Raw genomic sequence first — 57,671 nt, forward strand, 5'->3', positions numbered from 1 at the left:
ATCTTCTTCAACCACATCAAAATCCAATGACCATCTCTCAGCTTGCCTCCGAAGACGTTCTCCAAATTCACCATTTATTAAAATAAGTCCATGTCCTAATTGTTGAGCCTTCAATTGCCCTAGCATCACCTCATTAGCCAATGTCCCAGTTCCTACAATTGTAGCTACATGTTCTGCTCCTGATAATTGAAGCAACTTATTTCTCATCTGCTCAAATAGTGATTGAAAGCCCAACGAACGATGAGAAAGCTCAGAATAATTGAATGGTTCGTTTTGTTTCACTGGTCCTGGATAAAATGTATGGCACTCCTTCGCAAGTCTTTGCTGCAAAGACGTTTCAAATTGCTGTCTTGTTAATACCATGGGTAAAAATAAAGCATCCTCTGTCCCTGTTGCAGGTGCAAATTGGGTAAAACCCATTTGCTTATAAAGTTTCTCTTCACGGGTAGTCCCTGAGATTACGGCTGCCGAATAACCTTTTTCGTATGCAAAAGCAGTTAATGCCTGTGTCAATTTCAGTAGTACTCTTCCTGTTCGATATGCCTTTTTCACAGCTAGCAATCGAATTTCACATAGCTTAGTACTAATCTCCTTTGATAAATACTGCTCAACCTTTCCTATCTTTTCATCAATTGAAAACGGTCTCTGATCTCTAAAGGCAAGCATCCCTATAAGTTCTAATTCTTTATAAACAACGATATACGTATTTTCATGATGAAATCGATCCATTTTTTTTCTAGCGGAATTAGGTTGATGCTGTGGAATTTCTTCGACAAAGGTTTCATAATTTAATCGTGCAATTTCCTCAAACTCCGCTTCCGTATGTGCAATTTTACACCAATACATATCATCACTTCCTTCTCCCTAAAGCTTCGTTAATATTCGGCATATGCTTCATAATTATAAAGATTATTGTTCCTAGTATTGGTATGTATAACAGTAATTGATCGGTATAAACAATTGCTCCACCATATAAAACAAAGCCACCTAACATACTAAGCGTTAAACTTCTCGTTACACTAAGCGTAATAGCTGTCCCTACAACCATCATTAAAAATAAGTTTGGTGACAATGCCAGACCTACACCTATAAAAGTTGCTACCCCTTTTCCCCCTTTAAATTTCAGCCAAAATGGAAACAAATGACCAAACATAACTAAACAAGCACCTAGAACTATTTCCCATTCTTCAAAATGCCATAAATGTCCTACACCAACAACAAGCACACCCTTTAAAGAATCCCCTAAAAAGGTCCATATAAATGCAGCTTTCCCAATAATATTGCCAGCATTTCGAGCACCTAAGTTTCTACTCTTTTGTTCCTGTAAATTAACACCATACGCTTTTCCAACGAAATATGCCGTCATAAAGTTCCCTACGATATAACTAAATATCCAGTATAAACCAAGCATTCATTCACACCTTTTTAATTAACTTCGATGAAATTTTGTCTCATTACCATTACATGGGTTAGATTTCCGATCCTACTGGGCACTTTTCTGTGGCGTCCGATGAGTTGCGTATGCTCTACTTTCCGTCGCTTGGGCTCTTTTATCCGTCACCCTGGACCTTCTTTCCGTCGCTTCGACTCTTTCATCCGTCACCTGGACCTTCTTTCCGTCGCTTCGACCTCTTTCCGTCGCTTGGGCTCTTTTATCCGTCGCCATGACCCTTCTTTCCGTCGCTCTGGCTCTTCTATCCGTCGCTACGACTCTTTCATCCGTCACCCTGGACCTTCTTTCCGTCGCTTCGACCTCTTTCCGTCGCTCTGGCTCTTCTTTCCATCGCTTCGACTCTTTCATCCGTCGCCATGACCTTCTTTCCGTCGCTTTCTCTCTTCTTCTATCCAACTTCTTAAAAAAAGCTGTATAAGCTTACATGCCTATACAGCTTCTATTGCTATTTTGCTCTTTTGGCAATTGTCTTTGCAATACAATCACCATGGAAACGGCCATTTTCAATAAAAATTTCATTGGCATTATTTCCAGCTGCAATAACTCCAGCAATGAATAATCCTTCCACATTTGTTTCCATAGTTTCTGCATTAAAGAAAGGACGACCCGTTTCATAATCAATTGAGACACCCATTGCTCGAATAAATGAATGATCAGGGTGATAGCCTGTCATCGCAAAAACAAAATCATTTTTTACAGTTTTTTTGCTACCATCAATTTCTACTACAACCTCATGCTCACGGATTTCCAGTATATTTGTATTGAAATGCATTTGGACTTCTCCATTTCGTACTACTCCTTCAAATTCTGGTAAAACCCATGGCTTGATGCTAGGTGAATACTCACTACCACGATAGACAACAGTGACGCGAGCCCCAGCCTTATTCAACTCAAGCGCCGCATCCACTGCCGAATTTTTTCCACCTATTACAAGAACATCAGTATCAAAAAATTCATGTCCCTCTTTAAAGTAATGGAAGACTTTCGGCAATTTCTCACCTGGAATGTTTAAATAATTTGGATGGTCATAGTAGCCTGTGGCGATCACAACATAAGGTGTTGCATAAACCTCTTTGTTTGTCGTTACTGTAAACTCCGCTCCATTTTTCACAACGCTATTTACTTTCTCGAAGCGGTTTACTTGAATATCCTTCAAACGCACAACTTCTCGATAATAAACTAGTGCTTGATTCCGCTTAGGTTTACGTCCTTCAATGATAAAAGGCACATCACCAATAGCTAAACGTTCACTCGTACTAAAAAAAGTTTGATGCGTAGGATAATTGTAAATCGCATTTACGATATTTCCTTTTTCAATGACAATTGGCTTTAATCCAATATTTTGCAAGGCTATTGCCGCCGCTAAACCACAGGGACCTCCTCCAACAATAATTGCATCTACTTGCTGCATTTCTTGACACTCCTATCAACTTTGTATCAGCGATTTGCTAATACTTTACTTTTAACTTCTTTCAGAAGAAGTCTCCCATCTCTATAGACGGTGAGATGAATACAGGTTTAACGGAAATCGGAAAGGAGTTCTTTATGCATGCACAAAGCCGATTCCGGACGCAATTATGCCAAGGCATAATTGATTAATCGGGCTTTTACCGAATAAATCCTTATCGTTCCATTATACGCCTTCTATCGAGTTTTGGTTGTTCATTTACCCGAAATTTCAATGTCAATAATATGACATTGTGGCCTCGCACCAAGTCGGAAAGGTAACAATGTCGTACCATAACCGTTACTTACTAAAGTCATCACACCCTCACGCTCTCGATATGAGCCATTTGGATGCACACCGTATGGGCCAATTCTAATTTGACCTCCGTGTAAATGCCCACCAATCATTAAATCTGCTCTAAATTTTGCACGGACTCTTGCGAAAACGCCTGGGTTATGCGAAATAAAGACAACTAAGTCTTTCTCTCCCACCTTTGCAAATGCTTCATCAAAGCTATATTTCTTTGTAGACGTATCTTCAATTGCACTTAGCCAAAAGCGGTTTTTTTTAGGCAGTAATACTGCATCATTGGCTACGATCTGAACACCATGCTCCTGTAAAATACCTTGTAGCCGCTCCTCGCCTACTTCTCTGTCATTATTTCCCCATACAAAATAAGTCGGTCCTAAAGGAGTCAATAATTTTAAATTGTCATGAATACGCTCAATAGGGGTGCGTCCATCCGCAAAATCTCCACCAATAATAACCGCGTCAAATTGGCCATCTAACTGCTCAATCATCTGGTGGTTAATTTTTCGTAAGTGTGTATCCGAAATAAAAAACAGTCTAATCTTTTCCCGCTCACCCTTTAATTGCAATTGATGATGTAAAACATTGTTCTCATGTGCCACCTTTAACATATAAAGCAGGAACGCGATGACTACTAAAACGAATAGTCCAATATAAATCATTCCCTAACATCTCCTTATGAAAGCAAAAAGACGATTCGTTATAATGAAGAATCGCCTTTCACTAAATCAGACGTACGCCTCAACTTTATTTGTTGTTGACGTTTGTCCTTTATTTTATACTAGAAAAACATCATTGCCAAAGAATGACACCTGCTTTTCTTATGGTAGTTTAATAACTTGCCCAACCATTACATCATTTGAAGACATACCGTTTGCTGCACGGATTTTCGCTAGGGTTGCTTCACTTCCATCACCGTAGTGATTCAATGCAATACGATATAGATTTTCATTTGCCTTTACAGTATGGGTACTTGCTTTTGCAGTTTGTTTCTCTTGTTCTGCTTTACGTGCTTCCTCGGCTTTACGTGCTTGCTCAGCTTTTTTAGCTTCTTCGGCTTTTCTTGCCGCTTCAGCTTGTGCTATTCTAGCTTGCTCAGCTTTTCTAGCTTCCTCGGCTTTTCTAGCTTCTTCGGCCTTCCTAGCTTCTTCAGCCTTTTTAGCATCTTCAGCTGCCTTTTTTTCAGCTGCTAATTTCTCAGCATCTTTCTTAGACTGATCTTTAGCTTTGTCTTCTTTTTCAGCTTTGTCTTTGTTTGCTTTATCGTCTTCTTTGTTTTTGTCAGCTACTTCAGCTTTATTTCCAGACTTATCAATTTCTACAATTGTATCCGTAGAATTTTTTTCAGCCTCTTCAATTGTTTCACCCGGTTCATAGAATTTTAAAAAATAGATTAATATTGATAATGGAATTAAGATAAAGATGACAAAAAGAATCGTCATTAATGGCGTTTTTCTTTTTGTTTTTTTCGGCTTTTTATTATTGCCCCCATTTTTATTCATTCTTGAAACTCTAGATAAATCTTGCTGCTCTGTTTGCTCTTCTACAAAAGATTGACGATGCTCTTCGATTTTATCGCGATAATCTTCTTTACTCATTCGCCTTTCCTCCAACCTTACTACGCTTTCTATCATTCTATTATGACGAATTTTGCGCAAAAAGTAAATGACCGTCAATTATAGTCTAAAAGCCCATTAAAAGTTGCTTTAACCGACTTTTCCATGGAATCATTTCTATTTTCTTCTCTTCCTTCAAGCGCGCTTTATTGATTTCATCATAATTGATTCCACAATTTTCACAACAGTTTTCCGGTTTTTTCAACAATGTTTGCCCAAAATACCCGACTAGCTGCTTGCGAATACAGTCTTTTGTCTGAGTAATTTTTTGCATTTCATTGACAGCACGGTATTTTTCCAGTGCCAAATGATTTAGTCGTACTTTAACTTGTTCCATCGTTTCTTGTTGTAACCAATAATCAAGCACACGAAAAGCGGTCTCACTCAGCTCTCCGTTTTTCAGCATTTGCGATGGTTGTGTTTGTTGATATAGTAGTTCCTGATACCGATCGACATGACCAGATGTTGGCAAATCGCCTGTTACAACAAATTTTGCAAGTTCTACGTCATCATCACAATAAAGTAAAACTGCAAGCGCCGGGTGACCATCACGCCCCGCTCGACCAATCTCCTGCATATAATTTTCTACATTGGCAGGCATCGTTTCATGAATGACCTGACGAATATCCGACTTATTGATCCCCATCCCAAACGCATTTGTTGCCACAATCCAGTCGAGTTCCCCGTCAATAAATTGTTGCTGAATAAACTGGCGATCCTCAGCACCAAAGCCTGCATGATAAGCAGCCGCTCGTATGCCTGCCTGGATTAGTACCTCACTATATTGTTCAGCACGCTTTCGCGAGGACATATATAAAATACCTGGTCCTGCTGTCTCTTTTATATGCTGTATAATCCAGTGTGCTTTATCTTCCCTATCCTCAAATACAACACGACCGAGATGAATATTAGATCGATCCACATTATATAAAAACTCAAAAGGTGAATCTAACGACAATGTATCCCGTATATCATTGACTACTTTATTCGTCGCAGTCGCTGATAAAGCTAAAACAGGTGGACGATTTGCTTGTGAAAACCACTGTCCAATTCGTAAATAATCTGGTCGAAAATCAAAGCCCCACTGAGAAATACAGTGTGCCTCATCCACAACAATAAGACCTAACTGCATTTGTGAAAGCTTATCCTGAACTTGTTGCTGCAATAGCATTTCTGGTGACGTAAAAATAAAACGAAACTGCGCTAAAAAATGTAATACATAACGTTTCTCACTTATGGTTAAAAATGAATTTAAAGCAACTACCCTCTTTTCACCAAAGCGTTTTAACTCCTCTACCTGATCCTGCATTAGCGAAAGCAGTGGAGAAACAATTAATACCGGCTTCTGCAAGATATACCCTGGCAACTGATAACAAAGTGATTTACCCATTCCTGTCGGTAATAGAGCAATAACATCTTTTCCTTCTAGGATTGCTTCAATAACCTCTTTTTGCCCTGGACGAAAAGCTGTATAACCAAATTGCTTTGCCAATATTTGTTCAAGTTCCATTTATACTTCTCCTTTCGCGAGGACAAGCTTTAACTGGAAATAACTCATACCTTCAACCACTTCATGCAATGTTTTTAATTTTTTTGTTTGATATTGTTTCGATGCCTGCCAAACTTTTTCCGCTTCCTTATAAGAGACGAATGGACCAATCGAAAAGTTTGGTTCATACATGGCTAATTCTACAAAATGATCCTCAATGGTACTTTGTTTTAGCTTTCTTATTTGCATAATCTGTTCAATCGAATAGCCCTGCTCATATAAATGCGCTGTTTGCTGAGCTGAATCGGTTAATAACGCCTTTACTCTTATTTCCTCTGCTATTTTTCCAAGTAACGGATAATCAGTTGTTTGATGGACTTCATTTAAAAATACATGTAGCAATTCTATAAACGCTAATTGACAATCTAAAATTGCTTCCTTTCGTTCACTAGCAAGTTGCTGCCATGTCCATCCTGGCAAACCATAGCCACTCAATCGATAGAGGACAAGCTGTTTGTTGGCTTCAGATAAAGATAACTCAGAAAGCACGTTTTCGCATTCCTCCAGTAATTGCTGCTGTAAATGCCCATCTTGATAATTATGTTCAAGTAAAAATGTACGAACCCAAGACTGAATATTCGTATCCCTACTTATTGGAGAAAAGGAACGTAATCCAGCACGCTGATAGGATAAACTTTGTACAATTAATGACAATCTCGCAAAAAATATATGCTCATTTCCCCTATAGTGCCACCCATCAAATAAAAAATCAGGTGTTTGCTCCGCTTGCTGTAAACCTAACTTTTTCATGGAATAGTGACCAGATTCTTGCATTATTAACCAACTATTCTGCAAAAATAAGGATACAGCTTCATCAAATGTCGCTCGCGATAACTTAGGTAATAGCCCGAAATATTTATGTAGCTGAAATAACCCAATGTCTTGAATCGTCTGTCCTGAGCGCTTTCCTCTCAATACATGATAAGCTGCAGAAATCGACCGTTCGTTATTGAGTTTTTGAAAGATTTGCAATAAAATTTGATGAAACATAGACGCAAATTCCTCCAATTTAATAGTATTTATGTTGAAAAGTAAGATAAACATCTTTAAAATGAGTATGAAGCTTTGTAGGAACATGTAAAAGGAGAGAATGAAAAATGGCTAAGTTCACAATTGTTGATAAAGATACATGCATCGCTTGTGGCGCTTGCGGAGCCGCAGCCCCAGATATTTATGATTATGATGATGAAGGTATTGCCTTCGTTATTTTAGATGATAACATGGGAACTGCTGAAGTTCCAGAAGATCTATTAGAAGATATGCAAGATGCTTTCGAAGGCTGCCCAACTGACTCAATCAAAGTAGCAGACGAAACTTTTGATGGCGACTCATTAAAATTCGAATAGTTTGTAACTCTATTCGTACACTGAAGGCATCCTTAACTGGGTGCCTTCTTACTTAATTAGAATCTTCACGTTGAAACACAAAAGAAACACAACGCTTAAATTTAGTTGATTATATAGTTGATTTCCCTACTCAGAATATATATAAACTCTATTGGAGGAATGAATGATAATGTTTAATCAATTAGAAACAAATCATAGCTTATACCATATTGACGAAGACCAGATGAATCAATTTAAAAATCTTGCAGCAAAATGGCAATCTATTTTCCCTAATTTTCAATCTAAGTGTATGAATGCATTAGATTCTTGGGCTGTTATTTTAAATTGCTGGTTCTTTTTAAAATCACATCAAAAAGATAGTCTTTTTTTAAATTCTTCAAAGGCAATGCACTATTCAATTAACATTTTTTTAATAGAAGAGCTCAAAAAGATTCAAATTATTCATAAAATTATCGAGAGAAATGATGATGATTTATTCTACTTCGTCGCTTTCCAACTAGGCAATGATATTGACCTCTGGGCCTATAACATATTCGGTCAAAATGATGCTGCAGATCTTATAGATCAAATAATCCAGCAACCCTATTTTCTAGCACATTTGAATGATGATCTTCTATCTAGTGACAAAACATTTCATAAAGTTCAAACAAGAGCCATCAAAATTATGGCACAGGCTATTCGTACGCAAAACTGCTTTATGATTGCAGTACATAACGCAGTCTACAGCGGCTTAGATATGTATGAGGTAGCACAAATTTAAATACAACTATTGGATTCGTCTCTAAGTAAGTGGAGATGAATTTTTTTTTGTGCCTATCCTAGTAACGTCGGACACTCTTTTTTATCTTATTATTGCATCCATTATTTATGTATGATAAGATTTTAGTAGTTGGTACTAATAACAGATATTATTTCATAAAGGGGTTCTTATAAATGATGGATAATTTATTACAATTAAAAGATAAGAATATTGTTGTAATGGGTGTGGCAAACGACCGAAGTATTGCTTGGGGTATTGCAAAACGTTTATTTGACGTAGGTGCAAATGTCATTTTCACATATCGTCAAGAACGTTCATTAAAAAAATTACAAAAACAATTAGAAAATATCGGACAATCTGATTCACTAATCGTACAATGTGACGTCAATAGCGACGAAAGCACAAAAGCAGCCTTCAATGAAATCGGTACAAAAGTAGGCGTGATCCATGGTATTGTGCACTCTGTAGCATTTGCCAATGCTGAGGATTTACACAACCGCTTCTTAGATACAACTCGTGACGGCTATGCGTTTGCACAAGATACTAGTGCATATTCTCTTATTTCAGCAGCGAAAGCCGCACATCCTTATATGACTGAAGGCGGTTCTATCGTGACAATGAGTTACTTAGGAGCAGAACGCGTGCTTGATGGCTACAACGTCATGGGCGTAGCGAAAGCTGCATTAGAGGCTTCTATGCGCTACCTTGCTGCAGATATTGGTAAAGATAATATTCGTGTCAATGCGATCTCAGCAGGAGCGATTCGCACACTTGCTGCAAAAGGAGTTCCTTCATTTAACACAATTTTACACAAAATCGAGGAAACAGCTCCATTAAAACGTAATGTTCAACAAGACGAAGTAGCAGATATGACAATTGTGATGCTATCTCACCTATCTCGTGGTGTGACAGGTGAAACAATTTACATCGACGCTGGCTACCATATTATGGGTTAACTACAAAGAAGCATGGAAGATCATCCTTGATCTCTCATGCTTCTTCGTCTTCATACTGGTTGTCACATCAGTTATTTTAGTTTCTTTGGAGCTGGGTAATCAAAGCCCTTTGTATCCACTTCCACCTTTTTCATTTGCTGATCTTCTAATGGTTTATCTGAACCATCTCGTTCAGCAGCAACAATAGCATCTACCGTTTCCATCCCCTCGATTACTTTCCCAAAGGCAGCATATTGGCCATCAAGATGTGAGGCTTCCTCTACCATAATGAAAAATTGAGATCCCGCAGAATTCGGATCACCCGAACGAGCCATTGAAATGACACTGCGTTCATGCTTCAAATCATTTTTAAAACCATTTGAAGAAAACTCACCTTCAATCGAATAGTCTGGACCACCTGTACCATTACCTGAAGGATCTCCACCTTGAATCATAAAATCAGGGATAACCCGATGGAAAATAAGACCATCATAAAAACCTTCTTCCACTAAGGAAATAAAATTAGCAACCGTATTCGGCGCTGCAGAAGGCTCTAATTCAATAACGATTTTTTCTCCATTATTCATCGTGATCGTCACAATTGGATTTTCCTTCACATTTGATGAATAATCCACTTTTTCTTCTGATTCCTTTTCCTTACTTCCCTCTGATTGCCCACTTTCTTTAGCTGCTCCACAGCCTGTCAAAACAAAGGCTACAGCTAGCAAAGCAAAGACAAATGAAAATCCTTTATAACGCGTGAACATATTCTTTCAACTCCTCTTTATAACCATTTTACTCATTATAAGACTATCAAATAGTTTACGACAAATCATTCTTCTTAAAGCCCCGCTGCAATACGTTGTTTGGCAATAATACCCTTTAATAAAAATGACAGTAAGCATGCAACGATTAAAAATAAAGTAATCATCGCAATAACGCCTCCCCAGCCGTAATGCATCCAGAATATTCCCCCTACTGTTCCTCCAACACTTGAACCAAAATAATAGAAAAATAAATAGAGAGAAGATGCTTGTGCCTTATCATGAGTGGCTCGTTTACTCACCCAACCACTAGCAATCGAGTGCGCCGCAAAGAAACCAAACGTAAAGATTGTAATCCCTATAATTTTCAAACTAAGTAGCCCGATTAATGTAAGTATTGCCCCTGTTAACATGATAGCAATGGACAATAACAACATTTTTTGGCGGCCATATTGATCCGCTAGACTACCAAACCAAGCGGAGCTAAAAGTACCTACTAAGTAAATAACAAAAATCCACCCAACAATTGTGGCACTTAAATTATAAGGTGGTGCCATTAATTTAAAGCCAATGTAGTTATAAAGAGTCACAAAGCTTCCCATTAATACAAAGCCAATACCAAAAAGACATAGCATGGATGGGTCCTTTACATGTTGGATAAGTGATGTCGTCAATGCTTTTATTTGCAATGGACGTGCTGTAAAATGCTTAGAGTTAGGTAGCATCCAGATAAATAACACACTAATCATAAGACTGATGACACCGAGAACAATCATCCCCACTTGCCACGTGTAAAGGTCTGTTAGTGTCCCTATGATAACTCGTCCACTAAGCCCCCCAACCGAATTACCACTTATGTACAAGCCCATCGCTATACCTAAACTAGAAGGATGCATTTCCTCCCCTAAATAAGCCATTGCAATTGCTGGCAAGCCTGCAAAGACAACTCCCTGTATCACTCGCAACACTAAAATCGTTTCAAAATTAGGAGAAAAGGCAAGTGCAAGCGTAAGAATAGATGCCGCAAAAATAGAAATCGTCATCAAAGATTTCCTACCCCGTGCCTCTGATAAGGAGCCAACAATAATCATACTGATCGATAGCGCAAAGGTTGTCACAGAAAGTGATAAACTCGCAACTGCTGGTGAAACATGAAACTCCTTTGCAAATGTTGGTAGTAGCGGTTGTGTCACATATAAGTTTGCGAAAGTTATAAACCCTGCTAAAAATAAAGCCCAATTAGCTTTATGAAAGGCCTTCGTTCCTCTTTGAATAGTATCCATTTCTCTCTCCTTACGTACAGCGAGTTCTACTATTATTTTAATACAATATTTTTTAAAACACACGATAGAGTTGTCAAAAAATAGACATATTTATCCCTATTGCTTGGACTGCTGTTTCAACATCACGTCCTGTGATAACGCCTACGTGACCAACATTGGTGCTGTCGCTGACGCTGCGTTTGCACTACGCTTTTGCACAAAAAAACATTTGTTGCCCCAAGCGGCGCATCGAACGCCCCAAGGAAGCTTTGCTCTGTGCAAAAGCGAAGCGTCAGCGGCAAATGTTTTATCTGCGCGAAAGCGAAGCGTCAGCGGCAAATGTTTTATCTGCGCGAAAGCGAAGCGTCAGCGGCAAATGTTTTATCTGCGCGAAAGCGAAGCGTCAGCGGCAAATGTTTTATCTGCGCGAAAGCGAAGCGTCAGCGGGAAAGCGCCAAGTCGGAACGGAAATCAACCACACGTTTTGGTTAAGAGCCAATACTTCGTTTTCCTTTCAAAGATTCTTTAAAGAATCAACACCTCACCTTATTCAACAACAATTTTCTACAGTTTACTTAAATATTGTCACATTATTTTTAAGAAAATTTAAAATTATATCTATTTCGAATTGGCAGTTATTGTGATACAGTGAAAGTAATCATTTAGAAATCATTGGTAATACGACCTCCGATGACTATACTATTTTCGTTGCACATACTTGGAGGAATTTCCACGAAGATTATCGAGGCATTCACTCTATCAGTTCCGTATATCCACCTTGCATGAAAAGAAGAGGCAATAGTGGCTGTCGTTGAGAAGGAAGATGAAACAGTTGTAAAATATTTAGCTGGCAGGCGAGTCGAGTCAGGTTATCAAGATGGATAAAAAGTCAATGCTAATGACCAAAATGTTTTCATCGTTGCCTTTAAAGGACAAAATACGGATGTCGTTATACCAAAGAATGTCAACGGAGTCGCCTCAAAGCCTTCTAATTTCCAATCCATAAAAATGGTAAAGTCGTAGGTGCCCTAGCATTTGGACTACCAATGAATGAACAGGCACAGCTCATTCAAGATTTAAGTGAAATGATTGAAGTGTTAACCGTTCTGAATCGTGAGATGCAAGGCTTTATGCATGATTCCTTAAAATAATAACGAGGTGAAAATATTGCAAATTACAATTGATCAGCAATTATCTTTACGTACCCTAACATTAGAAGATGCCAAAACAGTTTTTGCATTAACAGATGCATCACGAGTATATTTACGGGAATGGTTGCCGTGGCTAGATATTACAAGAGAAGTAGCTGACACAACGGCTTATATTGAAGGTTGTATAAAAGGACATGAAGCTAAAAGCAGCCTTTCTCTTGTCATCATTTTTCAAAATGAAATCGTTGGGATAGCGGGCTTTAATACGATCAATCATCATAATAAAATTGCTGCTATTGGCTATTGGCTCAGTGAAGGGGCTCAAGGACATGGTCTTATGACGAGGACCGTACAGGCTTTATTGCAGTATGCTTTTGAAGAGTTACAGCTCAATAAAGTCGAAATTCGTGCTGCTGTGGGCAACACAAAAAGCCGGGCCATCCCTGAACGACTAGGCTTTACAAAAGAAGGCACGATTCGTGAAGCAGAATGGCTTTACGATCATTATGTTGACCATGCTGCATACGGCATACTCGCTAGTGAGTGGAAACAAGTTAATGAGGACTATTCTTGCTCTTAACCGATAAATAGCCACCTGATGACACTCATCAGGTGGCTATTGTTATTATTGTTCAACTGTTTCTTTCATCTCTTTTTGTGTTTTATCAGCTGTAACGGGTTCTTGCTTTTTTTCTAAGCCAGCCGCTATTTGCTCTAACTCCGGGCGCAATGTATGCTTACCTGCATAGCTTTCAATTAGTTCCTTCACGTCAATGCCCGAAGTTTCTTTCAATGATTCTTGTAATGTTGACATTAAATTAGTTGCGTAAGCGGTTACTTTATTGGCACCGCCGCTTCCTTCTCCTCCACCAGTATCGACAACTGTAATCTTATCGATATTGCCAAGTGGACTCGCTAGCTCTTTCGCATATTCTGGCATCATACGTACAATCATATCAAGGACAGCTGCTTGACCATAGTATTCGAAGGCTTCTGCAATTTTTCGTTTCGCCTCTGCTTCCGCAAGACCACGAAGGCGAATAATATCTGCATCAGTTTCCCCTTTGGCACGCTCAGCATCTGCTTTAGCAAGACCATCCAAACGAATTTTTTCCGCTTCAGCTTGTGCCAATGATTCAATACGGTATTTCTCCGCATCTGCCTGCGCTAGTTCACGCATTTTGGCCGCTGCTGCATTTTGCTCGACAGCGTAACGATCCGCGTCAGCCTTTTTCTTAACTTCTGAATCGTATTGCTTCTCACGACGTAAAATCTCTTTTTCTTCTAACTCTATTTGTTTTTGACGTTCAATAATACGAATTTGCATTTCCTGTTCGGTTACTTCCTGCTTTGCACGCGCCGTTTCTAACTCATACGCTTGGTCTGCACGCGCTTTTGCGATGTCTTGTTCACGACGGAATTCAGCCACTTTTAACTGATTTTCTTTTTCCGCTTCTGCAATTTCTGTTGCACGTTCAAGCTCAGCCTTTTGTGCCTCCTTCGATGCTTCAGCACGCTTAATACGTGTTTCTTTTTCAGCGTCGGCAGTTGCAATATCTGCGTCACGTTTAACTTGTGCAATTCTTGGCTTACCAAGCGATTCTAAGTAGCCATTTTTATCGCGTACATCTTTAATCGTAAAGGAAACGATTGTCAGCCCCATCTTCGCCAAATCTTGAGATGCAACACGTTGTACTTCTTGAGAAAATTTATCCCGATTTTTATAAATTTCTTCAACCGTCATTGAACCTAAGATCGAACGCAAATGACCTTCCAACACTTCACGCGCTTCATTTTCACGGTCTTCCTTTTGCTTCCCTAAAAACTGCTCTGCTGCCGTTGCAATTTCTGAAATAGAACCACCAATTTTAATGATTGCCGTTCCATCTGCCATCACTGGTACACCTTGCTCCGTGTATACTTCAGGTGTTGTCACATCAAGCTTACTAGACAATAAGCTTAATGGCTGTGCTTGCTGAAAAATTGGGAATACAAATGTACCGCCACCACGAATAATTTTTATGCGATTTCCTGACTCATCTTTATGTACATTTTTTGAGCCAAGATAGCTACCTGTCACAATAAGTGCCTCATCAGGACCCGCTGTTTTATACTTTGTCACATACAGTGCAACTAGTGCGATTAATATAAAAGCTACGATCCCTATAACAATCAAAATCTCCATTGGCATATACGTATCTCTCCTTTATAAAAATTTCTTCTCATAGGATCTTACAAAAAGTGTTCCTTCCTTGACTTCTACAATAAGAACTGTCGTATCATAATCGATAGCCTCATTGTCAAAGCCTGTTGCTCGCTTGGAAATCATCCCACTTGTCGTTTCAATCACAACCTCTCCAAAACCATCTCTAGGAATCGGAACAATAACCTTCCCAAGCTGACCACCAAGTGATTCTTCCGTATAAGCTAAAGAAACATCAGCCGATCTTAGTGGGACAAGAACAAACAAATAAAATAGTGCACTTAAAATAACTCCGATGATGCAAGCAGCAACGATATTCCAAACGCTAGGGAATAAGGCTAACTTTTCTAAAATAAATCCTGCTGCTGACATCAACGTAATGAAAGATAGAATGACACTTGGATTAAAAATCGGCAGCCCTTCTCCAATGCCCTCGACAGCATCGCCAAAAAACATAAATAAGAGCGTTGCAAGGCCAGCGAAAATTAATACCACTAAAAAGATCTGCTCAAGTGAATAGCCAAATAGCGTCAAGTTGTTCACCCCTTTTCATTGTGTTACCTACTATACGATTGTACTCAATAGAAAGTTTCATAATTTTTAATATTTTAAAAATTTTCGGGTGAGTAGTTTTAAGTTAGTAATTTTGGATTCTCTTCAAACAGAACCATGTTACAATTAAATGAATACTGGCAACTAAGGAGATATTGCATGAAGCTTTCAACTATTTTAAACTTTTGTATTCTTGTATTTTTCACCTTACTTTTCGTCAATGATTTTTTCCCGTACACTACACTAGCTGAGGTATTGTCTAAACAAATCATCCTTCTTATATTAATCGCTCTTGTCATCATACAAATCGCGTCAGACAAGGGAAAATATAAAAAGCTTTCTAAAAAAGCATATGTTGGCTTAACAGTATATACGGTCGGGCTTTGGATTGTTTTAACATTACTTGGCGGAGAATCGCAATTAGGTTTATCCTATAACAGCCCTTTTTTTTATTTGATCGTGCTGTTACTTGCGCTTGATTTACTACGTGTTTATCGTCAATCAAAGCGTGAGCAGTCTGAGGAAAAAGCAAAGCAGGAATAAATACATTAGAATTCCTTGTCACTTTATGTCGTTCTATCCGTCACTTGGATTCTGCGGGTACAAAGTGACGCTTTCCTCCCCCCTATACATTGTATCGATACCCAAAATAGAACTGAAATTAAAAGCATGTCAACGATTGGAATTGATTCAAAGTTCCAATCAGTAGACATGCTTTTTTTGATTCTATGTGACTTGAATGCATGCACGATCTTTTAAACTATAGCAGTAGATTCGTTTTAAAAAAGGGATTGTATGTTATGAATGGGTGTTTTCTTTAGGATTGTTGTTATTCAACGAATGGTGCATGTTAGTAGAAGAAGGATTATGTAATTAACAGTACTTCGAAAAAGTTATATATAGTAATTTTTTATTTTATTTGATATCTTTTTTAGAATGACACCTTAAAGGAATGACCAATATGAAACTAATGAAACGATTTATTTTAAATCGCCCTGCAGGAAAATGACTTGCCTATTTTTATGGTATGGTTGCTACGCGACAAAAATGACGACTTGTTACTATTCGAAGACGAAGACGGCTATCCATTTTTACTACCTGTTTGGCCAACTTGAAGCTTTGCTGAAATGGTGGCTGCCAATTTTGATGAGTCATTTGAAGCGTTCAACATGCCACTTGCGAATTTTTTAGACGATTTAGTTGTTGATATTGAAAATGACGTTGGTGCCATATCGATTTTTCCAAACGAAAACGATACAATTATTCAAACTCGTGATGAAATAAAGGAAATGATTCGTGATTTATAATAAGCAGGATACTCCCCGTTAAACGGAGAACCCTATCATAAGCACGTTAAATTCTTTAGTAAAAATTGAATTTTTTATTGAACTGAGCAGTTTAATTCTTAAACCATTATGAGTAAAAACATTAAGGGGGAAACTACTATGACAAAGAAAAATAAGGAGTTATCACCAGAACAACGTGAGGGACTACTCAAAACTTTGAAAGCACGTTTTGAAAAAAATATGAATCGCCATAAAGATCTTGAATGGGCTGAAGTACAAGCTAAACTCGAAGCTAATACTGAAAAACTATGGTCGCTCAACGAAATGGAAGAAACCGGAGGAGAACCAGATGTTGTTGGCCATGATCAAAAGACGGGCGAATACATTTTTTATGATTGTTCAGCGGAAAGTCCTAAAGGTCGCAGAAGTGTTTGTTATGACCATGAAGCACTAGAATCAAGGAAAAAACACAAACCAGAAAATAACGCTATTGATATGGCTACTGCCATGGGCATTGAACTTTTAACGGAGGAACAATACCGTGAGCTGCAGAAACTTGAAAATTTCGATATGAAAACTTCGAGCTGGGTGCAAACACCTGCTAATATTAGAAAACTCGGTGGGGCTATCTTTTGTGATAATCGCTACGACACTGTCTTTGTGTATCACAATGGAGCAGACTCTTACTATGCTGCTAGGGGCTTCCGTGGCTCGCTAAGGGTCTAAATTTTTTTTGCATAGACAGATAAATTTGAATTTAGAACAGTTCAGCTGTAGAAAGGCTTTAATTCCATATTTAATGTAAGGCTAAAAATATGTTAGTGAGGTATTCAAAATAATGAAGAAAGTAGTAGTACCTCCTAAGCCTTTTTTCTATAAAGGTGGAGAGAAGGCCGTTTTATTGTTACATTCTATACAACCGTGCTATTGAAAGTGGGGCTAGCTCATAGCTAACCCCACCTCAAACCGCACTATATAGGCATTAACAAAGACTTTAAGATTCTAATACATTTAAAATAGCATCGAGTTCATTAACAGCAAGATCTAGACGTTCCTTTGCCTCGATATTTTGCTGTTTTAATTGACTAAACTCTAACAAATTTTTCTCATGCTTTAATTTGATAGAAGACAAACGCTCAATTCGTGATTCTACCTTTTCAATCGCTTGCTCACAAACTGCTGTCCATAATTTTTCTGAGTGCTGCATTTCTGTTGTTGATGGGTTGTGTTGACGTATAATTCGTCCATATACCGCTTCAATTTGTTCAATTAATTCTGAGTAAAAATGTCGCTCTACACGAGTTGTTTGGAATGTTGGATGCTCTACCTCTTTTGCATATGGGGTAATTTGGCGTAGTAGCTTCCCAGCATTTTCACCGAAACCATGCGATAAATTCAGTACATTCATTAACTGTAATAGTAAACGAATTTCTTCTAGATTAATAAGCTGCGAATCAATGTTTTCCTTTAGCTTTAAGGACTCCATAAAGCGTCGATCAAAGTGCTCAATTTCACCATTGCGTTGCTCTACTAAATGTTCACTTGCATTGTCTTTTAAGCTTTTAATATAGCGAATTGCGTGGCTTTTTAGCTCTTCTGTTGACAGCAAGTTGTCATTGTCTTGTTGTGGCTTTCCTCGTTGAACATACGCAAATGCATCCATTTTTTTGGGCCATTGTGCTGCTGGGGTTTCTTCTGAGACATTATAGCGTATATAAATTCCGTGCATTCCATATCCTCCAAGTCCATTAAACAAGTATCTCTAAAGACAATAAATCGAATACGCTATTTTTTCAAGTAAAAAACTTTTAAAGATTGAAAATCCTTCTTTTGAACAATAATCCAAAAATTCCGAATAGTCGATACTAATCAGAATTACTCCATTTATCATCATAGCAATTTTACCATTTTCCACTATGACAAGCTATGTTTGTACCCGGTTTCGAATTTGATATGACGGAGCTGATTGCAAACTATATTTTAAAACATCCATCCATTCATACAACATGTAATGACAATTAGCAAGTAACGCTCTAGCTTTTAATATAAAAAAATTTCGCTCTTTTCCTATGGGAGAATCCACCTTGGATCACAGTCCCATAGGAGTATGGCGAAATTGTTTATCTTCATTAAGAATCTTGTCTTATTTGCTTAATGCTTTTTCCCTCAGTAAAGGCATGAATGGATTCTACTTTGCCTACTGATTTGAAATTTGCCTTGTCATAGACTTTTGCAACCTGTTCATTGATAGGCAAAATCCAGAGATATTCTAACCCCTGCTTTATCGACTCTTGCTGTATATGCTGCAGAATATATCCAATCAAACCTCGACCTCGATGGCTTTCAAGTGTTGCTACACTCTCGACTCTCCCTTGATTTCCTGAGACGAAAATATTGGCAGTACAGCAAGCTGTGCCATCCAATCTTAATAAATAGTAAGTAAAATACTGTGAATGATAAGTTTCCTCAAAGGCTTTTTTGATTAATGCAGGCTCCCCAAATGTAGAAATACTCATTTCTACAGCTAATGCTTCCTCCATATTGGCATTTGTTACACGTTCAATTTGTATTGCTGGATTATGTGGTAATTGTAAGTATTCACCGTTCCAACACTGTACATCATCATTAAAACTTTCATATTGAAAGCCATGATTCTCTAGCACTTCTATACATGACTGATTTTCCTCCACGTTGTATAAATACAATCTTGGAATCAGAGATTTTGACTGATAGAAATTTTTGATTTTCTTTAAAAACATATCTGGATCGGTAATCTTCTTCCAAATGTGTGCATGATTAGCGTCATAATATGTCGGCATTTCCTTATTATAAAATAATACTCCTTCGTGACATGTCTCCATCTCACTAAAACTTTTAATATAATCAATATCTAACTGCATGATGTGCTCAATTTTTTGCATTTTTTGTTCCTCCCTCAATCCATTTTCCATATAAATCCTCTAGCTGCTGTTCAAGCTTTTGCCGTTGCTCCTTGGCAAGTGTCGGCTCCTTTAATTTTATTTCAAGCTTTTCAATCTGATCTTCAATGGGTAACTCTTTTTTAGCAGCGTAGGTCTTTTCAGGTGCTTCCTTTATAACCGGTTCTTTAACTATTTCTAAGCGTTTTTGCCTTGCCCATTCATAATGGCCTTCAAATACTTGAATCGTTTCATGCTCAATCCATGCAACTTTTGTAAAAATCTTTTGTAAGAAATAACGGTCATGCGAGACACCAATAATGGTCCCTTCAAAGGACTCTAATGTATCCTCCAATACCTCTCTCGCTTCAATGTCTAAATGATTGGTCGGCTCATCTAGCATTAATAAATTAATATCTTCATGCATTAACTGTGCTAGACGTAAGCGCATTTTTTCGCCCCCACTTAAATCCTTCACTTTTTTAAAAACGTCATAGCCATAAAATAAGAATTGAGCAAGAATATGACGTGCCTCTGCCTCTGACACAGCGACAATCTCACGGAAAGCATCTATTAAACGAATGGCAGGATTTTTATGCTCAAATTGCTGTGAAAGGTAGCCAATTTTCACACTGCTGCCGACATGACAGATCCCCTTATTAGGCTCAACTTCGCCTAGCATCATTTTTAACAACGTTGATTTCCCACTACCATTACCACCTACAATCGCCAGTCGTTCTCCGAAATAAACCGCTAAATTACTTTCCTTAAATAATGGTTTCTCAAATGCATGGCTAATGCCCTTCAATTGTACAACCTCTTTACCACTACGCTCAGCCATCGTTAAGGCTAGATTCATTTTCTTTTTCGTTGTAGGCTTCTTCACACGCTCTATACGGGCTAATGCTTTTTCCATACTTTTAGCACGTCGATGTAAGGCAGCATTCGGCGGATTCGCTTCATTTGCCCATTGCTTTAAACGTTTGATCGTTTCTTGCATTTTTTTAATTTTCTTTTGCTGTTCTTCGTATTGAGCAAATTGCTGTTCAACCTTAGCTTCTTTTTGTTCAACAAATGCATCGTAATTGCCACTATACGCAAAGGCCTCTCCATCTTCAATTTCAATTATTTTTTGAGCCATTTGATTCATAAAATGACGATCATGTGATACGACAATAACAATTCCTGCAAAGTTTCGAACATAGTTTTCAAGCCATTCAATTGCCTGCATATCTAAATGATTCGTTGGTTCATCTAATAGCAAAATAGAAGGATTACTTAAAAGGATTTGCCCAAGCATCACCTTTGTTTTCTCCCCACCACTTAAGCTAGTAAATGGTTGCTCAAGCAATGGCGTAATACCTAAACCATTGGCAATCATCGCTAATTGCGCATCAATTTCATAGCCACCCTGTAGCATAAACCGTTCCTGCACATGACCATATTGCTGAAGTATTTTATCTGTTACAGCCAACTGCATCTCTTGCTCAAGCTTTGTCATTGTTGCCTTTAATGCATAGATTCCCGCAAATGCTTCCTCCAGCACTTCCTTTACTGTGAGCATAGGATAATCCGGAATTTGATGTAAATAACCAATCGTCGCTTCTTTACTTTTTATGATTCGTCCCTTATCTGGCATATCCAACCCAGCTAGTAACTGTAATAAAGTCGTTTTCCCACTGCCATTCACACCAACAACGGCAACATGCTCGCCTGTATTTACTTCTAATTGAAGCCCTTCAAATAATACGCTTCCACCCATAATTTTTTGTATTTGTTCAGCCTTAATTTGCATCGTTTTTTCCTCCAATGAAACGTGCGAAAAACATCTTTAGACACAAAAAAGACTGCTCGATTAACAAGCAGTCTTTTCCTCATTAGTTTGTGAAAAAGAATGGTTAATTCGCTACGTTTGTTATTTGATTTTGCTTAAAAATGGACAGACCTCTCCCGTTGTTCGCAAAATCGAAAGTAATAACATGTGCAAAATACATAGCTTTATCCTCTTTTACACCTGTTTTCGTAGCGTTTTTATTCATTCCTTTTCACCTCCGTTCATCATAGTTAAACTTATAATACCATAATTCAGGAAATTTGGTAAATAAAAATTTTGTACATTTCAAATTTTTATAAATATACAAATATTTGTGTCAGTTTTTTTAAGCTTTCACTTTTCTCACAAACATTTTGACAAACGGTACAAGGAAAATGGATACGACTAGTACTCTGAATAGCTGAAATGCAGTAACGATTGTCACATTCGCATGAACAGAAGCGGCGATAATCCCCATTTGATCAAGCCCTCCTGGTACGATACTTAAAAAACCTGTCTGAAAATCAAGACCATACAAATCCTTCATGATAAATGTTAAGCCGTATGCAGCGCCAATAAAGATGCCTGCTGATACAAATGCGTAAAACACATGCTTCTTCGATAAATGTAAATCCTCTTTTTTCAATAAAAGCCCAATGTAAATGCCAAGCATTAGTTGCGCAATATGAAGTAGTGACAACGGTAATTTTGGTACATCCATTCCTGCTATATTTAAGCCCATCAATAAAAACACTGGACCAAGCATATAGCCTGTTGGTATTTTCACCTTTTGCGCCAGCCACCCCGCCACTCCACACACAGCGAGTAAACCTATAAGACTCCATGAATATGCTCCGTCTACTACAAACACATTTCCACCAGAGCCTGACACCATTAATGGCACAAACCCGACGATTAAAAGAACCCGTAATATTTGAAAGAACGTAATAACAACCATATCCATATCCCCTTGCTCTTCAGCAAAGGCAACAACCTGTGACATTCCCCCAGGTACACAGCACGTCAACGCAGTCGCAAAATCTAAATCTGCACGCTTTGCTACTAAATAGCTGATGCAAAAAAACAGTAAAATGAATAGTACATTTAAAACGACCATACTCCCTAAAAATAGTTGAATATCCTGCACGGCTTCTGGTGTAAAAGCAAAACCAATAGAATACCCAGCGACAATTAAACCAAAATTACGAAAATATATATGCCATTTCAATTGTACTTTGGTCGATAACTGAACAATTAGTACCGCTGTTATAGCACCAAGCAACCATGGCATCGGAATATGTAAAAGTTGAAATAAAACAGCCCCTGTTAAACCAATACATAATGTAATAAACATGTGCTTATCAAAAATAAACATAGAAGCAACCCCTCATGACTGAATAATTTTATTATGCCGTTAACTTGCCATTTTTTCTACTTCATCACTTTTTGCGAGGTTCTATATTGTTAAAAATGAACCTGTTATTCATGAAATTTAACCTCTTATCCAAGATATTCTCCAAGCCAAATTTTTCTATGCTACATTATTATTACCTGATTCAGTGTTTCTCCATAGCGGAGATATGTAAAGGAGGCCTCCAATGAAAATTCATTTAACAATCAATAGTGAGCTAGAAGAAACTGAGGTTCATATACATGCGAAGGAATACACCGAGCAAATTGAACGACTGATGAAGCAGCTACAAGCGTCCCAAACCACGATGCTAGATGGCTACTTTCAACAGGAAATTCATATGCTAAAAATTTCTGATATTTACTCCATTTACGCAGAGGGTGCAAAGGTTTTTTTGCAGACGGAAGAACAGGAATTCGAAACGAAGCGTAAATTGTATGAGCTGGAAGCACAATTATCGAAGGACTTTGCCAGAGTCAGTAAATCGACACTCGTTAACATTAATAAAATTGCCTCTATTCAAATGGGGAAAATCGGTACAACAGAACTGATATTAGAAAACGATGTGTCCGTCCATGTTAGCCGCAAATATTTAAAAGAATTAAAACACCACTTAGGTATTGGGAGGGACTCATAATATGAAATTTATTCGCATGATGATTATCGGACTACTCATATCACTTAGCTCTTCCTACGTCTTAGTAACATTAAGCGTCATATCTAATAACGCTGTAATGTCAGGATCGGAATTACTTGAACAAATTATCATCGCAGCCATACTTGGAGCTGTAATTGGTTTGCTGTCCATCATTTTTGATATCGAGCGTTTACCTTTTATTGCTCAGTTTATTTTACATGTAATTGCAGTTACTCTGTGTGTGTTGATTGCAGGTTATTTCGGGCGCTGGTTTGAACATTCAAGCATTACGTCTATTTTTATAAGTGAAGCTATTATTTTCTTTTTCGCTTGGTGCATTATTTATGTACTTCAAAAAAATGATATTGCAAAAATCAATCAAGTAATTCAAAAAAGAAAGGAATAAACAATATGACCTTTGCTATACAAGTTGAAAATCTATGTAAGCAATACGGCGATTTTCAGGCAGTAAAAGGTATTTCATTTACCGTTGAGCAAGGCTCCCTCTTCGCCTTTTTAGGTGCGAATGGTGCGGGTAAATCAACGACTATTGAAATACTTTGTACATTATTAAAAAAATCAAGCGGTACAGTTAAAATTAATGGTTATACACTTGATGCAAGTAACGACAATGCGGAAATCCGAAAATCCATTGGTGTCGTATTCCAGCAAAGTTTACTGGATGAACGATTAACAGTGCGAGAAAATATACTTCACCGTGGCAAAACATATGGCTTATCGAAAGCTCAACTTGCCGAAAACTACCAATTCATATCCACCTATTTGCATTTAGATGATATAGAAAAACGAAAATATGGAACTTTATCAGGTGGGCAAAAAAGGCGTGCTGATATCGCTCGAGCCCTTATCCATCGACCGAAAATATTGTTTTTAGATGAACCAACAACTGGACTTGATCCACAAACGCGTCAATTCGTTTGGCAAGCCGTTAAGCAACTTCAGCTCGAAACAAACATGACTGTTTTTTTAACAACACATTATATGGAAGAAGCGGCAGTCGCTCATCAAGTCATCGTCTTAAAGGAAGGAGAAATTGTTGCTGAAGGCACACCAGACGCTCTAAAAACAAAATACGCCTATGATTCAATGGCACTTGTTTTTCATAATACTTCTGAAGGGTTACAGTGGCTCGAAGAAAATGCTATCTCCTATACAGAAAAGCTAGGCATTTTCTCCATCCGAGTCGAATCCACACTTCATGCTTTAGCGCTATTAAAAAATGCGGAGCCGCTTATTGCTTCGTTTGAAGTAATCAAAGGAACTATGGATGATGTCTTTCTTCATATCATGGCCGAGGGAGGTGTAGCTTAATGGAAGTATTATCTAGCTTAGTACAGCGCAATAGCAAGGTTTTCAGACGTGATAAAACACAAGTCTTCTTCTCCCTGCTTTCTGTCCTTATCGTACTTGTGTTATACGCTGTATTCCTTCAAAAAATGCAAGTAGATGCCATTGAGCAAATGACGGAAGCTACGCCAGAATTAGTAACGATGGTCAATGAATGGCTAGTGGCTGGCTTACTATCTATGATCGCCGTTTCGACAACACTCGCTGCATATGGGGTCGCTGTAAAAGATTTAGAATCAAAAGCACAGGCTGATTTTTTAACTGCGCCCATTTCACGAGCAACAATTCAATTCAGTTATGTAATCAACGCATTGATCATAGGCTGTATCTTTTCTTTTATCGCCCTAATTGGCTGTGAAATTTTTATCGTTGCTACAGGCGGTGAGCTTTTAAGCTTTAAAAATTTCGTTAACGTCGTAGGCATATTATTTTTATCTGTTTTACTTGCAAGTATTTTTAATCTGTTTCTTGTGATATTTGTCAATACACAAAATTCCTTTTCAACGCTCAGTACAATCGTCGGAACAGCCATTGGTTTTTTATGTGGTGTTTATGTACCTGTAGGAGCACTGCCAACCTTTGCTCAAAACCTTATTATGTATTTCCCTATCAGCCATACAACTTTACTATTACGCAATGCCTTTATGGAGAGCTCCATTTCCAAGGTTTTCGAAGGTGCGCCCGCTTCACAGATAGACGAATACAAAAAAGTGTATGGTATTGTCTATGACCTTCACGGAAATATATTAAGTACCTCAACAAGCATTATGATTATTTTCGTCTCAATTCTTGTATTAGCAATCTTATCTATCATTATCTTTAAAAAGAAAAATAAATAAACACTTTCGCACATCGTTCATAAAATGATGTGTTTTTTATTGATTTTAATCAAACAATTTGTTATTTTAATAATAAATAAGCAAACAAAATAATAAATCGTTTGTTTTTAGGAGGATACTCAATGGATGTTAATGAATTATTTTGGCAGGCTTCGATCCATGACATAAAAAAGGGCTACAAAGATGAAACAACACATTTTACTTGTTTGCTTTGCGGGGAAAAGATTGAAAAGGGTATTATTTATCCACATGAAGGCGTACTCTACGAGGCAGAAAAATTTATACAGCATCATATTACTTCAGCACATCAATCTGTATTCCATTATTTAAATGGCCTAAATAAAAAAATGACAGGATTAACTGATCATCAAAGTCATATTTTGCGCTTATTTTATGAAGGAAAAACCGATCAAGAAATTAAAGAAGAGCTGGAAATAGGTAGTGCAGCAACGATCCGTCATCATCGCTTTGCCCTTAAAGAGAAGGAACGTCAGGCAAAAACTTTTCTTGCCATGATGGATTTATTAAAGGAGCAGAATCAAAAGGAAGAGAGCTTCGTCCCCATACACAAAACGGCTACAATGGTCGACGAACGCTATGATGTTACGATTTCTGAAGAACAGAAGTTACTAGAAAAACACTTTCCACATGGTATCGGTAAAGAGCTAGCCCGCTTCCCAAAACGCGAAAAGCATAAAATCGTGATACTCCGCGCAATCACAAAACTTTTCGATGAAGCGAAACAGTATTCAGAAAAAGAATTAAATGCCATTATCCAACCGATCTACGAGGATTATGTACTAATACGTCGCTATTTAATCGAATACGGTTTTATAGACCGTACAGATGATGGTAGTGCCTATTGGGTAAAAAAATAAGAAGGCAGGGTTTTCAATGGATCATAAAAAAGAATTAAAGGAAATGTATAAAGACATGAAAATTGAAGCGGGCGTTTTTACAATGACCAATAAACAAAATAGTAAAGTATTTGTTGGCAGCTTCAATAATTTAAAACGCCTAAACGGCTTTCAGTTTATGTTAAAAACAAATACACACACAAATAAAGAGCTCCAAACCGATTACAACTCATTCGGCAAAGATGCTTTTGAAATTGAAGTAGTAGAATATTTGAAGAAAAAAGAAGAGGGCTACTTCGATGCTAAAAAAGAATTAGAAAAACTAGAGCAAAAGTGGCTCGACACGCTACAGCCTTTTGGCGAACGTGGATATAATTCTTAAGTAACAAGCTACACAATGAAAAAGGAATCTGTTTTCTTCACAGTTAAGCTGGTGAAATGGCAGATTCTTTTTTCATGCTGTTGCGCGTGGGGGGTCACTCTGATTCCCCAAGGATTTCACTTCCCGTGCGGGGATTCACTTCTCTCCCGCGAATATAGGCATCACTATATTTCTTTCAATAATTCAATTTCTTGCTGAGCTTTTTTCGTTAGCTTTCCGAAAACTAGCTTATAGGAATGCTCGATTAAATTTTCTACTAAATCCATAGATACGTCATCTGCATCCATATAGATTGAATTCCAATGTGTTTTATTCATATAGTAGCCAGGAATAATTCCTTCATAAGCTTCTCTTAATTCTTCAGCTCGATTAGGCTCACATTTCAATGTAAGTACTGGCTTTCCAGTTGCATCTCCGCCCATCATCGCATACATTTTTCCCCCAATATGGTAGCGATCAGCTTCCCACTCTATTTTATAATCATGCGTTGTGCCATAGAGCTTTGAACAATAGGCGTGAATTTTTTCTTTATCCATTTCAATACTCCCTCCCCATAATGGCCTTGGTGCACTTGTAGCTGACGTTTTCACTTTCGCTATATAACATTTCCCCGGCAAAAAACACACGTTCGATTATACATAGGATAACCCATAACGTGTGTAGAGAAAATAACAATTATTAATTTTTTCCAATTTAATAATTTTTACTTAACCCCTCGATCGAACATGCCGATGACTTCTGTAGTTTGCAATATATTGACAAAAGCTTTTTCATCCGTTTCTTTGATCGTACCTTTTACTTCAGCAAGCTGATAGCGTGTAATAACTGTAATCAATACTTTACGACTTTCCCCTGAATAGGCACCCCTTGCGTCCATAATCGTAACACCACGATAAAACTTTGATAGCAGTTGCTGCTTTACTTCTTCGCCCTTACTTGTAATAATCATCAGCGTCAATTTAATATGACTCGTATGAATCGTGTCAACAACCTTCCCTGTAGCATAAATCGATACGAGCGTCAGTAGTGCCGCATCCCAGCTAAAAACAAATCCGCTGATCGCTACAACAATACCATTCATCGTAGAGATTAATGTACCAAGCGGAAAATCACGTTTACGACTTAGTAGCATCGCAATAATATCAAAACCTCCAGAGGAACCAGATGCACGGAAAATCAACCCCGTTCCCAAGCCCACAATAACTCCGCCAAATAAAGAGGCAAGAATCGGCTCTTGCGTAGCTTTATAAATAGGAATAATATACAAACTTACTGACAAAACAGCGACTGAAAGTATCGTATATCCAATAAACCGCTTCCCTAACTTCATAACCCCTAAAATAAGCAATGGCAAATTCAAAAGTAAATTTAAAACCCCTGTATTCAAGGGCGTGATAATACCAAGCATGATAGCAATCCCACTTAATCCACCACTTAAAATTTCATGCGGAATTAATAAAAAATTGTAGGCAAAGGCAATTAATATTGATGAAAGTGTAATAATGACCACATTACGCATAACGATTCCCCTATCAGTAAAACAAACAAATTTTGATACATCTTTTCCTTAGAATACCCAACTTATTCTTTCTAAAAACCTGGATTTTGCACTGCCGTTAAACAAAGCTATTTATTTCTTCTGTTGTTCTTTTTTCTGCTCCTCTTTTATCGGCTCTTCTTTTAAAGGCTCTTCTTTTTTCTCGCCTTCTTTCTCCGCTACCTTATTAATACGATCAAGCATTGGCGGATGTGTATAACGGAACCATTTTACAAGTAACTTTGGATTTACCTCACTTAAACCAGATATCGTCAGCTTTTGGAATGCCGTAACTGCGGACTCTCGATCACCAGTAAGTGAAATCGCATATTGATCGGCTCTCGTTTCCTGATACCTTGAGATATAATTGGACAGAGGGCTTGAAGCAAATAATAAAACAGATGTTATAAGTAAAAACAATGGATACGAACCTATATCACTTAATTTTTTAATTTTTAAGACCTGTCCATAACGGCCAACAATCCATCTCATACACTTTGCTGTTAACCATAATCCTAGCAAGGTCAACAAAAGATAGCCTGCAATACCAAAATAAATATGCTTCTCAACGTAATGTCCCATTTCATGTGCCATGATAAATAAAATTTCATTATCTGTTAGACGATTTAATGTAGTATCCCATAACACAATCCTCGAATTACTTCCAATTCCCGTTACATAGGCATTTAGGGCATTTGTTTTTTCTGCCATATTAACTTCATAAACATGCTCTGCCGGTATATTGACTTGTGCAGCCATCGATAAGATTTTCGCCTCTAGCTCCTTATTTTTCAACGGATAAAAATCATTATATAAAGGATCAATTACAACAGGCTGGATAAACATCACAAATATTGTAAATGGAATTGTTAAAAACCAAGCATATAGCCACCATCTTTTAGCACTTTTTTTGATAAGCCAGTAAATAACAGACACAATAATAAAGCTCATGCCAAAGTTAACCCAAAAATCGATAAGACCATCTCGCATCCACGACGAAAATCCTTGTGTACTAATACCGTAATTTTTACTTAAATTATAACGATAATAATCGAGTGGGAATAGTACCACATATAATAAAAGTGATAATAAGAATAAATAGCTTGCATTTTGTAACAGCTTCCTTTTTGTTTGAGACGTCGCCACCTTTTCAAAATAACGAGATACGCCCATTAATAAAATCATGAAATAGACTAACCATTCCAAGGGTGTAGCAACAAAAAACAGGAAGTTTCGTATTTTCGAGTATTCACCACTTAAATATAGTTCTCTTTCAGACATAAACATCACTGGATCCGCAGCTGTTCCCTGCATCGCTCGTGGTACTGTACCACCGCCGCTATGGAATATATACCAATACATACACAGCACATAAACGCCGAACAATAGTAGCGCGACAATTCCCATTTTTTTCGCTATGTCATTTCCTCCCTTGTTCAAAGCTAAGTTCGTCCTATAGTAAGTGTAAGCTAAATTGAAAAAGTTAGAACAAATTTTTTGTGTTTTATTTACCTTCTATCCCACTTCACACATCATTTAAACCTGTTTCCAAAAAGAAAAAATTCACTCCCCTTCTCCAAACGAATGCCAAGTCTTGTAGATGCCATACACTACAGCTTGTCACGATTCCTAGAAAAGTTGCGAATTTTTCAGCGTATTTTTCGCTAATGAACTTAAAAATTACATATCCATGACAAATGCCGTTTTGCCACGTTGATCATCACTTAAATAACCTGCTGACATTAATTGATCATGCCAATCTTTCTCTATAACTGCGGCTTTTAATGCGTCCTCCTCCTTCGTCGATAGTTCCACCATAATTTCTCCTTGGTATTGCCAAACCTCAATATCCGCTACATAGCCCGCAAAGCTTCCTTTATATGTTGTAGCCCTTGCAGGACCGTAAATTACGGCTTGGGATAATGTGTTTTGATACCATTCTTCAGAATCCCAATTTAAAATTTTTTTTGGTACATTTTCAAAAATTAATTTTTTAGCAGCGTTTGTATCGACTGCATCATAGGACACTTTAGATGTAGTCTTTAAGGATTCCTTACGACTAATCGTGAATGTCCGATTACCACTCTTAATATCCATTTCAAATTTATAATTAGACTCTGCTCCAGTGAAACCATGACTTTCTGTAATAGCGATTGCTTCATCTAGAGGTGTATTTAAGAATCTCTTTTTATAGGTAATATCCATCTTATTGCTCCCTTTATAGACACGCAAACGTTGGATATAGTCTTCATTTAGAAAGGCTCTCTGTGGTGTATCAAAGAAATAAACCTTTACTTCATCTTTTTTTGTAGCCTGAAAAATATTCACAATATCCGTTTCTGTGAAAAGTTCTGATTTAATATTAAATTTAATTTCATGCTCTGGTACGATTGCTGCTTTTGCTTGTACGGATCCAACAAACATAATACTAACAAGGATAGTTCCAATTAAACACAAATTTAGTGCCCATTTCTTCATTCGATTCATCATAATACTTCCTCCTCATTTTTTATTAATTGCAAGAAAGTCGTTTCTTTAGTCGTTAATGAACTGTGAAAATAGATGGTCTTTTGTGCATGTATTTTCTTAGAAAGTGTGATGATGTCATGATAATCTGGATGCGTTTTATAAAAAAATTCCTTATGTTGATTTCGGCTGAACTGCATGTTATATTTTCCTTTATTCCAATATCCCGTAAAGATCACTATTGCATTAGACTTTTTATGAAGTAGATCCTCTAATTTCGTTTCATCACGCTCAGGCACAAAATAGATGGCATTTTCACTATCTATCGTCTTTATCAAACATTGTCGTTTAAACGATGGTAATATTGTTTTAGTAGGCAATAAGTTTTCAGGTTCCTCATAATAGTTTTCAAATAACGACAACAAATTATCATGTATACATATCGATCTTGTCGTATGCTGAAAAAGATAAGTAGCAATATCGACTGTTTTTCCTGAAAAAGAAGATGGTAAAATAATTGGGCAGCCCGGATTTGCATGAATATATTCTGTCATTTGCTGCAATACGTCTAAATTATTGATGCGCTTCTCAACATGACCGCTATCTATAAATGCCACATCATAAATAGTGCCGTCCTCTATCGGCAATGTTGCTTTCAACAGATAGGAATCCACCACATAATCGCCAGAGTAAAATATCACCTCCTCAAAAAAACGAATCTTATACCAAACACTTCCTATTAGGTGTCCACTATAGCCCCATTGAAAACTAAGACCATTACTAACACCTATCCACTCACCGATGGATTCGGGTTGAAAGGTTTTTGCAAGTTGGCAAGACTGCTTTAATTGCTGCGCAGTCATTTCACTCATAATGATCGGTCCTGTGTATCCCCAATTCTCAAGTAAAGGAAGAGCACCTACATGATCTGTATGTGAATGGGAAATAAATACTGCATCAAGCTTCGCTACATGAGCTTGCGTTAAATTCGGAGGAGTCTTCTGTCGATTGTTCATCACTCCGCAATCGAGTAAAATAGCATGTCCATTATTTTCAATGAAAAAGCAGTTACGGCCATACTCACCAACCCCACCTAAAATCTCCACATTAAGCATCCGCATGTCCTCCCCTTTTTTGTAGCCAGGCAAACAGCAACATGAAAATAACGGTCATGATGACTGTGATGACTGCAACAGCCATTCCTTCCCCGACATTTCCTTGCTCAAATTGACTGTAAATAAATGTCGCGCCAGTCTCCACTGAAGGGGGCAAAATAAGTAATCCAGCGACAAGCTCACGCATTGAGATAATAAACGTCATCGTCATCCCAGCTAGAATTCCCTTCATTAATAATGGAATGATGATTTGTCGATAAACAACCCAACTACTTCTCCCAAAAATAGCCGCTGATTGGAATATCGAAGAATCTAATTGTGATAAAGAGGACTTGATATATTGCACGGAATACGGTAAGAAAAGTACACAATACGTCACTACAACCATTGTCTTCGTATTATAAATGGTTGCTGGTAGCCATGGCGCATTCCAAAACATAATTAACCCAACTACAAAAACAATTCCAGGAATAATGTTAGGCATTAAACTAAAGAAATCTAATACTTGCTGCTTTTTCGTTTCTCCTTTTTTAATGTATAAGGCAATGAACAAACCAATAATTGCTGTAACGACAGCTGTGATTATGGAGAAAACAACACTATTTAAAAATGCTGACAATCCAGCACTTCCACTTGTAAACACTTCCTGGTAGGAGGCAAAACTAAAATTCCCTGCTTGCAAACCATCTCCCCTAACTTTCTGCAAAGATGTCACGATAATCGAAAAGTAAGGAATACCGATCGATAGCAAAATGATGATCCCCACAAAAAACCATGAGCCAAGCTTGACATACCACTTATCTTTGATTTCGCGAATAGCTGGTGTTTTTCCAGAAAGCACGCTATATGTATATTTGCGTCCAATAAGATTTTGAAAGTACCAGATAATGAGACAAACTGATAGTAAAAATAATGACAGCGAAGTCGCCATACTTATATCTACTGGCCATCTAGAAAGGTAAGAGTGAATTTCAGTCGTAAAAACTTGAAAACCAATTCGACTACCAAATGTTGCAGGTGTTCCAAATTCAGCTAACGTTTTGATGAAAATTAGCAAACTTCCTAGTACGTAGCTAGAAACCAATAAAGGCAAAACTATTTTCGTCCAATTTCTCCAAGAGCTTCGTCCGAAAATTAATCCAGCATCAAGAAAGGATCCATTGATTCTTAATAGCGTATTTTTTAGCATTAAATATAAAAAAGGAAAAAGATGCAGGCTCATAATCATGACCATTCCAGATAAGGAGAAGAACGCTTCCGTCATCCAAGCAGCACTTGGAAATAGCTGTTGGAGAAAACCATTATTTTGCATAAACAATATCCAGCCCATCGAGCCAATATACGGTGGTGTCATAAACGGAATCGTTAGAACAATATCTAGCCAATTATATTTATACAAGCTTGTTTTCGTTCTTATTAACGCCATGGGGAATGCTATAATTGTTGTCCCTATAATAACTAAAACTCCTAATAGTATAGAGTTTCCAAGCGTATGCCACACTCTCTCATTGGTAAACATTCTATTAATCTGTGAAACGTCTAATTGCCCATCTTTCATAAATGTATATAGCACAATGGCAATTAACGGTGCGATAGCAAACGTGATGACAAGTGTCAGTAATAATCCAAAAGTTCGTCTGCCTTCCATCATCATTGATATTTCAATCCTTCCCTAGAAAAACTTAAAGGAGGCTAAAAACCTCCCAAAACTACTTAACGAAAAAGATCATTGAATTTAGTTAATATTTCAAGTTGCTTCGCTTCTGCGCCCTTCCAGTTCACATTTAGCTGAGGAATTTCATCTAAGGCTGCACGATTCTTTACAGCTATATCTTTGTTGCCTGGTAGCAAGTAGGCGTCTGCGACAAGCTTTTGCCCTTCATCTGACAGTAAAAAATCAACGTATGCTTTTGCACTCTCTACATTTTTTGCATCCTTTAAAATACCAACAGCTCGTGGACTGACAACTGTCCCGCTTTTTGGATAAACAATTTCTACTGGCTCACCCTCAGCTTTTGCTTTATAGGCCATGTAATCTACACCTGAAATTGTGGCATTTTTGTCACCAGTAATAACAGCATCTAACGCTTCCTTATTGGCACCATTCACCTGTAAACCATTTTCCTTCCACTTCTCCATCGTAGTCCAAGCCGTTTTTTCCGCTTCTGTATATCCATATAGGAAATCTACAGCAGAGCCTGACAAACTTGGATCTGGTATATTAATTTTATTTTGCCATTCAGCTTTTGCTAAATCTGTCCATTCTTCCGGAGCCTGTTGCGTATTTTTTGTATTATAAGCAATTCCTAAAGCGGAGGCACTGTAACCATAATAATAACCTTCTGCATCTGACCAATCGCTATTGATTTTCTTTGCATTTGCAACATCTTTATAGCTTTGAAGCTGATCCGTTTCCTTTAAGCCATCCATTGAAGCGACAGAGGCTAGTACAACAACGTCTGCTACAGGGTTATTTTTCTCTGCTTCTAAACGTGATAATATTTTGCCTGTTGTCCCTTGGAACATCTCAACTTTTATTCCCGTTTGCTCTTCAAATGCTTGTTGAATATTCGCTGCTAAACCATCTGGACCAGCAGAATATACCGTTAAAGTTTGTTCTTCTTTAGGCTCTGCACTGGATTCTTTATTGCTCTCTACTGTTTTATTTCCACAGCCCGCTAATGCTAATGTTAAAAGAATGCCCGCTGTAGCAAATAGTTTTACACTTCGTTTTTTCAATGTAAACCCTCCAATTGATAGATTTGTTTTTCATCAATAAAAACCTCAAGCTGCTTACCATGTTCTATAGGTTCTACCTCGTAAAAGCTCCAATGCTTACCATCTACCTGTGCCTGCACTAAATATCGATCTCCAACAAAGGTACTTTTTACAATCATCGCTTGTTTCGCAATTGTTCCTGGGCGTGCTACTCTGGAAACTCCTTCAGGTCGCACAATATAATTACCTTTATCAAACCAGTTCACTTTTCCGATAAAATCTGCTACATATGGTGTTGCTGGGGCGTGATATATTTCTTCTGGCGTTCCTACTTGTGCAATTCTTCCTGCCTCCATCACGATAATTTGATCGGACATTGCCATAGCCTCTGTTTGATCATGTGTGACAAAAATCGCCTGACAATCTAGCTCATGAATAATATGCATGATTTCATCTTGCATTTTTTCTCTTAGTACTGCGTCGAGCGCCGATAAAGGTTCATCAAACAAAATAAGCTTTGGATTTGTCGCAAGTGCCCTCGCAAGCGCTACCCGTTGTTGCTGTCCTCCAGATAACTCACCAGGCTTTCGTTTTTCAAATCCTTCCATTTTGACCAATCGCATAACGTGCTCTACTCGTGCCGGAATATCTGACTTTGGAACAATTCCCTTCAAGCCAAAAGCAATGTTTTGGAAAATCGTCATATGAGGCCATAATGCAAAATCTTGAAATACCATTGTCATATTTCGCTTATTTGGTTTTACATTTTTACGAAGTTTGGATGAATAAATAATTGTTTCATCAAAACGGATTTCTCCTTTTGTTGGTTGTTCAAGACCTGCTAATAGTTTTAATAACGTTGTCTTTCCACAGCCTGATTGTCCTAAGATTGTAATGAATTTGCTATCCAACTCAATATTGATGGGCCATAGCGCTTGAGCCTGTCCATATTTTTTCTCGATATTCGTTAATGAGATTTTCATAATATCCTCCTTGTTAATTACAACTATAAATTCCAGATATTTAGAAAATATTAATCTACTATTAATAACTCGTTAAAAAAAATCTAATAAACTAAAGCAAATACAAGATTTTTTCTAATTTACTTTAGGAGGATAAAATGAATAATGTAAAATTACAGGCATTTTGCCTACTTGTAGAATTTAAAAAATTAGCTCCTGTTGCCAAAGAGCTTGGACTTACAGCACCGACAGTATCCTTTCATATTCGCTCAATTGAAGAGGAATATGGCATCCGTTTATTTCGGACAAATGCAGGTGGATACCGTTTAACAGAAGCGGGAGAAGGACTCTATCATTACGCTCGCCAAATTGTACAGCTACAAAAAGACATGAACCGCTTTGTCGAAAATCTTTTAGCCGGCAATATCGGCTCCATTCGGCTTGGAGCAAGCGGGTTACCTGCGCATATTTTTATGCCGGATATCATCCATCAAATTTCAACAACCTATCCAGATATCCGAATATCACTGGAAGTAAAAACAGCTCCCGAAATTGAACAAATGGTAGCCCTTCAAGAATTAGATTTCGGGCTAATTATGGAAACAAAACAAGAAAATTCGTCCCTTGTCTACGAAACAATTGGTGAAGACGAACTTGTATTGGCATTAAGCCCTACCCATGAGCTTGCAGCAAAAAAGGACATCTCAAAAGCAGATGTCCTAAAAAACAAAGTATTATTGCACACTTCCTCTAGTTCAACGAATCATTTTATAGAAAAATGGATGGATCCATTTCACCCATCCATTTATACAATCGAGCTAGATTCTGTCAGTACGATTAAGAAGATGCTTACTTTCGGAAAAACAATTGCCTTTTTATCAGTTGCCTTCATTGAGGATGAATTAAAATCAGGACTTTTAATAAAAAAAGACTTATACGATGTGGCGCTTAATAGAAAGATTCAACTTATTTACTCTAAATCTCGTCTAGAAACTAAAATGGATTCATTTGTAAAAGCTGCAATTTATGATTTAGCTAAACAGTAAAAATATATCCATTTAGAGTTGTTATAGCTATCTGAATTACTGACAAAAGATATACTACACAATTTATAAATTTTGTAAATACTCAAACAGAAAGCTATTCATATACTTTTTGTTTACCATGTTTAAATTAACACGAAAAGAGCACCGTAAAGCTTATAAACGCTGATACGGTGCTTTTGTTTAGTTAATGTTCTAGATAGGGCGTATAGCCTTTCTTTTAGCTTCCTACCCTCTTTTGGATATCATTCCAGCTTCTCCTCTGAAAAAGGAAAATATCAGTACTTTTTTCACTATAAACATAGAGAAAATTCATTGCATAACAGACTAAATACTTAGTAATTTTAAAAAATTCAGGACAATTTGAACCCATTTCCCTCTAGTAAAATGTAAAATATCTGATAGTATTTAATGGTAAAATGAATAATTTACTTACTTTATTGGTATTATAGATTTTTATTTTTTTATTGTAAATCTGTAGATTGTACAAGTTTAATAGTTAGATTCAAAAAAATACCGTCTGACATCAGACAAAAAAACACTTTTTACCGAGAAAATGATACAACAACTGGGGGTACTACTATTGAAAAAATTAATGATTGGCTTTTGTTTGATAGCTTTGTTATTAACTGGCTGCTCAACGGCTCAGACAGAAAAATCGAAAGAAGAATATAAAATAGGGATCCTGCTTTCAGATGCTGGTCTTGGTGACGAATCATTTAATGACTCCGCTTTTAAAGGGCTTGAGAAAGCACGAGATGAGCTAGGTATTTTATTTGATTATAAAGAGGCGCCTGATGGTAATTACGAAGAGAAGCTTGAAGAACTTGTCTCAGAAAATTATAACGTCATTATTGGTCTTGGCTTCTCTGTACAGGAAGCATTGGAAAAGACAGCAAAACAACATCCAGATCAACAATTCATCCTTATCGATGCGCAATCAGAAGTTGAAAATATCATTTCAATAACATTTAAAGAGCAGGAAGGAAGCTTTTTACTTGGAATGGTTGCTGCAATGACGAGTAAAACTGGAAAAATAGGATTTATTGGTGGTGCAGATGTTCCGGTTATCCATCACTTTGAAAACGGCTTTATTGAGGGAGCTAAATATTATAATCCAAATATCGAAATCATTAGTGAATATGCCGGCTCATTTGATGATACCGAGGCTGGTGCCGCAATCGCAGAACGTTACATAAAGAACAAAGTAGATTTTATTTATCATGCAGCGGGATTCACAGGCTTTGGCGCCATTAAAAAAGCTGAAGAAATGGGTGTTTATGCAGCGGGTGTAGATATAGATCAATTTTACATTGCAGAAAAAACGGTCGTAACATCTATGTTAAAAAATGTCGACCAAGCTGTTTTTAACATGTGTAAAACATTAGTTGAGGAAGGGCAAATTTCCGAAAAATCATTTTCATTCGGTCTAGCTGATAATGGAGTCGGACTTGCAGATATCCGTATTATCAAATTAACATCTGAACAGCAGGCTGCCATTGAACAAGCCGAAGAAGATATTGTCTCAGGTAAAATAAAAGTTACCGCAGAAAAGGAGAATAGCCAGTGACGTTACGAAAAAGATTATTTATGAACATCCTTATTCCAATTGTGCTTGCAATGGCTATGATTGGCTTTATTATCGTTCAAACATCTGATATTCAAACAACTGCACAAGATGATACAGCACTTTTGCTTGCAGTGAAAGAACTTGAACAAAGTTTAGTTGTAACAAGTCTATCATTAAACAATTACACTTATTTAGACAGTGAGGCCAATAAAAATGAAGCTCTGGCAAATTTGAAAGTAACAGATGCGAATTTAAAAGCACTTTCTTCTGTTGCGAGGGTACCTGAACATAAGGCCATTATCAAAAAAATCGAAGGTAAATACATAGAACTAGCAAAAGCTACAGAGACAGGTTTTGTTGCGAACAACCGTCCTGAAATAAAAAAACAAGCAATTAGAATTTCTGGCATTCTAAATGATATGCATTTACTGAAAAAAGAAACAAATGAATGGTATAAAGAAATAAATCAAAAGACTGAGCAAAAAATTACTTTTATTACCACAACTACAATCGTAGGAAGTATTCTATTACTTATTGTTACATCCATTTTTTCATATGTTGTAGCGAAAAGAATTACAAATCCGATTAATCAAATTGTGGATTGTGCACAATTAGTGGCCGCAGGGAATCTAACTATAGATACATCTTCCCTATCCTATAAGCAGGGCAGTCGAAATGAAGTTGATCAACTGACTGAGAACTTTTCCATAATGATTGACAATCTAAAAAGCACCGTACATTCCATTGACGATGTAGGTAAAAATGTTAGCCTATTTACAAAAGATGTGACGAGCTATATTGAAACCGTTAATGCCGGAAGTAAACAAATTGCTTCATCAACGGACGAATTGGCGAAAGGAAGCCTAACTATTTCAGAAGATATCCAATCAACGGCTATCCTTATGAATACGATGACAGATCAATTTACTACTGTTCAACAGACAAGCGAACAATCGGCGGCAAACAGTAAACTGGCACTTGCTGCTGTTCAAAATGGCCGTAGTTCCTTAGAAAAGCAATCCTCCATCGCGAAGGATATTTCATCCACATCGATTAACATTAAAGAGGCTGTTACTCAATTTTCTCAATTTACAACAGAAATTGAAGGCGCAGCTAATGTAGTTCACACGATTGCTGAACAAACAAATCTTTTGGCATTAAATGCTGCAATCGAGGCTGCACGTGCTGGAGAAGCCGGAAAAGGATTTGCCATCGTGGCACAAGAAGTCAAAAAACTGTCATTTGAAACCGAAAAAGCAACTACTCTCATCTCTTCTATGGTTACCCATATAGAAGATGGCATTATGCTTATTCTTTCTACTGCTGAGCAAGGACATCAGCTTTCTAACGAACAATTACAATCGATGACCGATACAGAAAAGTCATTTGAGGAGATTGTAGCCCATGTTTTAGACATTAATGATCAGTTACAACACCTTACTAAAGATATGGTGCAAACAACTGCAATGAGTCAGCAAATGAACAGTACAATTGAAAACATTTCAGCGATCACCGAAGAAACAGCAGCTGGCACAGAAGAAATATCCGCCTCTACTCAAGAACAGCTTCTGTCATTCGAGAAAATTAGTGAAAAGGTTTCTGACCTTCAAGAAATGACAAATACATTGTCTGTAGAGCTTAAAAAATTCACATTATAATGTAAAATAAACATCATTAGCTTCTTTGAAAAATCCCGAATAGCGGACACTTAAAAAGTGGTCTATTCGGGATTTTTCTTTTGTGAAATTGGTTATCAGTATACTATCGCTCGATTATTTATACTTTCTATTACCTTGCCCTTTTGCTTGCTCAATCATCTTTTGAATTTGTTCTTGTGTAAGTTGTAAAGTTTGTTTTAGCGTCTGTGTCCTCTTAGCTTGTTGAAGTGCCATGATAACTGCTGGGATTAAGCTAGCTTCAGAAACCGGTTTAACTAGATAACCCCTTATATTATCTTACTTAGACTTTTCTACAAATTCTTTTTGGCTATATGCAGTAATCAACAACACTGGGATATCCAGCTGACGACCAATCACCTCACTTGCTTTTAAACCACTGATTTTTGGCATTTCAATATCCATTAATACAAGATCTGGTTTTAGCTTAAAAGCGGGTTCAATCACTCGATCTCCATCTCCTCCTTCTCCAACAATCTCATACGTTAGCCATCCATGTAGCGGCAAAAACTAGCGCCACATCACAGAAAATGAAAGATGATTAAATTCTTTCATGGGAGTTTAAGTGCAATGTTTCGCAAACTTTATTAATTTCCTCAAAAGTGTTCAGCATTAAAATATGTTCATAGTTTTAAATCACATTTAGCTATGTTATCCTTTCATTAAATAACGCTCCAAATATTGGATGTTTAAAAATATCAAATAATTCACTTAACAAGTACTGAAAATAACTTAGATGGTGGTGATAATTTTGAAAGGAAAATTTTTCACAGGTTTATCTTTCTTCTGTTTTATGTTGAGCTTTCTTATAATTGGATTTGACTTTTTTGATTTTCTCTACGATAAAGGCATTTTTACACCATTAATTATTGGAGTATTGGGTATAATAAGTGCTTTCCTTGGAATTAAAGGTAATATCCGAATGATTCTCATACTGTTTAATTCGTTCTTTTCTATAGTTTTTCTATATGCACTATTAATAGGTATATTTGGATTTCAACAACCTTAAAAGTATATTAAAATCCCTGTCTTAATAATAATTATGTTTTTTGGCTTTAAGTCTTCTATATCTTCTATTTGCTACTCCGAAAAAATCAGGTAACTAACAATGTAAAGCAGCAATAAGTTTCTCTAGTCATTAACACAATAAGGAAAACTTAGTAAAAGATGTTTACAAACAACTTAAAGATAGGTATACTTACAAAGTAAACAAAAAAATTCTTAAGGAGGTCGAATGAAATGATCGTTATTGTTAAATTGATGTCATTGGTAGTTACAACTTCAGTAAAAATGAAAATCACACATTCGACCAGATCGGAATGGATCGCTTAAGGTTTTTTTTGTAATTAAGCATACCCATACCGCAGGGAGAAGTGTGCCCCTGCGGTATTTTTGTGCCTTTTTTCACCGTAGGGGAGTCTCTCTACGGTTTTTTTCATTTTTCACGGTAATTTAAGGAGGTGATAATAAATGATATTAAACATTTTTTCTCTCACGATAACGATTACAAAACGTGAGAAGTCTCTTGAGGAAGCACTTCATAATGAAAATGTGAAAAAAATCTTTGAAGAGAACCGAAGAAAAGTAGAAAATTATATTCGTATTCGTCAATATTAATTTTGTTAACTAAAAAACATGAAAGGTGGGAATTGAGATGATTTATATGATCAAAAGACGTTATGCAGCTTTATGGGTGGAGAAAGACACAACCACCAGATGCAGTAATATAAAGTGACAATATAGCTATTTAATTTTATAATCTCAGTAAAGTTAACCCGTTCTAATCTAGGACGGGTTGCTTCAGGAGGTATTTTGCACTTTTTTAAGCGATATTTTATACATACAATTTGATGTAGTTTAAGAAAATGCGGAATTACAATGTTAGGGAAATTCTAATTCTAAATAGCGTAATTCCTCGATACTAAAATTGAATTTGGCGATTTTTAGATTAATTTCATTATTCTGCCCCGTTAGCCATCCATGTAGCGCAAAACAGCGCTACATCACAGATAATGAAAGATGATTAAGTTCTTTCATGGGAGTGACATAAGGATTTTTAAACCAAGGCCCTCCAGAGAATATTGTCACAGTAGAAATGGTTCAAGAAGTATTTGGTATGGAAGTAGCAGTATCGGAGGATCCTTTCTTTGGAACTCCATTATGTATCCCGAAAGGAAAAGGAAGGTATATAAAATGAATTTAGAGCCTTATGGCGTGGAAAAGCACCCCTCACCTCAAGGTATTCCTTTACATCAATTATTAAATAAGGATACTTTACTACCAATCATTAAACAGTATGGAAATCATTTGAATACGCCTTCCTTAGCTGTAGCAGGTTCTCTATTTTTAAAACGTTATGCTGTTTTAGTAGCAGCTTCGAGTCTGGATTATTATGGACTTCAAAAGAAAAAAATGGATTGGTGGTCTACAGCTCGACTTGATGTAACATCATATAAATTGCTAATTGAAGAAAATCCAACAGCACTTTTTGATGACTGTTGGAAAAATCGCATTTTCGCTCAACATTTAACACCAATGATTACTATCATCAGCGAAGAATGTAAAATTTCCTTAAAGATCCTATGGGAAAATCTCGCTGTAAGGCTACTTGCAACTCTTCGTAAAAATGAAGAATTGTATACTTTAAATGAATTAAATGAACATTTTAATGAACTTACATGCGCTGAAACTAATTGGTTAGGTATGGAGCAAAATCCTTTTCAAACTTATCTTCAGCGAAAAGAGACATGGAGTGAAGTACCCGTTCGAAAAACGTGTTGCCGATACTATCAAGTTAATACAAAAGCAGATATTCCATACTGTAAGAACTGTCCGTTGAGGAAATAATAAACCTATGTTTTCCTAACCAACACGCTAGATTATGTGCTATTGTAGAGTTTTTACTATGGACAGATCACATAAAGAGAGAGCATGTTTTTTCACTTAACATGCTCTCTCTAATGTTTTATTATAATTCTCTCAAATATACTTTATTAATATGACAAACTTCCTGCAATAATTAATCCTACCGTAATGCCTACTGCAAATAAGCTGAAGCCTACTGCAGTATTTCCTTCTTCCACTTTTTTCTCCAAGCTTGTTTTTGGTGTTAATACGTATTCAATAATCAAATACACAACTACTTGTGTGGCAATTCCGATTAACCCCCAAATAATAGCATCAAGTATATGAACACTTGAAGACCATACTGTATATAATGTGATGCCTAATCCAATCACTTTTCCCCATAGCTTTAATGCCACAGCCATATTGCCTTCTTTAATTAAGTTCCACTCTGAAAATTTTGTTGTAAAAGCAAATGCAACAATACCAATCAAAATGAGAATTAACCCGGTTCCTGTATATAATAAAAAATTTAAAAAACTATCTAATGAGAAAAATCCCATTCCTTTACACACTCCTTTTATGATAACTTCAGTTTGATCCAATCTCTTAAATTCTTATTTCTAATAGCCTATTGGCAAAAAATAAGATCCGTTTTCGGTTATTTGTCCCCCTGCGCGAATGCCAATTGCACTTGCCTGACCATTAATATAAAAGCAACCATACATATAATGCGCTCGTTTGGGTCCTTGTTCTGTTTGAATAATCGTTTGTGGTAGCTCGATAAACTGTTGATAAACAGAAAGTTCATCTTTATATGTTTTATGAAAATCTTCCGCAATTTTTTTACCTGTATTTGAAAAAATTTCGACAGTGTCTCCTTCGCGACCAAATGTAGGCTTTTTCACAAAACTTTGTCCCTGTTGTAAAAAAGCATCTGAATCTAGGTAGGTTGGTAAAAAGTATTTATGTATTGCGTCATGTTCTTGAGGCGAAAAAAAAGAATGTTGCTCCTCATGAAGCCCCCATATAAGCGCCATTATTGCCTTAGATTGTAGTAAAAAAGCAGAAGGAGGATTCACAACGGCTAGTTGTTGTTGTTCCACTAGCTTCATTAACGATTGACCTACTTTGTCTTTCGTTATTGGATCTACATCATGTATTAAATGTTCAATAGGATACGTTTGTCGATATAAAACATCGATTTTTTCTCCGTTTATATCATATAGACCTTGTGCTAAGATAACTTCTTCACTTTCTAAAATCGGCTCATCTACAAGTTGTAATTGATGAAAGTCCATATACTGACTTTTTAATCCCATGAGTTCCTTTAAATACATGGTTGTCAGTTTATCCTCTTCATGTTCCGAATGGGCTGCAAAAACAATATTGTTAGCTCCCGATCTTCCCATCGAACGAAGCGACGACGTTACAGCTTTCAACATTGCTTGTTTTAACTGATCTTCGCATCCGTCATTTGGATTTTTCAGCTCAAACTGTTCACACACTTTCCCATTCACAAAAAAGGTTTCTTTTATAAATGTAGGTGTATCTGCGTTTATTTCCAATAATTTCACTTGTTCATCTGTCACGACTAAATCTAAACGAGCAATGACACTTTCTACTGGAAGTGTTTGCAAACGGATGAAAGAGTGCGTTTCAGTTGGAAATCCAAGACGCAACAACGTCTCATCATCTAGCATCCGCAACAAAGGAGCCGATTTATAAAAAATATGGCCAATCTGTTCGGTCGCCTGGCGAATCTTATTAATCGTTTCAGTACTTTCTCTCTTAATATCAAATAGAGCATATTCCATACCATATATATCATGCCAAAAATCTTTTATCTGGCTAAAAAATTGTTGTCGATTCTCACGAAATCGGTTCATCTTTACCCTCCAAAGCCACCTTTTGAACCACTACCTATCCCTGATTTGTAATTCGTTTTATAAGTTTTATAGTCAGTACTTGTTTGTAATGAATTTTTTGTTCCGTAATATTTCCCACCATAGTAGTAGCTACCTGCATGAGTGGAATGATGATCATCACAATAATACGTACCCGTTTCATCATCCCAATCCCAATCATCGCAATCTGTTCCAGTTGGCTCTGCATATCCCCTTTCTTCCCCACAAGCAGTTAACGATAACAAAGCTGCAGCTGCTAATGCTCCTGTCATCATTTTCTTTGTCTTATTCATGCTAAAAATTCCCTCCCTATGTTATAAGCGTATATCCTGTTGGCTTAACATATAAAACATACACACCTTGGTCTTCATCAATTTCAGCTGAGTCCCGCTCCCACTCCTTGCCTTCGATATATGTATATATACTGCCAATAATGCTTAAAATATCTAAATGATTGGTCATATATTCAAATGTAATAAGCGGATAATTTTTATAGGCATTTAATTCACGAATTTCAAGTTTAATCCCTTCATGTAAGTGTTCTGGCATTTCAATTGGTGTTTCTTCGTATAATTGTACATAAATGACGAAGAGCTCACCTTCAATAGCAGAAGACAGCTGTTTATAGGTCTTCCCTTCTTTAATAAAAAATTCACATTCTCTTCTTGTTAAAATTTGTGGTAAATCAATATTAGTATAGTAATAGATTGGTTCAAACTTGTCTTTCTCTTTTTGCAAACGATATTCTAACATTGCACCTTCAAATTGCATAACACACTTCCCTTTATAAATATTGTTATCTCTTCGAATTGCCATTACTAAAAATAACTACATGTATTTTTATATTTATGGTAGATTTTCTTATCCATTGGCTTTTATTAATTTTTTATACGACTGTGAATGATAAATAGTTTCATATTTTTCAACTAAACCCCACCTTTAACTACTTGCCAATGAATTTAGAGTTTAATTGAGCGATATTCAGTAAATTAAAAAAGATGCAATATTCACGAGTAAACTCCCTTTCAAGTTTATCTCTTTGAATGATTACATCTATTTCTTAAAACATTAGCGTACAAAATCGCAATTCATTTTATCCAATTATTTGGTTTCCAATCGTTTGCTATCCATTGTGGATCTGGCTCTTCATATGGTGCTGACGCCATTAATTTGTCTTGTGCCCATATCGCAGCTTTTGAGCGAATCATTTCATCAAGCAATGGTTGCACGAATTCCTTTGGCTCAGTGTGAAAAGCGTGAACAGCAAAATCGTAAAACCACCCACAGCTGAGTAAATAAGGCGCAATATCTTGCTTCGTTAATCCATTTTTCAACATTAACGTAAAGGAAAAAATTCGTTTACATGCATGCCAAGCCATTTTTTCTGGTGATTCCATCCATTTTTCAATGCGTTCTCTTGCTTTATCAATCATTACTAATGGGTCGTCGATAGCACGCCCATGACCAGGATACGCTTTTTTTATCGAAAGTTTAGCGAGTCGCTCTAGACTTTCATAAGAGCGTCCTAAACTGTTTGCACCTTCTCGAAAAATATTTATCCATCCAACATCATTGTGATGAAATAAATCGCCACAAATTAAAATCTGCTGTTTTGGCTCGTATAAAGAAATATGTCCTAATGTATGTCCTGGTGTATGTAAAACTTGTAAAACACTATGACCCGTATTAATCTCTTCTTCATCTACAAGTAACTGTTGCACAACATATTGTTCCACTGGTTGATCTAAATAGTGGGCACTACAAGTTTCGAAATCACAACGATTAACCATTTTTCCTTCCCAAAGATGTGCTGCAATCGGTAGGTTATATTGCCGCTGAAAATAATGATTTCCTCCAACGTGATCGCTATGATAGTGAGTGTTAATAATGCCATTTAACTGTTTTGGTGATATCCCTGCTTCGATTAAAAGTTTCTCAGTTCGAACTATATCGCTACCAAATCCGGTATCAATTAAAAATGATTGATTATCTTGAATAACAATACTATTGGCACTTGGAAATGGACGCTCAAAAAATAGGATTTCTGCAGTTTTCATATGGTAAACTCCTTTAAATGTTATAGAATAATACCTGAAAAGCTTCCCTTTAACACTTCTTTTTCAAGTTGATTTGTACACGTAAATGTTGCAGTAATTGCCGTACGATTTTTTCCATCCGGTTCATACTGTTCAATTATTACTTCACAACGAATCGTGTCATCGCTAAAAACTGGACGTAAAAATTCATAATCCATTTTACGCGCTAACACGTTATAATCACCTCCAACTTTCGTTGGAAGCGTTGCTGTTAAAAGCCCATGTACGACAAACCGACCTTGTTCATCTGGTGTGATATGATGAGTCCCTTCATCTTTTGATACCCTCGTAAATAATTCAACATCCTCTGTTGTAAACTTACGCTCAAATGTAATTTTTTCTCCTACTTGTAATGCCATCTATGTCCCCCCTGTTAAAAACCACAGTTATAGACTGAATAATAAAACTATTCAATCTATAAATCAAGCACTATACATATCAACCTACGAAACAAACACTCGAAAGCAACGGACATAAAAAGATGACGCTGGTAGTATACCAAAGTCATCAAATTGCCGCAAAGTACGGCACTCCCTCTTTATTAAACTGTCTATCTACTAGGAAGCATATCAAATTTCTATTTCGTTCTTTTTCATTCTTTTTCGTATTGCATATATAACTACCAACAAAAGAGGTAAAAAAAGTCCGATTGATAATGTTAAAGAATTACCCGTTGTATCGTCAAAATGTTTTTGATAGATGATATTAGGATAAATCACAAGTGAAAGAACGACGGCAATCATGCCCAACGGTAAGGTTAAAGGGCGGTAATCTTTCAAATTTAGAATTTGTGCCATTCCTAAAACGGAAGCGTAAAAATAGAGGGTCGTCTTAAAATAGAGAGTGATCACCCAAAGAGAAGCCATTAATCCCTCAATACGCTGTATAAAATTCCCGATATTTATCCTTTTGGTCAATTCATAGCTTGGATAAATCTCTCCGGCAGTTTTATCAATACCTAATACTGTAACACTCAAAAATGTAATAATGATGATGACGATGCCGCCTATTAAGTTTCCTATTAAAAATGTTTTTCTCCCTTGCTTCATTTTATTAACAAAAGAAGGAAAAATCATTAAGAGAACAACGGCATTTACTGAAGATACTATGACATAAAAAATGGATGATTGAATGATTTTTTTTGTCCCCATCTCATATACAGGCTGTATGTTTTCAAACTTCATTTCCGGTGAAAGACACACCACTAAAATGAAAAAAAAGGCGAAGAACACGACAATTAATATTTCTGCAGTACGAGCGAAGGTTTCCAATCCAAGACGGACGCCCATTACCACAATCCCCGCCATAAGAATATTAAGGACTACCATTGGGGTATTTGGCATCATATGGATGTTTAGGAATAGCCCAAAATAATACAAAAGTTCCGAAGCATAAAAAAGAACTATTAATACAAAAAAAGCAGCTAAGGCTTTACCTATCCATCTCCCAAATAGTTTTTCTATCATTTGGACATAGGTGAGGTGAGGGAACCAAAGTGCTATAGTGATGAGTAGCCAAATGACTAATAAACCGATTCCCGTACCAATTATAGCCGCAATCCAGGCGTCTTGTTTTGCGCCGGTTGCTAATGCTGATGGTACAGTTAAGATGCTCGTACCAATCGTAAATAAAATAACTAAAACCAGAAATTGGTACGAATTTATTTTAACGTCTTGCATCATTTCATATCATCCCTTCCCCTCTACACTTATCTTTTATTTCAAGAAATGAGAAATAAAATCATTAAGCGGTTTAAAAATAAAAGTGAGTAAATCAAATGGATTTGGAATAGTTTTTTCAAATCCAAAAAGTGTAATACTTAGACCTCCCCCAATTGCAAGAAGAATTGAAAATACAAGTAACTCTTTTTTATATTGTTTTTCCAAGAGAGGTGGAACTTCAATCCACACAATAACTGCTGCAATTAGAATTATTCCTATTGTTTTTATCATAATTATTTAACCTCTATCTTTTCTAAGAAGGAATTACCTTCTGTACCCGTATGCACAAGTTTTACGTCTACTTTAACATTCGCTTTCAACTTAGGGAATTCCTCATCCCACTGCTCTTTCATCTTTTTCCATTCTTTCGGATTAGATCGATGAATGGCTTCACCAAATCCAAATATGTCTGATTTATATTGTTTTTGTAACGTTTCAATGGACATGTTAATGGTCTCTTCCATCTGTTTTTCAGTAATCTTCTCTAGCTCAACAATCGTATCTAGGTCATTAAGATTAATTTGACACTCTACTTCCCCAACATTTCCTTTTACTTTAATATTGATATCCACTTCAGGCATACCTTTGTTTATTTTGCCTTTCACTTTAGAATCTGCTTGAATAATCTCTATAGTGGCTTTCCCCTCTTCAGGACAAGATATAGCAGTTACAGACTTTTGCACTTCGTTGACGATGCCATTATACCCTCTGCTTTCTCGTTCAGTTAACCAGCCCACCAGTTTATCTTTTTTAAACACCGCTAATTCATCATATACAATTCGCACAGGAGGATTAATCGATTCTACTTCCTGTTTGGTTGATCCTATTTCTTGATCCCCTGTTACTAGAATCCCTGTTAATACAGCTTCCGTTCCATCACTTGTCAGAGAAGCGATTAACTCATCTAACTTAATGCCGTTCGTTGCAGCCCAATAATGTTCTGACGTCTGCAGGCTGTTAAACATATTATTAGCAGGTATATTTTCAATCGTTGTTCTGACATTCAGTACTTCCGCTGCGGTCATATCCTTAGCAATAGCAACAAAGAAATCAGATCGGAGTTCCCAATCTCTTGACAATAAATCTAAGGATTTCGCTATCCCTTCTTTAGCTAAATCCTCACCAAGCACAAGCATTCGAAGATGTCCTGGATATATTTTTCGAGGTGATGTCTTTGTAATTTTTCGAAGAGCTTCATTTACCGTTTCGCCTTTTTCCTGAAACAGGATGACTGGTGAACGCCCAGTACTTGTTTTCGTAGGTATTTCCGAAGGTACAACCACTTGAGCAGTTACTTGGTATTCATCTTCTACTTTATCGATTCCTATCGCTAACGTAATACCAAGCTCATTTAATTCCCTCTTGTCCCAACATCCCGTAAGAATGGGGCTAAGAATTAAGAGAACAATCATGCACTTTTTCATCGTTTAACCCCCTTCATTTTTTGGCGGCTGTGGTTTTGCAGAGGCTGAATCTTGTTGCCTAACGATATTTTGTTGACTGATTAGACGAGGCCGAGTAAACATTTTCCATATAGGCAAGAGAATAAACGTATCCTTTTGATCGGAAAGATTAAATGGAGCTATTGAAGACATATAAGGCACGCCAAAAGAACGCAAACTACATAAATGCAGAAGTAGAGCGATTAAACCAATCGTTATTCCTAATAAACCAAAAGAAGCAGCTAATGCCATAAATCCAAAGCGTAGCATCCTTCCCGAGATAGCTAAGTTGTAAGTTGGAGAAACGAAACTAGAAATGGCGGTTATTGAAACCACAATTACCATCGCAGCAGAGATTATGCCTGCTTCAACCGCCGCTGTTCCAATTACAAATGCCCCTACGATAGAAATGGCTGAACCGATGGTTCTTGGCATTCTTAAGCCTGCTTCACGCAAGATTTCAAAGGTGACTTCCATTATAATTGCTTCAACAAATGCCGGAAATGGAGCACCTTCTCGTTGGGCTGCCAGACTTATAAGGAGTCCAGTGGGTAACATTGCATGATTAAAAGTTGTGACCGCAATAAATAATGCAGGTGCAAGCATTGCAATTGAAAATGCAAAAAAACGAAGGAGTCGAATAAGACTCGCAATATCTGCTCGTTGATAGTAATCTTCCGAAGATTGAAAAAATTGAACAAATAATGCTGGAACTACTAGGACAAATGGTGTTCCATCAACCAAAATGGCTATACGTCCTTCCAATAATGCTGCAGCTACTACATCCGGACGTTCCGTATTGAATATGGTTGGGAAAGGTGAATAAGGTGCATCCTGAATCAATTCCTCGATATTTCCACTTTCAAGAATTCCATCAATATCTATCTTATCCAAACGCAAACGGACTTCTTTCACTATTTTGTCATTTGCAATTCCTTTGATATACATCATGGCAACATTCGTTTTCGTACGTTTTCCAATAATTTTTGATTCCATCCAGAGATCTGGGTCTTTCAGTCTTCTACGAACTAAGGCGGTATTGACACGCAAATTTTCGGAGAACCCTTCACGGGGTCCTCTTACTACCACCTGGGCTGATGCTTCCGTAACTCCACGCTCAACCCAATGCCTATTGGAAATGATTAACCCTTGGGCATATCCATCGATTAAAATAATCGTATCCCCCGATAATAGTCCAGTAAGAAGCTCTTCAAAATTAGTTAGTTCTCTAATTTCCCCCACTGTCATGGCAAAATCTTTTAATATGCTAATCAGATTTTGTTCAGGAGATAGCTTTTTCTGTAATTCGGTACCTTCGACATCTAGCATGAGCGTTTCTAAAATGAAGTTTTGTAATGAGATTGTATCGGTTAATCCATCTGTATAGATAATACCAGCTTTAATAGTTTCTTCTTTTCCTACTCGAATTTCTCGAATGATAATATCCGAGCTTTTCCCAAGGGAATCTCTTATTCTTTGTAAATTTTCTTGAAGATTTGTTTTTAATTCGTTTGCTAAATTTGTCTTCATCATTTGGCTAGTTGAAATAGAATTGGAATGCATTTTAGAATTACTTTTCTTTCTGAAAAAGCCCATAGACTACCTCACATTTACTTTTTATTTTTTGGCTAATTAGAAAAATATCGATGGATCCGTTAACTTTTCTATTAAGCATGTTGATGAAATATAGATTCTCATGTTCTTTAGCATAGGAATCACCTTTTAACAAATATTTTCTAATTAAATAAATCATACTACTTTTATTAAATAGCAGGATTTTTTCGACAAAACTTCTAATTAATGAACAAAAAAGCAAATGGAAAAACACATTTCTCAAATTTCACCTGTGAATACAAATGCCATCCACAATTTTTGGTGATGAACCGAAATACCAGATTGACAGAAAACTTTGGAATTTAATTCATGACAATAAAACTTCAAAATGTAAAAACTCCATTTTGAAAAATAGATCAAAATGGAGTTGAAGTATAAGATTTTTATAAAAAAGTGAAATCATTTCAATGAGTTTTATCCTACAAACGCCCCTTAATAGTTAAATTCCCCGCTTTTACTCAACTATTTTTTAGTTTTTCATCCAATTTCTCTTCTAATTCTTCGTACTTCTCGTCACAAGCCTTAGCCTTATTACCCACTGGGATAGACATTCTAGTAATTTGAACTCTTCCATCTTGACTATAACTACCTAAAGAGACAAACCCGATTTCACTTTCAGGGATATCTTTTATTTTCTCGCCATTCTCGTTTACGTAGAAGTATTTGGTATCATGAGATCCTGAATTTTCTCTCCCTCCCCAACCAAAATCTTCAGGAGAAGTGGTAAGCACTAAACCATCTTCATCAAAATGGTATTGGATCGTGTCATCTTCAATTTCTAGTTGAGGAGTACCTTCTATATTGTAAACAACATAGGCACAACCCTCGTAACCATCTTGGAAATAGAATGCTTCGTCATAGACCTTGTGAGTGAATATCCAATAAAGACAAAATCCGATAACAATTCCTATGATCATTCCTGAAATGATTTTTTTCATCCTGTTCACCCCCATACTGCAGGAAACCGTTATTATCTATTACTTCAATTAAACTGCCCGTTAGCCCTCTATGTAGTAAAAATCGGCGCTACATCACATATAATGAAAGATGATTAAGTACTTTCATAAGAGTTTAAGTACATTTCTTCACATTCTTTTCTTTAAATAAAATGAGCAAAATCCTGAAACACAAAGGCAGGCTATAAACGTCCAGAAGTTAAAAAATAAATGATTAGAAAAAGGATTTAAATAGGATATTTCGTATTCAAAATATGGATTGATTTCATTTCGAAATGAAACGATTCGGTAAATCGTCATTCCCAAAATCAGCAGAAACACCCCTGAATAGAAGGCTTGAAATAATTTCCTTTTCACTGAAAAACGTTCATGTAACTTTTCAAAAACAAACATCATTGCAAAGAAAAAATAAAGAATAATTAACATCGGAAACATAACAAACATTAAGCCTGGGTTTCCATTTCCTCCAACAAAATTGCCACCTGTGGGGTCGAATGAAATAGTAGTCATATTAGTGAATGCAAAACCGACAACACTTACAATTCCCGAGATAACAACACTTAGCAAAAAAAGAAAACGCATTATACTCTTTCTCAACAAACCTGCCCCTTTGTAAATTAATTTCAACAAAAAAGCTTAAATCCTTTATGGATAAACACTACCATTTGTTTAAGTACATTTATTCACAAACTTAATTCTAAAAAAGCTTAGGCGTACCTAAGCGTCATTACCACTTCTCATTATTCTTATGATTTTTTCTATAAACGTAATCTGCATTTTTTAATCCGGTCCAATTACTAATAAAATTAATAATCACTATAAAAATTCCAAATAAAACAAACGCCACACTGTAATGACCTTTGAAAACTAAAACAAACGCCGCAACCAATAGTAATATCATTATAACTATTACCGAGACTTGTAATTTTCCCTTCTTCTTATCATTCATATGTTCAACCTCCTATCAAATCGCCAATATTTTTCCGTATCTTTTAATACAATTTAGATGGTTTTTTCTACCATATTCCTAATATTTACAATACCATCTAGTGTGAATATTATTCAACTAAACTGCGTTGATAGTTTAAGTACATATCTTCACAATTTTTATATCATTTTTAACATAAATATCCCTCAAAAAAAAAATTACCTTGAAGAAAATCTTTGAAGGTAATTTTATAAAACGTTATGGCTCATCACCATAACGTGTGGTTGAATTCTGTTCCGACTGGGGGTCGTCGGGGCAACAGATGTTTTTTGTGCGAAAGAGAAGCGGCTGCAACAAATGTTTTCTGTACAAATTCTAGTCTGCTAAAAGAAGCTACATAATAGTAGTCCGTGATCATTTGGCCTTTCAGACATCAAAAAGACAATGGACAATTTTTATATTTAGGGTCATATATCAAGCTATATTCAGCCTCTACTTTCCTAACATTGCTGACTTTCACAAATCCATATTTTTAGATACATAAAATAAATCCATTTTGAAAAGATTGTTCAAAATGGATCCGTCTTTAGCAAATTTAACTCTATATTTATAAAAAATTTGATTATTTTTGGTATCCTTGCTGCACTACAGCTACCCTACTATGTAACATTTTTATTTCAAAATATAACCATATTGAAAATACAATCTCCAAAAGCATCATAATAAGCGCCAATATTATTGGACTAAAATTAACTCCTATAATTAAAGAAGTTAAAGAAACGATTATCGCCATTACAAAATATGCTTTAGATTTATATAACCACCCAAAAGGTAGTAAGTGAGCTCCAAATATGATAGCTAATATCATAACTAATTTTTCTGGAACTGCTTGATAAATCCATATAGCAATCAAAATATATAAAATTTGATTACAGGAGAATATTATACCTAAATTATTTAATGGGTTATCTTTTGTTGAGAATTCTGCCTTAATTAATTTCGAAATTAAAAAAGCTAATGGTAAAAGTACTGCGGTAAAACAAAATGTTAAAAAATTTCTAGTTGCTATATCATTTATCGGAAGTAACCATATTATAAAAATTGAACTCCAAATAATTATTGATGCAAGGATAAAATGCAAACCTCGCTTCCCTCTTAACGCTATGTCTTCTCTTGATGTATTTATTTCCAAAAACTCATCTCCTAAAATATATTCACGATATAATAATATAGCTTTTTTTACAATAAATTTCAATTACCATATACTATTTCAAGTTATTATCATTAGCCATTTAAATTGATGGTTATTTATAAAGTTGATCAAAACTCATTTCGTGACTTTATTGCAAATCAACATCGGGCGGAATACTCTATGTGTTCCACTATTTCAGCAGGTATTTTTAACCCCCACTGTAAGAAGTCTCCCATCTATAGAGGTGGGAGACTTCTGCTGTTATAAGTTAAAAAGTTTGATTAATATTCACTTAGAATCCTTTAAGCGAAAAGGAATTAAACAGTGCTTCTATTTAAAACAGTACGACTTTATTTCAAACTATACTTTGCTAACATTTCTCCCCAGGGAGCCATTCCTGCTTCTTTAAAACCTACACTAGCATATAGTTTTCTTGCTTGCTCATTGTCCGGCTGATATCCAAGCCATATGACATCAGTGCGATCTTCTTGACTCTCAATGTCTTGAATAATTAACTTCATCGCGCTCTTGCCGTGTCCACGCCCTTGATATTGCTCATCAATCATAAATCTGTATATCCAATAGTTTCCGTCATCCGAATCTATCCCGTACATCGCGAAACCGATAAGCATTTCACCACAATAAATCGCCTTTATCTTCATGTGCGGAAAAAATTTACTTTCTGCAATTGAATACAGATTTGAGGCAATAAACCCTTGCTGTTCTTGCTTAGGCTTCAGTTGAATACAAGCTTCCCAATTACTTTGATCAATCGATTTTAAACTAATCAAATTTCAGATTCCTCCCTAGTAGTAGAGAAATCCATTGTCACGAATTCTCTACAAAATTAGTTTTCCCCTGCCGATAAAATAACTTATTGTCTTGATATACATAGCACATCACTCCTCCTAAGATGGATTGTCAACGTTAAACCGTACAATTTAATAAAGCAAACGATTTGCTCTCCATTTGTACTCTCGTTTAGTTCGACACCCGCAGACAAATCCCTTCTATATTTCTCCAAACAGCCAATTTAAGTTTTCGTACTGCCACTACACTTTCAGTAAAAAACATTTGCTGAGAGAAGTTAAATCTTAATCATCGAATTAGTTCTCTAAAATCATCACCATCTTTTTTTCTCTTCATATTCTATAATCAGACCTAATTTTGAGGGGGAAACGTATGGGGATTGAATTCACTGCTCTCCATTGGATTTACGTTATTTTTATTATCCTTATCATTGGCTTTATGGTTAAACGTCGCGATACCACCCTCATTTGTATTATTGGCATCTTCATGCTAGCAATCGTAGCTACAGGTGATTTAACTTCATCTATAAGCGGCGTTTTTAACAGCTTCATTTATGCGATTACAGAGCTTTTATCAACCATTCTAATTATTTCTATTATCGTTGCCATGAGTCGCGTTTTGATGACTTCAGGTATTAACGAAGTCATGATTGCTCCTTTTACGAAAATCATTAAAACACCAACACTAGCTTATTGGACGATTGGTCTGTTAATGATGTTTATTTCCTGGTTTTTCTGGCCATCACCAGCTGTGGCGCTTTTAGGGGCAGTTCTCTTGCCAGTTGCAATACGCGCAGGTCTGCCAGCACTTGGAGTGGCAATGGCGATGAATTTATTTGGTCATGGAATTGCACTTTCGAGTGATTTTGTTATACAGGGGGCTCCGAAACTGACTGCTGATGCTGCTGGTATTCCAGTTGGTGAGGTAGTAGCTGCTAGTATCCCTCTTGTCATTACAATGGGCGTTGTCACAACATTAGTCGCCTATATTTTATTACGACGCGATATGAAACGTGGAGCACTATATTTGAACGCTACAAATGACACAAGTGAAGACGCTGAACAAGTAACCGTTGAACACTTGCTGACACTTGGACAAAAACGCTTTTTCGCAGTTCTCATTCCAATTGCCTTTGTCCTCGATGTCATTGCCATGTCCATCTTAAAATTACAAGGTGGAGATGCTACAGCTTTAATAGGTGGAACATCCGTCTTTATACTTCTGTTGCTTTGTGTTGTAGCTCATAAAAACCAAGGCCTTGAAAAGACAACAAGCTATTTAATTCAAGGATTTCAGTTCGGATTTAAAGTGTTTGGGCCAGTTATTCCCATTGCGGCCTTCTTCTATCTAGGGGACTCTGGCTTCACACAAATTATCGGCGACTACTTACCAACCGCTTCACATGGTATCGTCAACGATCTCGGCGTGGGTCTAGCTGCTGTCGTACCATTAACAAAAGAAGTTGCGGTCATTACTTTAACAGTCGTTGGCGCCATTACAGGATTAGACGGCTCAGGCTTCTCAGGCATTTCCTTAGCAGGCTCCGTTGGTAGTTTGTTTGGCAATGCTATTGATGGAGGTACAGCAACTTTAACAGCACTTGGGCAAATTACAGCAATTTGGGTTGGAGGCGGAACGATCATCCCCTGGGCATTGATTCCAGCCGCTGCAATTTGTAACGTTAGCCCCTTCGAACTTGCAAGGCGTAATTTATTGCCCGTGATAATTGGACTTGTCGTTACAACCATTGTGGCAGTGTTTTTGATTTAACATTGTGAAAGTAAGGAACCTTTTAGTTAGGTTACTTACTTTCTTTTTTATATCACTTCACAAGTATAATTTACCTGTATTAACTAGTAAGGCAGATGATTTAGATGATGATTCAATCGCCCTTACCTCGAACAAAACAATAATAATTTTGACTATTTTATAAAAGCATTTCTTTGAGCGTAGCTATTGCATACACTATTTTCCTAAAAAAATAATTGCTGAAAGAAGTTAAAATTTCTTTTTCGCAATAAAACTTTGCATAGTCATAATCATCAATAAAACCAACAGCAATGTTACGACAACATTAATGCCATACCAAGTACCCACCTCACCTGTCATCAAAATATTTGTTGCAGACAAACTATTACTAGCAGGATTAATAACGTCTAAGATTGTATGTAACCCCGCAGTGAAACGACATATTAATAGGACAACGATACTTATTA

At 36.6% G+C, this 57,671-nt stretch carries 62 protein-coding genes (2 of these 62 only partly in view); 20 read left to right on the plus strand and 42 right to left on the minus strand.

The window, feature by feature from the left end; all coding sequences use genetic code 11:
* From BFJ97_RS01445 to BFJ97_RS01480, 8 genes are all read right to left on the minus strand, one after another.
* Positions 1 to 846 carry the 5' portion of an aminotransferase class V-fold PLP-dependent enzyme gene (locus BFJ97_RS01445; RefSeq protein WP_068982873.1) on the minus strand. It extends 696 nt beyond the left edge of the window, so 846 of the gene's 1,542 nt are visible here — the first part of the coding sequence; its start codon is at positions 844 to 846; the stop codon falls past the left edge of the window.
* A 4-nt stretch (positions 847 to 850) separates the two neighbouring features.
* Positions 851 to 1,411, minus strand: a complete 561-nt coding sequence (locus tag BFJ97_RS01450; RefSeq protein WP_068982874.1) for a glycerol-3-phosphate acyltransferase — start codon at positions 1,409 to 1,411, stop codon at positions 851 to 853.
* Positions 1,412 to 1,483: 72 nt separating this feature from the next.
* Entirely contained in the window at positions 1,484 to 1,801 is a 318-nt protein-coding gene (locus BFJ97_RS01455) for a hypothetical protein (protein ID WP_068982875.1), read from the minus strand.
* 97 nt (positions 1,802 to 1,898) lie between these two features.
* A complete protein-coding gene (locus tag BFJ97_RS01460) occupies positions 1,899 to 2,864 on the minus strand; it encodes a YpdA family putative bacillithiol disulfide reductase (RefSeq protein ID WP_068982876.1) in 966 nt (321 codons plus the stop codon).
* A gap of 251 nt (positions 2,865 to 3,115) precedes the next feature.
* Positions 3,116 to 3,871, minus strand: a complete 756-nt coding sequence (locus tag BFJ97_RS01465) for a metallophosphoesterase (protein ID WP_068982877.1) — start codon at positions 3,869 to 3,871, stop codon at positions 3,116 to 3,118.
* Positions 3,872 to 4,030: 159 nt separating this feature from the next.
* Positions 4,031 to 4,807 (minus strand): LysM peptidoglycan-binding domain-containing protein, encoded by a 777-nt coding sequence (locus BFJ97_RS01470; protein ID WP_068982878.1) that lies wholly within the window; start codon positions 4,805 to 4,807, stop codon positions 4,031 to 4,033.
* A gap of 85 nt (positions 4,808 to 4,892) precedes the next feature.
* Entirely contained in the window at positions 4,893 to 6,335 is a 1,443-nt protein-coding gene (locus BFJ97_RS01475) for a RecQ family ATP-dependent DNA helicase (RefSeq protein WP_068982879.1), read from the minus strand.
* Positions 6,336 to 7,364: a helix-turn-helix domain-containing protein gene (locus BFJ97_RS01480; RefSeq protein ID WP_068982880.1), complete on the minus strand. Its 1,029-nt coding sequence runs from the start codon at positions 7,362 to 7,364 to the stop codon at positions 6,336 to 6,338. It lies immediately after the preceding gene.
* Positions 7,365 to 7,471: 107 nt separating this feature from the next.
* On the opposite strand from BFJ97_RS01480, the gene BFJ97_RS01485 reads away from it, so the two are divergent.
* The 3 genes from BFJ97_RS01485 to BFJ97_RS01495 all read left to right on the plus strand — a co-directional run bounded on the left by BFJ97_RS01485 (position 7,472) and on the right by BFJ97_RS01495 (position 9,436).
* Entirely contained in the window at positions 7,472 to 7,720 is a 249-nt protein-coding gene (locus BFJ97_RS01485; protein ID WP_053482601.1) for a ferredoxin, read from the plus strand.
* A gap of 169 nt (positions 7,721 to 7,889) precedes the next feature.
* Positions 7,890 to 8,480: a hypothetical protein gene (locus tag BFJ97_RS01490; RefSeq protein ID WP_068982881.1), complete on the plus strand. Its 591-nt coding sequence runs from the start codon at positions 7,890 to 7,892 to the stop codon at positions 8,478 to 8,480.
* A gap of 173 nt (positions 8,481 to 8,653) precedes the next feature.
* The gene (locus tag BFJ97_RS01495; RefSeq protein WP_083226874.1) at positions 8,654 to 9,436 is read left to right on the plus strand and encodes an enoyl-ACP reductase FabI; all 783 of its coding nucleotides are present in this window, start codon (positions 8,654 to 8,656) and stop codon (positions 9,434 to 9,436) included.
* Between the two features lie 71 nt (positions 9,437 to 9,507).
* On the opposite strand, the gene BFJ97_RS01500 is transcribed toward BFJ97_RS01495, so the two are convergent.
* A complete protein-coding gene (locus BFJ97_RS01500; RefSeq protein WP_083226875.1) occupies positions 9,508 to 10,182 on the minus strand; it encodes a peptidylprolyl isomerase in 675 nt (224 codons plus the stop codon).
* Between the two features lie 74 nt (positions 10,183 to 10,256).
* Complete coding sequence (locus BFJ97_RS01505; RefSeq protein WP_068982882.1) at positions 10,257 to 11,462, minus strand: MFS transporter; 1,206 nt, start codon at positions 11,460 to 11,462, stop codon at positions 10,257 to 10,259.
* A gap of 248 nt (positions 11,463 to 11,710) precedes the next feature.
* Between BFJ97_RS01505 and BFJ97_RS24470 the strand changes: the two genes are divergently transcribed.
* Positions 11,711 to 12,085, plus strand: coding sequence for a hypothetical protein (locus BFJ97_RS24470; RefSeq protein WP_175401651.1), 375 nt, complete (start codon positions 11,711 to 11,713; stop codon positions 12,083 to 12,085).
* Positions 12,086 to 12,608: 523 nt separating this feature from the next.
* The gene (locus BFJ97_RS01510) at positions 12,609 to 13,172 is read left to right on the plus strand and encodes a GNAT family N-acetyltransferase (protein WP_068982883.1); all 564 of its coding nucleotides are present in this window, start codon (positions 12,609 to 12,611) and stop codon (positions 13,170 to 13,172) included.
* Between the two features lie 45 nt (positions 13,173 to 13,217).
* Here the strand turns inward: BFJ97_RS01510 and BFJ97_RS01515 are convergent, their stop codons facing one another.
* Together BFJ97_RS01515 and BFJ97_RS01520 are read right to left on the minus strand one after the other, a co-directional pair.
* Positions 13,218 to 14,783 (minus strand): flotillin family protein, encoded by a 1,566-nt coding sequence (locus BFJ97_RS01515; RefSeq protein WP_068982884.1) that lies wholly within the window; start codon positions 14,781 to 14,783, stop codon positions 13,218 to 13,220.
* A gap of 15 nt (positions 14,784 to 14,798) precedes the next feature.
* Complete coding sequence (locus BFJ97_RS01520) at positions 14,799 to 15,329, minus strand: hypothetical protein (protein ID WP_068982885.1); 531 nt, start codon at positions 15,327 to 15,329, stop codon at positions 14,799 to 14,801.
* A 177-nt stretch (positions 15,330 to 15,506) separates the two neighbouring features.
* Here BFJ97_RS01520 and BFJ97_RS01525 point away from each other — a divergent pair, with 177 nt between their 5' ends.
* The 3 genes from BFJ97_RS01525 to BFJ97_RS01535 all read left to right on the plus strand — a co-directional run bounded on the left by BFJ97_RS01525 (position 15,507) and on the right by BFJ97_RS01535 (position 17,359).
* The gene (locus BFJ97_RS01525) at positions 15,507 to 15,890 is read left to right on the plus strand and encodes a hypothetical protein (RefSeq protein WP_068982886.1); all 384 of its coding nucleotides are present in this window, start codon (positions 15,507 to 15,509) and stop codon (positions 15,888 to 15,890) included.
* A 584-nt stretch (positions 15,891 to 16,474) separates the two neighbouring features.
* Positions 16,475 to 16,654 carry a hypothetical protein gene (locus tag BFJ97_RS01530; RefSeq protein ID WP_068982887.1) on the plus strand — a complete coding sequence of 60 codons (180 nt, stop codon included), beginning with the start codon at positions 16,475 to 16,477 and terminating at the stop codon, positions 16,652 to 16,654.
* 138 nt (positions 16,655 to 16,792) lie between these two features.
* Positions 16,793 to 17,359 (plus strand): DUF4256 domain-containing protein, encoded by a 567-nt coding sequence (locus BFJ97_RS01535; protein ID WP_068982888.1) that lies wholly within the window; start codon positions 16,793 to 16,795, stop codon positions 17,357 to 17,359.
* 268 nt (positions 17,360 to 17,627) lie between these two features.
* On the opposite strand, the gene BFJ97_RS01540 is transcribed toward BFJ97_RS01535, so the two are convergent.
* From BFJ97_RS01540 to BFJ97_RS01555, 5 genes are all read right to left on the minus strand, one after another.
* Positions 17,628 to 18,362 (minus strand): hypothetical protein, encoded by a 735-nt coding sequence (locus BFJ97_RS01540; RefSeq protein WP_068982889.1) that lies wholly within the window; start codon positions 18,360 to 18,362, stop codon positions 17,628 to 17,630.
* A gap of 400 nt (positions 18,363 to 18,762) precedes the next feature.
* On the minus strand, positions 18,763 to 19,554 hold the full coding sequence (locus BFJ97_RS01545; protein ID WP_068982890.1) for a GNAT family N-acetyltransferase: 792 nt from the start codon (positions 19,552 to 19,554) through the stop codon (positions 18,763 to 18,765).
* Entirely contained in the window at positions 19,541 to 21,346 is a 1,806-nt protein-coding gene (gene abc-f / locus BFJ97_RS01550; RefSeq protein WP_068982891.1) for a ribosomal protection-like ABC-F family protein, read from the minus strand. The genes BFJ97_RS01545 and abc-f overlap by 14 nt, the downstream gene beginning before the upstream one ends.
* Positions 21,347 to 21,449: 103 nt before the next feature.
* Positions 21,450 to 21,590 carry an RAxF-45 family protein gene (locus tag BFJ97_RS24475; protein ID WP_175401652.1) on the minus strand — a complete coding sequence of 47 codons (141 nt, stop codon included), beginning with the start codon at positions 21,588 to 21,590 and terminating at the stop codon, positions 21,450 to 21,452.
* A 120-nt stretch (positions 21,591 to 21,710) separates the two neighbouring features.
* Positions 21,711 to 22,739 (minus strand): AbrB family transcriptional regulator, encoded by a 1,029-nt coding sequence (locus BFJ97_RS01555; protein WP_068982892.1) that lies wholly within the window; start codon positions 22,737 to 22,739, stop codon positions 21,711 to 21,713.
* Positions 22,740 to 22,962: 223 nt separating this feature from the next.
* Between BFJ97_RS01555 and BFJ97_RS01560 the strand changes: the two genes are divergently transcribed.
* The 6 genes from BFJ97_RS01560 (at position 22,963) to BFJ97_RS01585 (ending at position 26,858) form a co-directional block, all read left to right on the plus strand.
* A complete protein-coding gene (locus BFJ97_RS01560; RefSeq protein WP_068982893.1) occupies positions 22,963 to 23,412 on the plus strand; it encodes a LytTR family DNA-binding domain-containing protein in 450 nt (149 codons plus the stop codon).
* Position 23,413: 1 nt separating this feature from the next.
* The gene (locus BFJ97_RS01565; protein WP_068982894.1) at positions 23,414 to 23,818 is read left to right on the plus strand and encodes a DUF3021 domain-containing protein; all 405 of its coding nucleotides are present in this window, start codon (positions 23,414 to 23,416) and stop codon (positions 23,816 to 23,818) included.
* 5 nt (positions 23,819 to 23,823) lie between these two features.
* Entirely contained in the window at positions 23,824 to 24,744 is a 921-nt protein-coding gene (locus tag BFJ97_RS01570; protein ID WP_068982895.1) for an ABC transporter ATP-binding protein, read from the plus strand.
* Positions 24,744 to 25,619 carry an ABC transporter permease gene (locus BFJ97_RS01575; RefSeq protein ID WP_068982896.1) on the plus strand — a complete coding sequence of 292 codons (876 nt, stop codon included), beginning with the start codon at positions 24,744 to 24,746 and terminating at the stop codon, positions 25,617 to 25,619. Before BFJ97_RS01570 ends, BFJ97_RS01575 begins: the two co-directional genes overlap by 1 nt.
* Before the next feature lie 122 nt (positions 25,620 to 25,741).
* Positions 25,742 to 26,497, plus strand: coding sequence for a DUF2087 domain-containing protein (locus tag BFJ97_RS01580; RefSeq protein WP_068982897.1), 756 nt, complete (start codon positions 25,742 to 25,744; stop codon positions 26,495 to 26,497).
* Between the two features lie 16 nt (positions 26,498 to 26,513).
* Complete coding sequence (locus BFJ97_RS01585; protein ID WP_068982898.1) at positions 26,514 to 26,858, plus strand: GIY-YIG nuclease family protein; 345 nt, start codon at positions 26,514 to 26,516, stop codon at positions 26,856 to 26,858.
* A gap of 164 nt (positions 26,859 to 27,022) precedes the next feature.
* Here the strand turns inward: BFJ97_RS01585 and BFJ97_RS01590 are convergent, their stop codons facing one another.
* The 8 genes from BFJ97_RS01590 to BFJ97_RS01625 all read right to left on the minus strand — a co-directional run bounded on the left by BFJ97_RS01590 (position 27,023) and on the right by BFJ97_RS01625 (position 35,677).
* The gene (locus tag BFJ97_RS01590) at positions 27,023 to 27,394 is read right to left on the minus strand and encodes an MmcQ/YjbR family DNA-binding protein (protein WP_068982899.1); all 372 of its coding nucleotides are present in this window, start codon (positions 27,392 to 27,394) and stop codon (positions 27,023 to 27,025) included.
* Positions 27,395 to 27,561: 167 nt separating this feature from the next.
* Positions 27,562 to 28,377, minus strand: a complete 816-nt coding sequence (locus BFJ97_RS01595) for a YitT family protein (RefSeq protein WP_068982900.1) — start codon at positions 28,375 to 28,377, stop codon at positions 27,562 to 27,564.
* 111 nt (positions 28,378 to 28,488) lie between these two features.
* The gene (locus tag BFJ97_RS01600; RefSeq protein WP_068983480.1) at positions 28,489 to 29,814 is read right to left on the minus strand and encodes a M48 family metallopeptidase; all 1,326 of its coding nucleotides are present in this window, start codon (positions 29,812 to 29,814) and stop codon (positions 28,489 to 28,491) included.
* Between the two features lie 261 nt (positions 29,815 to 30,075).
* Complete coding sequence (locus BFJ97_RS01605) at positions 30,076 to 30,885, minus strand: hypothetical protein (protein ID WP_254660095.1); 810 nt, start codon at positions 30,883 to 30,885, stop codon at positions 30,076 to 30,078.
* Positions 30,882 to 31,976: an MBL fold metallo-hydrolase gene (locus BFJ97_RS01610; RefSeq protein WP_068982901.1), complete on the minus strand. Its 1,095-nt coding sequence runs from the start codon at positions 31,974 to 31,976 to the stop codon at positions 30,882 to 30,884. The genes BFJ97_RS01605 and BFJ97_RS01610 overlap by 4 nt, the downstream gene beginning before the upstream one ends.
* Positions 31,969 to 33,630 carry an ABC transporter permease gene (locus BFJ97_RS01615; RefSeq protein WP_083226876.1) on the minus strand — a complete coding sequence of 554 codons (1,662 nt, stop codon included), beginning with the start codon at positions 33,628 to 33,630 and terminating at the stop codon, positions 31,969 to 31,971. Before BFJ97_RS01615 ends, BFJ97_RS01610 begins: the two co-directional genes overlap by 8 nt.
* A 59-nt stretch (positions 33,631 to 33,689) precedes the next feature.
* Positions 33,690 to 34,715, minus strand: a complete 1,026-nt coding sequence (locus BFJ97_RS01620; RefSeq protein WP_068982902.1) for an ABC transporter substrate-binding protein — start codon at positions 34,713 to 34,715, stop codon at positions 33,690 to 33,692.
* Positions 34,712 to 35,677: an ABC transporter ATP-binding protein gene (locus BFJ97_RS01625; protein WP_068982903.1), complete on the minus strand. Its 966-nt coding sequence runs from the start codon at positions 35,675 to 35,677 to the stop codon at positions 34,712 to 34,714. Before BFJ97_RS01625 ends, BFJ97_RS01620 begins: the two co-directional genes overlap by 4 nt.
* A gap of 137 nt (positions 35,678 to 35,814) precedes the next feature.
* Here BFJ97_RS01625 and BFJ97_RS01630 point away from each other — a divergent pair, with 137 nt between their 5' ends.
* From BFJ97_RS01630 to BFJ97_RS01640, 3 genes are all read left to right on the plus strand, one after another.
* Positions 35,815 to 36,702, plus strand: a complete 888-nt coding sequence (locus BFJ97_RS01630) for a LysR family transcriptional regulator (protein ID WP_068982904.1) — start codon at positions 35,815 to 35,817, stop codon at positions 36,700 to 36,702.
* Positions 36,703 to 37,282: 580 nt separating this feature from the next.
* On the plus strand, positions 37,283 to 38,269 hold the full coding sequence (locus BFJ97_RS01635) for a BMP family lipoprotein (protein ID WP_068982905.1): 987 nt from the start codon (positions 37,283 to 37,285) through the stop codon (positions 38,267 to 38,269).
* Positions 38,266 to 39,927: a methyl-accepting chemotaxis protein gene (locus tag BFJ97_RS01640; protein WP_068982906.1), complete on the plus strand. Its 1,662-nt coding sequence runs from the start codon at positions 38,266 to 38,268 to the stop codon at positions 39,925 to 39,927. Before BFJ97_RS01635 ends, BFJ97_RS01640 begins: the two co-directional genes overlap by 4 nt.
* A 297-nt stretch (positions 39,928 to 40,224) precedes the next feature.
* On the opposite strand, the gene BFJ97_RS25025 is transcribed toward BFJ97_RS01640, so the two are convergent.
* Positions 40,225 to 40,452, minus strand: coding sequence for a response regulator (locus BFJ97_RS25025; RefSeq protein WP_068982907.1), 228 nt, complete (start codon positions 40,450 to 40,452; stop codon positions 40,225 to 40,227).
* 963 nt (positions 40,453 to 41,415) lie between these two features.
* Here BFJ97_RS25025 and BFJ97_RS23375 point away from each other — a divergent pair.
* On the plus strand, positions 41,416 to 41,562 hold the full coding sequence (locus BFJ97_RS23375; RefSeq protein ID WP_083226877.1) for a YrzI family small protein: 147 nt from the start codon (positions 41,416 to 41,418) through the stop codon (positions 41,560 to 41,562).
* Between the two features lie 576 nt (positions 41,563 to 42,138).
* Positions 42,139 to 42,792 carry an IucA/IucC family C-terminal-domain containing protein gene (locus BFJ97_RS01655; protein ID WP_068982909.1) on the plus strand — a complete coding sequence of 218 codons (654 nt, stop codon included), beginning with the start codon at positions 42,139 to 42,141 and terminating at the stop codon, positions 42,790 to 42,792.
* Positions 42,793 to 42,938: 146 nt separating this feature from the next.
* Here BFJ97_RS01655 and BFJ97_RS01660 read toward each other — a convergent pair whose 3' ends face one another.
* The 15 genes from BFJ97_RS01660 to BFJ97_RS01735 all read right to left on the minus strand — a co-directional run bounded on the left by BFJ97_RS01660 (position 42,939) and on the right by BFJ97_RS01735 (position 55,436).
* Entirely contained in the window at positions 42,939 to 43,352 is a 414-nt protein-coding gene (locus BFJ97_RS01660) for a DUF350 domain-containing protein (protein ID WP_068982910.1), read from the minus strand.
* 60 nt (positions 43,353 to 43,412) lie between these two features.
* Positions 43,413 to 44,678 carry a glutathionylspermidine synthase family protein gene (locus tag BFJ97_RS01665; RefSeq protein ID WP_068982911.1) on the minus strand — a complete coding sequence of 422 codons (1,266 nt, stop codon included), beginning with the start codon at positions 44,676 to 44,678 and terminating at the stop codon, positions 43,413 to 43,415.
* A 2-nt stretch (positions 44,679 to 44,680) separates the two neighbouring features.
* On the minus strand, positions 44,681 to 44,989 hold the full coding sequence (locus BFJ97_RS01670) for a hypothetical protein (protein WP_068982912.1): 309 nt from the start codon (positions 44,987 to 44,989) through the stop codon (positions 44,681 to 44,683).
* Between the two features lie 16 nt (positions 44,990 to 45,005).
* The gene (locus BFJ97_RS01675) at positions 45,006 to 45,467 is read right to left on the minus strand and encodes a hypothetical protein (RefSeq protein ID WP_068982913.1); all 462 of its coding nucleotides are present in this window, start codon (positions 45,465 to 45,467) and stop codon (positions 45,006 to 45,008) included.
* A 317-nt stretch (positions 45,468 to 45,784) separates the two neighbouring features.
* On the minus strand, positions 45,785 to 46,753 hold the full coding sequence (locus tag BFJ97_RS01680; protein WP_068982914.1) for an MBL fold metallo-hydrolase: 969 nt from the start codon (positions 46,751 to 46,753) through the stop codon (positions 45,785 to 45,787).
* A 20-nt stretch (positions 46,754 to 46,773) separates the two neighbouring features.
* Positions 46,774 to 47,151 carry an enoyl-CoA hydratase gene (locus BFJ97_RS01685; protein WP_068982915.1) on the minus strand — a complete coding sequence of 126 codons (378 nt, stop codon included), beginning with the start codon at positions 47,149 to 47,151 and terminating at the stop codon, positions 46,774 to 46,776.
* A 210-nt stretch (positions 47,152 to 47,361) separates the two neighbouring features.
* The gene (locus tag BFJ97_RS01690; protein ID WP_068982916.1) at positions 47,362 to 48,474 is read right to left on the minus strand and encodes a GerAB/ArcD/ProY family transporter; all 1,113 of its coding nucleotides are present in this window, start codon (positions 48,472 to 48,474) and stop codon (positions 47,362 to 47,364) included.
* Between the two features lie 33 nt (positions 48,475 to 48,507).
* Positions 48,508 to 48,744, minus strand: a complete 237-nt coding sequence (locus BFJ97_RS01695; RefSeq protein ID WP_068982917.1) for a hypothetical protein — start codon at positions 48,742 to 48,744, stop codon at positions 48,508 to 48,510.
* A 2-nt stretch (positions 48,745 to 48,746) separates the two neighbouring features.
* A complete protein-coding gene (locus BFJ97_RS01700; RefSeq protein WP_068982918.1) occupies positions 48,747 to 49,937 on the minus strand; it encodes a Ger(x)C family spore germination protein in 1,191 nt (396 codons plus the stop codon).
* Positions 49,938 to 49,940: 3 nt separating this feature from the next.
* On the minus strand, positions 49,941 to 51,551 hold the full coding sequence (locus tag BFJ97_RS01705) for a spore germination protein (RefSeq protein WP_068982919.1): 1,611 nt from the start codon (positions 51,549 to 51,551) through the stop codon (positions 49,941 to 49,943).
* 476 nt (positions 51,552 to 52,027) lie between these two features.
* Positions 52,028 to 52,507, minus strand: a complete 480-nt coding sequence (locus BFJ97_RS01715; RefSeq protein WP_068982921.1) for a DUF6843 domain-containing protein — start codon at positions 52,505 to 52,507, stop codon at positions 52,028 to 52,030.
* A 147-nt stretch (positions 52,508 to 52,654) separates the two neighbouring features.
* On the minus strand, positions 52,655 to 53,155 hold the full coding sequence (locus BFJ97_RS01720) for a hypothetical protein (protein WP_139114361.1): 501 nt from the start codon (positions 53,153 to 53,155) through the stop codon (positions 52,655 to 52,657).
* Between the two features lie 97 nt (positions 53,156 to 53,252).
* Complete coding sequence (locus BFJ97_RS01725; RefSeq protein WP_068982923.1) at positions 53,253 to 53,474, minus strand: hypothetical protein; 222 nt, start codon at positions 53,472 to 53,474, stop codon at positions 53,253 to 53,255.
* 601 nt (positions 53,475 to 54,075) lie between these two features.
* Complete coding sequence (locus BFJ97_RS01730; RefSeq protein ID WP_068982924.1) at positions 54,076 to 54,645, minus strand: DUF7010 family protein; 570 nt, start codon at positions 54,643 to 54,645, stop codon at positions 54,076 to 54,078.
* 350 nt (positions 54,646 to 54,995) lie between these two features.
* Entirely contained in the window at positions 54,996 to 55,436 is a 441-nt protein-coding gene (locus tag BFJ97_RS01735; protein ID WP_068982925.1) for a GNAT family N-acetyltransferase, read from the minus strand.
* Positions 55,437 to 55,827: 391 nt separating this feature from the next.
* Here BFJ97_RS01735 and BFJ97_RS01740 point away from each other — a divergent pair, with 391 nt between their 5' ends.
* A complete protein-coding gene (locus BFJ97_RS01740; protein ID WP_068982926.1) occupies positions 55,828 to 57,225 on the plus strand; it encodes a hypothetical protein in 1,398 nt (465 codons plus the stop codon).
* A 228-nt stretch (positions 57,226 to 57,453) separates the two neighbouring features.
* Here BFJ97_RS01740 and BFJ97_RS01745 read toward each other — a convergent pair whose 3' ends face one another.
* Positions 57,454 to 57,671, minus strand: the 3' end of a protein-coding gene (locus tag BFJ97_RS01745) for an ABC transporter permease (protein WP_068982927.1). 562 nt of this gene lie beyond the right edge of the window; 218 of the gene's 780 nt are visible here — the last part of the coding sequence; the start codon falls outside the window, past its right edge — the gene reads right to left on this strand; the stop codon is at positions 57,454 to 57,456.

Origin of the sequence: Lysinibacillus xylanilyticus (assembly GCF_001708185.1) — a bacterium.
GTDB classification, from domain to species: Bacteria; Bacillota; Bacilli; order Bacillales_A; family Planococcaceae; genus Lysinibacillus; species Lysinibacillus xylanilyticus_A.

What these genes read in the sequence shown, in the direction of transcription:
- BFJ97_RS01595 (WP_068982900.1), bottom strand. Translation starts at nt 28,377, where the DNA reads ATGCGTAATGTGGTCATTATTACACTTTCATCAATATTAATTGCCTTT.
- BFJ97_RS01535 (WP_068982888.1), top strand. Translation starts at nt 16,793, where the DNA reads ATGACAAAGAAAAATAAGGAGTTATCACCAGAACAACGTGAGGGACTA.
- BFJ97_RS01585 (WP_068982898.1), top strand. Translation starts at nt 26,514, where the DNA reads ATGGATCATAAAAAAGAATTAAAGGAAATGTATAAAGACATGAAAATT.
- BFJ97_RS01660 (WP_068982910.1), bottom strand. Translation starts at nt 43,352, where the DNA reads ATGGGATTTTTCTCATTAGATAGTTTTTTAAATTTTTTATTATATACA.
- BFJ97_RS01485 (WP_053482601.1), top strand. Translation starts at nt 7,472, where the DNA reads ATGGCTAAGTTCACAATTGTTGATAAAGATACATGCATCGCTTGTGGC.
- BFJ97_RS01615 (WP_083226876.1), bottom strand. Translation starts at nt 33,630, where the DNA reads ATGATGATGGAAGGCAGACGAACTTTTGGATTATTACTGACACTTGTC.
- BFJ97_RS01555 (WP_068982892.1), bottom strand. Translation starts at nt 22,739, where the DNA reads ATGTTTATTTTTGATAAGCACATGTTTATTACATTATGTATTGGTTTA.
- BFJ97_RS01675 (WP_068982913.1), bottom strand. Translation starts at nt 45,467, where the DNA reads ATGCAATTTGAAGGTGCAATGTTAGAATATCGTTTGCAAAAAGAGAAA.
- BFJ97_RS01705 (WP_068982919.1), bottom strand. Translation starts at nt 51,551, where the DNA reads ATGGGCTTTTTCAGAAAGAAAAGTAATTCTAAAATGCATTCCAATTCT.
- BFJ97_RS01580 (WP_068982897.1), top strand. Translation starts at nt 25,742, where the DNA reads ATGGATGTTAATGAATTATTTTGGCAGGCTTCGATCCATGACATAAAA.
- BFJ97_RS24475 (WP_175401652.1), bottom strand. Translation starts at nt 21,590, where the DNA reads ATGAATAAAAACGCTACGAAAACAGGTGTAAAAGAGGATAAAGCTATG.
- BFJ97_RS01610 (WP_068982901.1), bottom strand. Translation starts at nt 31,976, where the DNA reads ATGCTTAATGTGGAGATTTTAGGTGGGGTTGGTGAGTATGGCCGTAAC.
- BFJ97_RS01590 (WP_068982899.1), bottom strand. Translation starts at nt 27,394, where the DNA reads ATGGATAAAGAAAAAATTCACGCCTATTGTTCAAAGCTCTATGGCACA.
- BFJ97_RS01630 (WP_068982904.1), top strand. Translation starts at nt 35,815, where the DNA reads ATGAATAATGTAAAATTACAGGCATTTTGCCTACTTGTAGAATTTAAA.
- BFJ97_RS01560 (WP_068982893.1), top strand. Translation starts at nt 22,963, where the DNA reads ATGAAAATTCATTTAACAATCAATAGTGAGCTAGAAGAAACTGAGGTT.
- BFJ97_RS01565 (WP_068982894.1), top strand. Translation starts at nt 23,414, where the DNA reads ATGAAATTTATTCGCATGATGATTATCGGACTACTCATATCACTTAGC.
- BFJ97_RS01515 (WP_068982884.1), bottom strand. Translation starts at nt 14,783, where the DNA reads ATGCCAATGGAGATTTTGATTGTTATAGGGATCGTAGCTTTTATATTA.
- BFJ97_RS01700 (WP_068982918.1), bottom strand. Translation starts at nt 49,937, where the DNA reads ATGAAAAAGTGCATGATTGTTCTCTTAATTCTTAGCCCCATTCTTACG.
- BFJ97_RS01465 (WP_068982877.1), bottom strand. Translation starts at nt 3,871, where the DNA reads ATGATTTATATTGGACTATTCGTTTTAGTAGTCATCGCGTTCCTGCTT.
- BFJ97_RS01685 (WP_068982915.1), bottom strand. Translation starts at nt 47,151, where the DNA reads ATGGCATTACAAGTAGGAGAAAAAATTACATTTGAGCGTAAGTTTACA.
- BFJ97_RS01525 (WP_068982886.1), top strand. Translation starts at nt 15,507, where the DNA reads ATGAAGCTTTCAACTATTTTAAACTTTTGTATTCTTGTATTTTTCACC.
- BFJ97_RS01500 (WP_083226875.1), bottom strand. Translation starts at nt 10,182, where the DNA reads ATGTTCACGCGTTATAAAGGATTTTCATTTGTCTTTGCTTTGCTAGCT.
- BFJ97_RS01570 (WP_068982895.1), top strand. Translation starts at nt 23,824, where the DNA reads ATGACCTTTGCTATACAAGTTGAAAATCTATGTAAGCAATACGGCGAT.
- BFJ97_RS01680 (WP_068982914.1), bottom strand. Translation starts at nt 46,753, where the DNA reads ATGAAAACTGCAGAAATCCTATTTTTTGAGCGTCCATTTCCAAGTGCC.
- BFJ97_RS01495 (WP_083226874.1), top strand. Translation starts at nt 8,654, where the DNA reads ATGATGGATAATTTATTACAATTAAAAGATAAGAATATTGTTGTAATG.
- BFJ97_RS01455 (WP_068982875.1), bottom strand. Translation starts at nt 1,801, where the DNA reads ATGAAAGAGTCGAAGCGATGGAAAGAAGAGCCAGAGCGACGGAAAGAG.
- BFJ97_RS01475 (WP_068982879.1), bottom strand. Translation starts at nt 6,335, where the DNA reads ATGGAACTTGAACAAATATTGGCAAAGCAATTTGGTTATACAGCTTTT.
- BFJ97_RS01605 (WP_254660095.1), bottom strand. Translation starts at nt 30,885, where the DNA reads ATGATGAATCGAATGAAGAAATGGGCACTAAATTTGTGTTTAATTGGA.
- BFJ97_RS01460 (WP_068982876.1), bottom strand. Translation starts at nt 2,864, where the DNA reads ATGCAGCAAGTAGATGCAATTATTGTTGGAGGAGGTCCCTGTGGTTTA.
- BFJ97_RS01665 (WP_068982911.1), bottom strand. Translation starts at nt 44,678, where the DNA reads ATGAACCGATTTCGTGAGAATCGACAACAATTTTTTAGCCAGATAAAA.
- BFJ97_RS01695 (WP_068982917.1), bottom strand. Translation starts at nt 48,744, where the DNA reads ATGATAAAAACAATAGGAATAATTCTAATTGCAGCAGTTATTGTGTGG.
- BFJ97_RS01450 (WP_068982874.1), bottom strand. Translation starts at nt 1,411, where the DNA reads ATGCTTGGTTTATACTGGATATTTAGTTATATCGTAGGGAACTTTATG.
- BFJ97_RS01505 (WP_068982882.1), bottom strand. Translation starts at nt 11,462, where the DNA reads ATGGATACTATTCAAAGAGGAACGAAGGCCTTTCATAAAGCTAATTGG.
- BFJ97_RS01690 (WP_068982916.1), bottom strand. Translation starts at nt 48,474, where the DNA reads ATGATGCAAGACGTTAAAATAAATTCGTACCAATTTCTGGTTTTAGTT.
- BFJ97_RS01725 (WP_068982923.1), bottom strand. Translation starts at nt 53,474, where the DNA reads ATGAATGATAAGAAGAAGGGAAAATTACAAGTCTCGGTAATAGTTATA.
- BFJ97_RS23375 (WP_083226877.1), top strand. Translation starts at nt 41,416, where the DNA reads ATGATATTAAACATTTTTTCTCTCACGATAACGATTACAAAACGTGAG.
- BFJ97_RS01480 (WP_068982880.1), bottom strand. Translation starts at nt 7,364, where the DNA reads ATGTTTCATCAAATTTTATTGCAAATCTTTCAAAAACTCAATAACGAA.
- BFJ97_RS01575 (WP_068982896.1), top strand. Translation starts at nt 24,744, where the DNA reads ATGGAAGTATTATCTAGCTTAGTACAGCGCAATAGCAAGGTTTTCAGA.
- BFJ97_RS01530 (WP_068982887.1), top strand. Translation starts at nt 16,475, where the DNA reads ATGGTGGCTGCCAATTTTGATGAGTCATTTGAAGCGTTCAACATGCCA.
- BFJ97_RS01655 (WP_068982909.1), top strand. Translation starts at nt 42,139, where the DNA reads ATGAATTTAGAGCCTTATGGCGTGGAAAAGCACCCCTCACCTCAAGGT.
- BFJ97_RS01740 (WP_068982926.1), top strand. Translation starts at nt 55,828, where the DNA reads ATGGGGATTGAATTCACTGCTCTCCATTGGATTTACGTTATTTTTATT.
- BFJ97_RS01540 (WP_068982889.1), bottom strand. Translation starts at nt 18,362, where the DNA reads ATGCACGGAATTTATATACGCTATAATGTCTCAGAAGAAACCCCAGCA.
- BFJ97_RS01545 (WP_068982890.1), bottom strand. Translation starts at nt 19,554, where the DNA reads ATGCAAAAAATTGAGCACATCATGCAGTTAGATATTGATTATATTAAA.
- BFJ97_RS01625 (WP_068982903.1), bottom strand. Translation starts at nt 35,677, where the DNA reads ATGAAAATCTCATTAACGAATATCGAGAAAAAATATGGACAGGCTCAA.
- BFJ97_RS01490 (WP_068982881.1), top strand. Translation starts at nt 7,890, where the DNA reads ATGTTTAATCAATTAGAAACAAATCATAGCTTATACCATATTGACGAA.
- BFJ97_RS01670 (WP_068982912.1), bottom strand. Translation starts at nt 44,989, where the DNA reads ATGAATAAGACAAAGAAAATGATGACAGGAGCATTAGCAGCTGCAGCT.
- BFJ97_RS01715 (WP_068982921.1), bottom strand. Translation starts at nt 52,507, where the DNA reads ATGAAAAAAATCATTTCAGGAATGATCATAGGAATTGTTATCGGATTT.
- abc-f (WP_068982891.1), bottom strand. Translation starts at nt 21,346, where the DNA reads ATGCAAATTAAGGCTGAACAAATACAAAAAATTATGGGTGGAAGCGTA.
- BFJ97_RS01470 (WP_068982878.1), bottom strand. Translation starts at nt 4,807, where the DNA reads ATGAGTAAAGAAGATTATCGCGATAAAATCGAAGAGCATCGTCAATCT.